Source organism: Modestobacter sp. KNN46-3 (genome assembly GCF_011039295.1).
In genome coordinates, this window is record NZ_JAAKGN010000027.1 from 1 (window position 1) to 42224 (window position 42224).

The following is a 42224-nucleotide window of genomic DNA, read 5'->3' on the forward strand; positions in this document are numbered from 1 at the left end:
TCGGCGCGCGTGCACGGGTCGCCCGCGAGGGACGGATCTACGTGGAGGGCAAGCACGACGCCGAGCTGGTGGAGAAGGTCTGGGGCCACGACCTGCGCATCGAGGGGGTCGTCGTCGAGCCGCTGCACGGCGTCGACGACCTGCCGGGGATCGTCAAGGAGTTCCGCCCGTCGTCGGGACGGCGCCTGGGCGTGCTCGTCGACCACCTGGTGACCGGCTCCAAGGAGTCGCGGATCGCCGCCCAGATCACCGGCGCCCACGCCCTGGTCGTCGGGCACCCCTTCATCGACATCTGGCAGGCCGTCAAGCCCTCGGTGGTCGGCATCAAGGCCTGGCCGACGGTCCCCAAGGGCGAGGACTGGAAGACCGGCGTCTGCAAGCGGCTGGGCTGGGAGGACGACACCGGCTACGTCTGGGCGCAGCGCATCCTGGCCCGGGTGAGCGTCTGGACCGACCTGGAGCCCACGCTGATCGGCCGGGTCGAGGAGCTCATCGACTTCGTCACCACCGAGTAGCCGGAACGCCTCCGGCGGCAGGCTTGTGCACGGCGCCACCGTGCGTCATTGTGTCAATCACTTGATTCAATGACTCATGGAGGCCGTCGTGGCGCTGGTACCGCTGCTCACCGTGCTGGTGCTGGCCGGCGCCGTCGCGCTCGGCGTGGGCATCGTCCGCCGGTCACCGCCCAGCCGGGAGGCCTCGGTCGCGGCCGCCCGCCGGCACGCCCGCTCGGCCTCCGTCGCGGCCGTGGCACTGGGGGCCGTCGCCGCCCTGGCCACCGCGGCTCGCGAGGTGGGGAACACCTCCCCCGGCGGCCTGGGGATCACGGCCCTGCTGGTCCCGATCGTCTTCGGCATCGTGCACACCCTGGTCCTGGCCGCGGGAGAGCTGACCTGGCCCCGGCCGCAGGGCGAGGTACGGCGGGCGCGACTGGTGCGGCGAGGTGCGCTCGACGCGGCGCCCCGCTGGCTGGTGCGCACGGCCGCCACCGCAGCCGGGCTCACCGCAGCGGTCCTCGCCGGCGGCGCCCTCCTGGCCGACGAGACCGGACGGCGGGTGACCCACGGCTCCACGGCCTACGGCAACCCGGCCTGGTCGACGGCCAGCCCGTTCCCCGGTCTCTTCTACGGCCGGCCGGCGGCGATCGGCCTGCTCGTGCTCGCCGTGGTCACCGCCGGCGCGCTGTGGGTGGTCGCCAACCGGCCCGCCGTCGCCACCGAGGACGACCGGATCGAGGGCGCACTCCGCCGCGCCTCGGCGCACCGGGTGCTCCGGGCGGCCGTCGCCGCGACCCTGGTGGTGGCCGGTGGCCTCCTGCTCGTCGGCGGGATGGCGGCGTCCAACGTGGGCGCACTGCCCCTGCCCGGGTGGGCCGGCGCCCTGCCGGGCCTGCTGACCGCGCTCGCCGGCCTCGTCGTCGGCTTCGTCCGCGCGCCCGGGGTGCCGGCGGACCAGCCGGCGTCCGTCTGACGTCCATGGGGCTGGACATCACGGTGGACGTCGTCAGTCCGACGCCGCCCTACGAGCAGATCCGCAGCCAGATCGCGACGTACGTGCAGAGCGGGGTGCTCGCCGACGGCGCCCGGTTGCCCACCATGCGCGCCCTCGCCGCCGACCTGGGCGTGGCCACGGGCACGGTGGCCCGGGCGTACGCCGAGCTGGAGGCCGCCGGGCTGGTGGCCAGCCGCCGCCGCACCGGCACCGTGGTCACCGGCGGGGCCGCCGCGCCGGCGCCGGGGGAGCAGCGGGTGCGCGCACTGGCGGCCGAGCTGGCCCGGACCGCGCAGGAGGACGGCGTGGACCGGGACACCGTGCTCGCCGTCGTCCGGGCCGCACTGCTCACCGCTGCACCCCACTGAGTGTCGTCGCGGCACTCTGCACGCGTTCTGCACGCATCGCACGGGCTGCGGCACGTGCACCGCGACCGAACGGCGTGCAGTGCCCCGGACAGGCCAGCGGCCGCCGTCCCCGAGAGGACGACGGCCGCTGACCACCCGCTGGAGCGCCAGGCCCCGTCCAGAGGCTCACCCCGAGCGTGGTGACGTGCCGGAGCGGCCCCGCTGCAGGGGCCCGCCGCGAGTTTGCGAGCGGTGGGGGGCAGCGGGGTCCTTCAATCAGCTGGGGATGTAGTTGAACTCGTCGGGGTTCGGGCCGTTCCGGCCGTCGGCGCGGTCGAGACCGTCGATCTCGCGCATGTCGTCGTCGGTGAGCTCGAAGTCGAACAGGTCGAAGTTCTGCTCGACCCGGGCGCGCGTGACCGACTTCGGGAAGATGATGTCGCCGCGCTGGATCGCCCAGCGGAGCGCGGCCTGGGCCGGGCTCTTGCCGTGCCGCTCACCGACGCGGATGAGGGTCGCGTCGTCGAGGACCTTGCCCTGCGCGATCGGTGCCCAGGCCTCGGTGCGGATCTCGTGGTCGGCGTTGAACGCCCGCAGGTCGTTCTGCGCGAAGTAGGGGTGCACCTCGATCTGGTTCACCACCGGGCGGATCTCGGTCTCACCGAACATCCGGCGCAGGTGGTGGGCGTTGAAGTTGGAGACGCCGATGGCCTTGACCCGGCCGGAGCGGTAGATCTCCTCCATCGCCTTCCAGGTCTCGACGTAGTCGACGTCGATGCCCGGCAGCGGCCAGTGGATGAGGAACAGGTCCAGGTAGTCGAACCCCAGCGCGTCCATGGTGCCGTCGAAGGCCTTCAGGGCGTCGTCGCGGGCGTGGAAGCCGTTGTTGAGCTTGGAGGTCACGAAGACCTCCTCGCGCGGCACGCCGGACTGACGCACGGCCTCGCCGACCTCGGCCTCGTTGCCGTACATCTCGGCGGTGTCGATGTGCCGGTAGCCGACCTCGAGGGCCGTGCGGGTGGCCTCGACGGTCTCCTCGGGCTTGATCTGGAAGACGCCGAAGCCCAGCTGCGGGATCTGCACGCCGTTGTTCAGGGTGATCGTGGGCACGGTGGCCATGGGGGGTCCTCCAAGCGTCGGACGGTATGGGTGGCGGCGCGCGACCTCATGGGGCGCGACCGGCCTGTCACACCCCTACCCGGGCTCACGGTCGCTACCCGCGACTGATCTCACCGATGGACCGGGAATGCGGCTCAGACCACGGTGCGGGCGGCCCACAGGTCCGGGAAGACCACCCGGGCGGCGCTGCGCTTCAGCCAGGCGAGGCCGGCCGAACCGCCGCTGCCGGGCTTGGCGCCCATCGCCCGGCGGACGGCGGTGACGTGCCGCTGCCGCCAGGTGGTGAACACCTCGGCGACGTCGGTGAGCGCCTCGCCGAGGGTGAACAGCTCGTTGCCCGGACGCGGGTCGGTGTAGACCTCGGCCCACAGCGCCGTGACGGCGGGATCGGGCTCGTGGGTCACCGTGCGGTCGCGCTCGAGCACGGTGGCCGGCACCGGCAGGCCGCGGCGGGCCAGGTACGCCAGGACGTCGTCCTCCAGGGACGGCGCGGCCAGCGCCCGCTGCAGGTCCGCGTGCACCACCGGCAGCCCGCGGTGCGGCCGGACGACGGACTCCGCCTTGAGCCCGAGCAGGAACTCCACGTGCCGGTACTCGTAGGACTGGAAGCCCGACGCCTCCCCCAGCTGGTCACGGAAGCCGTTGAACTCCGCCGGGGTGAGCCAGAGCAGCGAGCCCCAGGTGGCGTCCAGGGACCGGAGGTGGTGCACCGACCGGCGGATCGAGCCGATCGCGGCGTCCAGGTCGTCGGCCCGCAGCTGCCGCTGGCCGAGCTCCCACTCCCGGCGCAGCAGCGTGAACCACAGCTCCATCACCTGGGTGACCACCAGGAACGCCGGCTCGGCCGGGTGCTCGGTCACCGGCCGCACCAGCGCCTGCAGCTGGCGAACGCCCACGTACTGCTCGTACGGGGTCGCCTCGGCGAACTCGACGGTGGGCTCGCCGGCGTTGCCGGCGGCCCGGGCCGCCCGGGTGCCGGCGTCCAGCGGAGCCGGGTGGCTGGGGGACTGGCGCGTGGTCATCGCGACAGTGTGTCGCCTCGGCCCTGCCGTCGATCAACTCAGCTGTGCGGCCACCATGGGCTCCAGCGTCAGCTCGGGGCTGCGCTGCTGGAGCGAGCGCAGGTCCCACTTGTCCATGAAGAGCGCCAGCAGCTCGCCGTCCTCGCGCTCGAAGACCTCGACCCCACGTGCCGCGGCTACCGCGGGGGCGGAGGCGGCGTCGGTGCGGACGGCGACCTGGTAGGGCAGGTGGTCCAGCTCGACCGGCGCGCCGAACTCCTGGGCCATCCGGTGGGCGGCCACCTCGAACTGCATGGGGCCGACGACGGCGAGCACGGGCGCCTGGTCGCCGCGGCGGTCCGAGCGCAGCACCTGGGCCACGCCCTCCGAGCCGAGCTGGCCGACCCCGCGGCGGAACTGCTTGAACTTGGCGGTGTCCTTGCCGCGCATCACCGCGAAGTGCTCGGGCGCGAAGGTGGTCAGCGGTGGGAAGGTGACCTTCGTGCCGGCGTAGAGGGTGTCGCCGACGTGCAGCGCGTTGGCGTTGACCAGGCCGACGACGTCGCCGGGGTAGGCCGTGTCGACGCTCTCCCGCTCCCGGCCGAACACGTGCTGGGCGTACTTCGTGGCGAAGGGCCGGCCGGTGGTCGCGTGGGTGACGACCATGCCCCGCTCGAAGACGCCGGAGCAGATCCGGATGTAGGCCAGCCGGTCGCGGTGGGCGGCGTCCATCCCGGACTGCACCTTGAACACGAACGCGCTGAACGACGCCTCGACCGGCCGCAGGGCACCCTCGGCGTCGGGCCGCGGCGCGGGCGCGGGGGCCAGGTCGACCAGCACGTCCAGCAGCGCGCCGACGCCGAAGTTGGAGACCGCGGAGGCGAAGATGACCGGCGTCGTCTCGCCGTCCAGGAACCGCTGCTGGTCGTGGTCGGCCTCGGTGGCGTCCAGCAGCTCGTTCTCCTCCACCGCCCGGGTCCAGTCGATGCCCTCGCGGGCCTCGGCGGCGGCGGGGGTGAGCGTCTCCTCCGGGGCGATGGTCGCCCCACCGGCGGTGCGGGTGAAGCGGCGGTAGGTGCCGTCGCGGCGGTCCAGCACCCCGCGGAAGTCACCGGAGATGCCCACCGGCCAGGTCAGCGGGGTCGGCGCCAGGCCGGTGCGCTCGGCGACCTCGTCCATCAGCTCCAGGGCGTCCTTGCCCGGCCGGTCCCACTTGTTCACCACCGTGATCACCGGGATGCCCCGGTGCCGGCAGACGGCGAACAGCTTCATCGTCTGGGCCTCCAGGCCCTTGGCCGCATCGATGAGCATCACCGCCGCGTCGACGGCGGTCAGCACCCGGTAGGTGTCCTCGGAGAAGTCCGCGTGCCCGGGGGTGTCCAGCAGGTTCACCACCGTGTCCCGGTACTCGAACTGCAGCGCCGCGGAGGTGATGGAGATGCCGCGGGCCTTCTCCATGTCCATCCAGTCCGACACCGTGCCCCGCCGACCGGCCTTGCCGTGCACCGCACCGGCCTGCCCGATCACCCGCGCGTGCAACGCCAGGGCCTCGGTCAACGTCGACTTCCCGGCGTCGGGGTGGCTGATCACCGCGAACGTCCGCCGCCGGGCGGCCTGCGCCAGCACCTCACCGGTGGCGGCGTCGGGACGGAGCTCCGTGCTCGGGACGGTGCTCATCGTGGTGCCGGGTCTCCTCAGGTGGCGCGGACGGTCTGTCCGATGGTACGGCGGCGGCCCCGGGCGGGCCGGTCAGTGCGAGGTCGCGGGGGCCACCTCGGCGGCCAGCCCGGTCGGCCGGCGGAGCACCGCCCATGCGGCCACCCCGAGCACCCCGGTGAGCGCCGCCCCCAGGGCCGGGACGGCGAACGCCCCCTCCGCACCCCACCGGTCCACCGCCGTGCCGGCCAGTGCCGATCCGGCGGTGACCCCGACGGTGAGGCCGGTCGACGTCCAGGTCAGGCTCTCGGTCAGCGACGCGCGCGGCACCCGGGACTCCACCAGCGACATCCCGGCGACCAGCACCGGCGCGATCGTCAGGCCGGCCAGGAAGGCCAGCGCGATCAGCATCGTCAGGGAGCTGACCAGGTACAGCGTCTGGGCGGCCACGGCGAACAGCAGCGCGCAGCCGAGGAACCGGGTCACCAGCGTGCCGGGCAACCGGACCACGCCGTAGACCAGGCCGGCGACCAGGCTGCCCGCGGCGTAGGCCGACAGCGCCAGCCCGGCGACGGCCGGCCGGCCCTCCGCGTCGGCGAAGCCCACCACGACGACGTCCATCGCCCCGAAGACCGCGCCCATGGCCAGGTAGGTGACCGCGACGGCGATCAGCCCCGCGGTGAGCACCCGGATCCGTACGTGCGGCTGCCCGGCCACCCGGGGGGTGACCGGCGGCGCGGTCGCCTCCAGCCGGGACATGACCAGGCCGCCGATGACCCCGACCAGCAGCCCGGTCAGGAAGCCGGCGGGCGGGGAGACCAGCGCGGCCAGGAAGGTGACCAGCGGCGGTGCGGTGACGAAGACGACCTCGTCGGCGACCGACTCGAAGGCGAAGGCGGTCTGCCGCTGGGCCGGGTCGTCCAGCGCGTGCGCCCAGCGGCTGCGGACCACCGAGCCGATGCTGGTGCCGCTCGCCCCGGCCAGCACGGCCAGCGCGAACCACGTCCAGACCGGGGCGCCGGACACCACCACCCCGACGAACGACAGCCCCAGCGCGAGGTAGGCCAGCGCCGTCCAGCGCAGCACCTGACTCTGGCCGTACCGGTCCATCACCCGGGCCCACTGCGGGCTGGCGACGGCGAAGGCGAGCGACAGGGTGCCGGCGATGGCCCCGGCGAGGGCGTAGCTGCCCGACTCCGCCTGGACGAGCAGCACCGAGCCGAGGCCCACGGTGGCCATCGGCACCCGGGCGAACCAGCCGGCGAGGGAGAAGGCCCGGGCCCCGGGGACGGTGAAGAGCCGGGCGTAGGGGGTGAAGACGGCGTGGGGTACGGGGACCTTGACGTGCACGGCTGCTCGCGCTTCCTGGCCACGAGCGAGTGCGGGGATGCCCGCCGGACCCTCGGGTGGCCCCGCGAACGTAGCAGCGGGAGCCCGTTTCCCGGCATTCATCCGTCCACGCGCGCAACCGTCCGTCGTTCCGACGCCCCTGCTATCCCGCGACCATGTCGTCTCCACGGCGGGCCCCCTCCCCCGCTGCATCGTCAGACGGCCAGCAGCTCGGCATGCGGACGATTGACCGCCGGATGAAGGCCTGCAGCCGTGCTCGATGAGGCTGCTTGCAGCCTGCTTGACAGCCATCCGTGACGCAGGCCACAGTGAGGACGGCCTCGCGGCGACCGGCATACGGACAAACATCCGTTATCGGTCACGACCGTCTCCGAGTTGAAGTGGACTACCCCGTGCCCGATGTCCAGGTCCCTGTTCTCGTTGTGGGGGGCAGCCTCACCGGGTTGACCACCTCCGTGTACCTCGCTTCGCAGGGCGTGCCACACCTCCTCGTCGAACGACACAGGGGCACGGCCGTGCACCCGCGCGCAGCCTCGTTCCACCAGCGGACCATGGAGATATTCCGGGGGGTGGGATTGCAGGAAGCCGTAGAGGCCGCCGCCGAGAAGGAGTTCGTCCAGAACGGTGCGATCGTCTCCGTGCCGACGCTGAGCAGCCCGGAGATGCAGTACTTCTACCGGTCGTTCAACGAGGGGGTCGAAGAGCTCAGCCCGACTCGACGGCTGTTCATCACCCAGATCGGCCTGGAGCCTGTTCTCCGGGAACGGGCTCGCGATCTCGGCGCCGAGCACCGGTACGCCACCGAGCTCGTCAGCTTCGAGCAGGACGACGACGGGGTCACGTCCGTCATCCGGTCGCGGGATGACGAGCGGGAGTGCACCGTCCGCTCGGACTACCTGGTCGCGGCCGACGGCGCGCACAGCCCCATCCGTGCACGGTCCGGTATCGACATGGTCGGCCGGCCGCCATTCGCCCAGTGCATCACCATCTACTTCCAAGCCGACATGCGGGAGCTCCTCGGCGACCGGAACATGAGCGTGGTCTACATCAACCAGCCGGACCTGCTGGGTTTTTTCCGGTTCTCCATCACCGGCGACTCGGGATTCCTCGCTGTCTTCGCCTCCAGGAATCCCGACGGGACGCGTGACACCCACGTGGCCGAGGACCTCGATGAAGCTCGATGCATGGAACTCGTCCACCAGGCGCTGGGGCGCACGGACATCCCCGTGCGCATCGACGACGTGCAGCGCTGGACGGCGGCGGCGTCGCACGCCGCTAGGTTCCAGGACCGCCGGGTGTTCCTGATCGGTGACGCCGCACACGTCATGCCGCCCACCGGCGGCTTCGGAGGGAACACCGGGGTCGCCGACGCGCACGGCCTGGCGTGGCGGCTGGCGCTGGTCTCCCGCGGCATCGCCGGCGCAGGGCTGCTCGAGAGTTTCGACCAGGAGCGCCGCCCGGTCAGCGATCTGGCCGTCGAGCAGGCCTATACCCGGTACGTCCTCCGGGTGGATCCGTCCCTCCCGCGGGAAGACCTCGCCGCCCCCCTCGACGACCCCTCGATCGAACTCGGACCGATCTATCGCTCCGCGGCGGTCGTGGCCGACGAAGGAGAAGACGACGGGGCGCTGCTGGTCGATCCCCGGCGGCCCTCCGGCCGGCCGGGAGCACGTGCTCCCCACATCCCGGTCGAGGTGAACGGCCAGGCGGCATCGCTCCTCGACCTGTTCGGAGGCGATTTCGTTCTCCTCGCCGGCACGGACGGCCAGTCGTGGTGCGACGCTGCGGCGGAGCTCGCCGCCTCGGCAGATCTGCCCCTGCGTGCGTACCGGGTGAGCCCCGGCGGCGCCGTCCAGGATCCGGAGGGCCGCTTCCCGGAGGCATTCGGCATCGGGCCGGCCGGCGCCACGCTCGTCCGCCCCGACGGCGTGGTCGCCTGGCGTTCAGCCGGCGCTGAGGACGACCATCGCGCTGCAGTGGCCGACGTCATGGTCCGACTCCTGGCGCGCTGAGGCCGGCGCCCGTGGACCACGCGCGCCGGATGGGCCCACGCCGACACCGGGAGAACACGCCCAGAGCAGTCCGGCCACCGTCCTGGCGGCACCATCGGTGCACCCGACCACCGATCACCACGGGAGACGCTCCGCGAGACCAGACCGGCCCTGCACCATTACATTCGGGCTGTGACGACTTCCAGCCCCCTCCCCGACCCGCGGGTGCGCCCGCAGGTGACCCCGGGCAGCGGCGGGCTCGTCGACCGGCACGGGCGCACCGCTACCGACCTGCGGGTCTCGCTGACCGACCGGTGCAACCTGCGCTGCACCTACTGCATGCCCCCCGAGGGGCTCCAGTGGCTGCCCAAGGTCGAGCAGCTGACCGACGACGAGGTCGTCCGGCTGGTCCGGATCGGCGTGGAGCACCTCGGCATCCAGGAGGTCCGGTTCACCGGCGGTGAGCCGCTGCTGCGGCCCGGGCTGCCCGGCATCGTCGCGGCGACCACGGCGTTGCGCCCCCGCCCGGAGGTCAGCCTGACGACGAACGCCATCGGGCTGTCCCGGATGGCACCGGCGCTCGCGGCCGCCGGCCTGGACCGGATCAACGTCAGCCTGGACACCCTGGACCGGGAGCGGTTCAAGCAGATCACCCACCGCGACCGGCTGCCCGACGTCCTCGCCGGCATGCAGGCGGCCCGGGACGCCGGCCTGACGCCGGTCAAGGTCAACGCCGTCCTGATGCGCGGCATCAACGAGGACGACGCCGTCCCGCTGCTGGAGTACTGCCTGGAGCACGGCTACGAGCTGCGCTTCATCGAGCAGATGCCGCTGGACGCCCACCACGCCTGGACGCGCGGGGAGATGGTGACCGCCGAGGACATCCTGGCCCGGCTCACCGCCACGCACACGCTGACGCCGGACGTCGAGGAGCGGGGCGCCGCCCCGGCCGAGCGCTGGCTGGTCGACGACACCGGGCTGACCGTCGGCGTCATCGCCTCGGTGACCCGGTCGTTCTGCGGTGCCTGCGACCGGACCCGGCTCACCGCCGACGGGCAGATCCGCAACTGCCTGTTCGCCCGCGAGGAGTCCGACCTGCGCAGCGCCCTGCGCGGCGGGGCCGACGACGCGGAGATCGCCGACCGCTGGCGGATCGCGACGCTGTCCAAGCTGCCCGGGCACGGCATCGACGACCCGAGCTTCCTGCAGCCGTCCCGCCCGATGTCGGCGATCGGCGGCTGAGGATGGTCACGGTCAGGTACTTCGCGGGCGCCCGGGCCGCCGTGGGCGTCGACACCGAGACGCGGGACGCCGGCACGCTGGCGGAGCTGGTCGGCCAGCTCGTCGACGCGCACGGCGAGCGGTTCGAGCGGGTGCTGACCGCCTGCTCCTTCCTGGTCGACGGAACCTCGACCCGGGACCGGGCGTTGGTGCTGGCGCCCGGCTCGGTGGTGGACGTCCTGCCCCCGTTCGCCGGCGGATGAGGAGACGACCATGAGCGTGTTCGGCAAGGCCAAGGCCAAGGTCGAGGAGCTGTTCGGCCGCGCCGAACAGGTCTACGGCGAGTCCCACGGCGACGCCGCGGCCACCATCGACGGCGAGGCGCGCCGCCTCGAGGCCGAGGCCGAGGAGGAGCGCGCCGAGCGCGAGGAGTCCCGGCGCTCCGATCGGGACGACGACGGGCTGGCCGGCGCCGGCTCGCGCTGACGCCGGCTGCCGCCCTCGGCTACCCGCGCAGGCGGATGGCGACCAGGGCGACGTCGTCCTCGGGCTGGCCGTGCACGAGCCGGTCGAGCAGCTCGTCGCAGAGCTCGTCCAGTGACCTGTCGGCCAGCTCCGCCGCGGCCGTCCGCAGCCGGGCCATGCCCTGGTCCAGGTCGCCGCCGCGGCTCTCGATGAGCCCGTCGGTGAACAGCAGCACCGTCGTCCCGCCGTCCAGCGTCACCACCGACTCCCCGCGGGAGGTCTCGGCGTCGACGCCGAGCAGCAGCTCGCCCCGCCAGTCGGCCAGCGCGGCCAGGGTGCCGTCGGGGTTGATCACCAGCGGCGGCAGGTGCCCGGCGTTGCTCCAGCGCATCCGGGTGACCCCGCGGGTCAGCTCGTCGGGGGTCTGCTCGAACCGCGCCACCGCCGCGGTGGCGTAGGTGCCGACGTCCAGCTGGGCCATCGACGCGTCCAGGCCGCGCAACACCTCACCCGGCCCCGCGTCGCTGTAGGTCGCGATGCCGCGCAGCAGCGAACGCAGCTGGCCCATCGCCGCGGCCGCCGCGGTGTCGTGACCGACGACGTCGCCGATGACCAGCATCGTCGCCCCGCACGGCTGCAGGAAGGCGTCGTACCAGTCGCCGCCCACCCGGGCTGCCTCGGCGGCCGGGGTGTACCGGACGACGACCTCGGCCTGGTCGTGGGTGAAGGCCCCGGTGAGCAGGCTGCGCTGCAGCTCCTCCGCCAGCTGCCGCTGCTGGGAGAACAGCCGCACGTTGTCCAGCGCCAGGCCCGCCCGGTCGGCCACCTCCTGGGCGGTGGCCAGGTCGGCCTCCTCCATGACGCGGTCGCCGTCGAAGTACAGCGTCAGCGCACCGAGCGTCCGCCCCCGCCCGCGCAGCGGCAGCGTCACCCCGGAGTGCGGCCCGAGCAGCCTCAGCAGGTCCCGGGCCTCACCCTCGGGCATCAGCGCGGCCACGTCACCGGCGGCGGCGACGACTGTCTCGCCGAGCAGCGCCCGCACCACGGGCGAGGTGACCGGCATGGAGGTCAGCCGCACGGCGGCGTAGCGCTCCACCAGGGCACGACGGGACGGGTCGACGTGCCACCAGCCGACGTCCCGGGGGCGGCCGTCGTCGTCCAGCACGGTCAGCACGCACCAGTCGCCCAGCACCGGGACGATCAGCCGTGGGATGCGGGCGGCCGCGGAGTCGACGTCCAGGGTGCCGGCCAGCTCGGCGCTGACCCGGGCCATCATCGCCAGCCGCTCCCGGCCGGTGCGGCGGTCGGTGACGTCGGAGAAGTAGCAGAGCAGACCACCCTCGGCCGGGATCGCCTGCACCTCGAACCAGCGGTTCAGCGGCGCCGGGTAGAAGCCCTCCACGCTGACCGGCTCGCCGGTGGCGACCGCGCGCCGGTAGGCCCGGCCGAACTCGTTGTCCACGTTGGCCGGGAAGACCTCCCAGAAGTCCCGGCCGATCAGCTCTTCGCGGGAGAGGCCGAGGGTCGCCACCCCGGCCTGGTTCACGTAGGTGATCCGCCAGTCGGCGTCCATGGACAAGAAGCCGGAGGGCATCGCCTCGACGACACGTTCACCAGCCCGCCAGGGCATGTGGGACCTCCCGGTCATTCCGCCACCCGCGGCACACCGGAGGAGCACTCGCCCCGTGCTTGGAGTCAAGTCGGTCAGTTATGCCATGCCGGTGGCCGGCGGGCAAGGAGCGACGTCACAGCCGACCCACCCGTCACGGGCAGGCGACCCACTCCTCCTCGCCGTCGGAGAAGACCTGCCGCTTCCAGATCGGCAGCCGCGCCTTCACCTCGTCGACGAGCTCCGCGCAGGCGGTGAACGCCTGGCCGCGGTGTGCGGCGCTGATCGCGCAGGCCAGCGCGACGTCACCGATGCCCAGCAGGCCGATCCGGTGGGAGACGGCGACCGCCTGCACCTCCGGCCGGGCGGCGAACTCGGCGGCGATCTCGGCGATCAGCTCCGGCGCGGTCGGGTGCCCGGTGTACTCCAGCTCGGTGACCGAGCGGCCACCGTCGTGGTCGCGGACCACTCCGGCGAAGGAGACCACCGCACCGGCCGCCTTGTCAGCAACGGCCGCCTCGTGCTCGGCGACCGACAGTGGCTCCTCGGTCACCCGGGCCAGGATCGTCTCCACGGCCGCAAAGGTACTCGTCGGCCGGGCCCGGGCGGGCGGTCACGCCGTCGGCGGGACGTCCAGGTCGGTGGGGTCGGCCAGCCCGGTGCAGTCGACCTCGGTGACGTCGTGGGCGGCCAGGTAGGCGCGGGCGCCCTCGTCGCCGGACGCCGTCCCGGCCACCCCCGCCCAGTGCTCGCGGCCGAGCAGCACCGGGTGGCCGCGGACGCCGTCGTAGCTGGCGACGGCCAGGGCGTCGGGGGCCGCGAGCTCGGCCAGCCGGGCCAGCGCCGCCGGCGTCATCCCCGGCATGTCGACCAACTGCACCAGCACGGCGTCGACCCGACCGGGCCAGCCGCGCAACCCGTCGAGCCCGGTGCGCAGGCTCGAGGCCATCCCGGTCTCCCAGTCGCGGTTGGCCAGCACGGTCGCACCGGTCAGGTCGGCGGTGCGCCAGACGTCGACCGCCTGCGCGCCGAGGACGACGAGCACCGGGTCGCAGACCGCGGCCGCCGTCCGCACCGCCCGTTCGACCAGCAGGGTGCCCTCGTACTCGACCAGGGCCTTCGGCATGCCGTACCGGCGGCCACCACCGGCGGCGAGCACGAGCCCGGCAACGGGCGCATCCGACGTCACTCCCCCACTCTCTCAGCGCGGGTAGACGGTGAGCTCGCTGGCCTTGACCGACGCCCACACCTCGGCGCCGGGGGCCAGCCCCAGCTCGGCGAAGGACGTCGCCGTGACGTCGGCGGTCAGCGGCACCTCCCCGGCCAGGTCGCACCGCACCACCGAGCCGTGCGGGGTGGCCGCCGCCAGCCGCAGCGGCCAGACGTTGCGTGGACTGCCGACCGGCCGCTGCAGGTAGAGCGCCACCGACTCGGGCCGGACGGCGACGAACACCGGCCCGCCGACGTCCTCGGCGACCGCGACCGTCCCTCCGCCGTCCAGCGCGACCTGGGTCCCGGTGCCCTGCCCGGCCAGCAGCACGAGCCCGACCAGCCGGGCCACGTAGTCGGTGCGCGGCCGGCGGGCGACCTCGGCCGGGGTGCCGGCCTGCACCACCCGTCCCTCCTCGATGACGACGACCCGGTCGGCCAGCGCCATCGCGTCGACCGGGTCGTGGGTGACCAGCACCGCACTGCCGGGGTAGTCGCCGAGGTGCCGGTGCAGCTCGGCGCGCACGGTGAGCCGGGTGCGGGCGTCGAGCGCGGACAGCGGCTCGTCGAGCAGCAGCAGCTGCGGCCGGCCGACCAGTGCCCGGGCGAGCGCGGCACGCTGCGCCTGCCCACCCGAGAGCTGTCCGGGACGCCGGTCGCCGAGCCCGGCCAGCCCGACCCGTGCCAGCCAGTCCTCCGCCGCGGCCCGGGCCGCCGGCCGCGAGGTGCCGCGGGTGCGGGGCCCGAAGGCCACGTTCTCGGTGACCGAGAGGTGCGGGAACAGCAGGTGGTCCTGGAACACCATGCCCAGCGACCGCTCGTGTGCGGGCAGGTGCGCGTCGGGGGAGTTCCAGACCTCGTCGTCGACCTCCACCCGGCCGCCGTCCGGGCGCAGCAGGCCGGCGAGCACCCGCAAGACGGTGGACTTGCCGGCGCCGTTCGGCCCGAGGACGGCGAGCACCTCGCCGTCGGCCACGGCCAGCTCCACGTCCAGCGCCAGCGTCCCGCGCCGGACGACGACGTGCGCGACCAGGCTCACGTGACCGCCCCCCGCCCCAGCCAGCGGTCGCGCAGCAGCAGCAGGGTGGCCAGGGAGACGCCGAGCAGCACCAGGCTCAGCACGATCGCCGCCTCCGGGTCGCGCTGCAGGGTCAGGTAGACCGCCAGTGGCATGGTCTGCGTCGTCCCCGGGAAGTTGCCGGCGAAGGTGATCGTGGCGCCGAACTCCCCCAGGGCGCGCGCCCAGCAGAGCACCGCGCCGGCGGCGATCCCGGGTGCGACCAGGGGCAGGGTGACCCGGCGGAACGTCGTCCACCGGTCGGCGCCGAGGGTGGCGGCGGCGTCCTCGAAGCGGGCGTCGGCGGCGCGCAGCGCGCCCTCCACGCTGATCACCAGGAACGGCATCGCCACGAACGTCTCGGCGACGACCACCGCGGCGGTGGTGAACGGCAGCGAGAAGCCGGTGGCCTCGAACAACCAGCGACCGATGATCCCCTGCCGGCCCAGCACCAGGAACAGCGCGACCCCGCCGACGACCGGCGGCAGCACCAGCGGCACGGTCACCAGCGCGCGCAGCACCGACCGGCCACGCAGCTGCGACCGGGCCAGCACCCAGGCCAGTGGGACGCCGAGCAGCAGCGAGACGACGGTGGCCAGGGTGGCCGAGACGAGCGACAGCCGCAGCGCCTCGCCGACGCCCGGCCGGGCCAGCTGCGGCCCGAGGTCCGACCAGGGCGCGCGCACCAGCAGCCCGAGCAGCGGCAGCACCAGGAACGCCACTCCGAGCAGCGCCGGCACCAGCAGCGGCGCCGGCACCCCACCGCCCCGCCCTCGCCCTCGCCCTCCTCTCCGCCACCAAAATGGCCATTTTGGTGGCGCTGGCTGGGTCACGGGAGGCGGAAGCCGGCGTCGGTGAGGGCCTGCCGGCCGGCGTCCGAGCGCACCAGGTCGACGAACGCCTTCGCCGCCAGCGGGTTGGGTGCCCTCTCGAGCACCATCAGCGGGTAGCGGTTGACCACGCCGGCGGCCTCGGGGACGTCGATGCCCTCCACCGCGGAACCGGCGGCGGCGACGTCGGTCGCGTAGACCAGCGCGGCGTCGACCTCGCCGAGCTGCACCTTGGTCAGCGCCGCCCGCACGTCCTGCTCCAGGGTGTCCGGCGCAGGGGTCAGGCCGGCGGCGTCGAACACCCGCGCGGCCGCCACCCCGCACGGCACCTCGGCGGCGCACAGGGCGATGCTCCTCCCCGGGTCGGCGAGGTCGGCCAGCCCGCGCACGTCGGCCGGGTTGCCCGCCGGGACGGCGATGACCAGCGTGTTCTCCGCGAAGACGGCGGGGTCGCCGGCGACCAGGTCGGCGACGGCGTCCAACTGCTCCTCGTCGGCGGAGGCGAGGACGTCGGCCGGCGCCCCCTGTGCCACCTGCGTCGCCAGCGCGGAGCTGCCGGCGAAGTTGAACTGCACGTCCAGTTGCGGGTGCTCGGCCGTGAGCTGGTCGCCCAGGTCGGTGAAGACGTCGGTCAGCGAGGCCGCCGCGAAGACGGTGAGGGTGCCGGAGACCTCGCCGTCCGTCTCGATCGACTGCCCGCCGTCGTCGACCCCGCAACCAGCCAGGGCCAGCAGGGCGCCGGCGACCAGCCGCCTCACGGCACGAGGCCTCTGGCGATGCGCGCTCGCTCCGCTCCTCGCTCGCTGGCGCTCGCCGCGATGCTCACTCACGGCACGTCCACGCTGACCTGGGTCGCCTTGACCGTGGCCACCGCCCGGACGCCGGGCTCCAGCCCCAGCTCGTCGGCGGCCTCCCGGGACATCAGCGAGACCAGCCGGAACGGCCCGGCCTGGATCTCCACCTGCGCCATCACGGTGTCCCGCACCACCCGGGTGACGATCCCGGTGAGCCGGTTGCGGGCCGAGGACGAGCGGGTGGCGCCCGGCTGGGGCGCCTCGTGCAGCTCGGTGGCGACCCGGGCCAGCGCCACGCCGTCGACCTGCGCCGGGCCCCCGCCACGGGTGGCGGGCAGCCGGTCGCTGTCGATCCAGCGCCGGACCGTGTCGTCACTGACGCCGAGCAGCGCAGCGGCCTCGGCGATCCGGTAGGAGGTGGACACGCCGGCACCCTAGTTCCGCCTTTGCGGACGGACAACCAGCAGATGGCCCGCAAGTGCGGACCACGAGGTGGTCAGGCGGCGACCCGGTGGACCAGCCGCTCACCGCTCGTGGCCGCCGGCCGCACCGCCGCAGGCGTGGGTCGCCGCGTGGTCAGCGACCAGGCGGTGACCCGGACCAGCGCCTCCCGGATGATCCGCGAGCTCATCTTGCTCTCGCCGAACTCCCGGTTGACGAAGAGGATCGGCACCTCCACCAGCCGCAGGCCCCGTGCCCACACCTGTCGGGTCATGTCGATCTGGAAGCAGTAGCCCTCGCTCTGGACGGCGTCGAGGTCCAGCCGCTCCAGGGCGTGCCGGCGGAAGGCCCGGAAACCCCCGGTGGCATCGGCCACCGGCAGCCTCAGCGCAGCCCGCACGTACCGGTTGGCGGTGCGGCTGAGCAGTTCCCGACTGCGCGGCCAGTCGGCGACGGCACCGCCGGGCACCCAGCGCGAGCCCAGCACGGCGTCGGCTCCGGCCAGGGCGGCGAGCAGCCGGGGCAGGTCCTCGGGGCGGTGCGACCCGTCGGCGTCCATCTGCGCCACCACGTCGAAGCCCTCGGCCAGCGCCCAGCGGAAGCCGGCGATGTAGGCCGGCCCCAGCCCCTCCTTGCCCGGGCGGTGCAGCACGTGCACCCGCGGGTCGTCGGCGGCCAGGCGGTCGGCCAGCTCGCCGGTGCCGTCGGGGCTGTTGTCGTCGATCACCAGCACGTGGGCGTCCGGGACGGCGCGCAGCACCCCGGCGAGCGTGCGCGGCAGGCTCTCCCGCTCCTGGTAGGTGGGGATGCAGACGCACGCGGACCGAGGATTCACCGTCCCGCCATTACCAGCGCCGACCTGATGGACACCCGATGCTTCGACATCATTTCGACGAAGCTCATTTCGGCGAGATCGGCGTTATCGAATCGTTGTCCGATCCGTGTGCAGCAACACCGTTCACCTGCTGTAACGCGATCGTTATGTACTCCCAGTGTGTGAGGTCGGCGATATGCGGTCATGCCTTTGGGCGACCATTCACCCCGAGTACAGGAGCACCTCATGAACAAGCTCGTCCGCGGCGTCTCTGCCGCAACCTTCTCCGGCCTGCTCGTCTTCGGCGTCTCCGCCTGCGGTACCGAGGACGAAGGCACCGTCGAGGTCACCGAGACCGAGGAGATCACCGAGACCGAGGAGATGGAGACCGAGGTCACCGAGACCCTCGAGCCGACCGAGACCGAGGTCGAGACCGAGGAAGAGGTCGTCGAGACCGAGACCGAGGTCGACACCGAGACCGAGACCGAGTTCAGCACCGAGACCGAGGGCTGAGTCCTCGGCTGACCGCTGGGGCACGCGACCAGTGAGCGCAACCGCATCCTCGGTCGCGCAACGAGAGACGGGCGGCGCCTCCGGGCGCCGCCCGTCGTCGGTCCGGCGTCTGCCACCGGGGGTGGTGCAGTGGGGCGTGCCACTGGCGCTGCTGGGCCTGGCCGCCGCCATCCGGCTGTGGAACCTCGGCGACCCGGACCGCCTCTACTTCGACGAGAAGTACTACGCCGTCGACGCCTCCGACTACCTGGCCCAAGGGGTCGAGGAGGGCCGCCCGGCGCACCCGCCCATGGGCAAGTGGGTGATCGCCGCCGGCCTGGAGCTGTTCGGTTCCACCCCGTTCGGCTGGCGGGTCGGCGTGGCCGTCGCCGGCTCGATCACCGTGCTGCTGACCTACCTGAGCGGGCTCCGCCTGTTCCGGCGCACCGCGCCGGCCGCACTGGCCGCCGTGCTCGTCGCCCTGGACGGCCTCGCGGTGACGGCCAGCCGGATCGCGATGCTCGATGCGGTCCTCGCCCTGTTCGTCGTCGCCGCGTTCTGGCTCGTGCTGCTCGACCGGGACGCCCGCCGCCGCACCCGCGAGGCCGGGGAGGGGCTGCGCCGGTCCCTCATCGGCTCCCGCTACCGCTGGCTGGCCGGGGCCACCCTGGGGCTCGCGGTGGCCACCAAGTGGTCCGGCCTGCTCGCCGTCGGCCTGGTCGGGTTGCTGGTGCTGGCCACCGAACTCAGCGGCCGGGGCGAGACGTTCCGCCGGGCCACCCGCCGCGCCGTGGCGGTCACCGGCGGCGCCGTGCTGAGCCTGTTGATGGTCCCCGCGGTCGTCTACCTGGCCACCTTCACGGGTTGGTTCGCCAACTACTCGGAGAGCTACGCCGCAGAGCGGGCCTGCGAGGCCGGGGACTGCGGCACCTCGGTGGGCGACCGGCTGGAGACCTGGGCGCAGAGCCAGGTCGACCTGGTCGACTACCACGTCGGCCTGGAGGCGAGCCATCCCTACCGCTCGAGCCCGCTGGGCTGGCCCTGGCTGGAACGACCGGTGCTGGTCTACGCCGAGAGCTGCACCACCGCACAACAGGAGGCCGGGGAGTGTGAGGTGCCGCCGGACACCCGGGCGCGCATCGTCATGCTCGGCAACCCCGGCCTGTGGTGGCCCGCCCTGCTTGCCTACCCGGTGCTGCTCTGGCGGGCGGTCGCCCGCCGGGACGGCGTCGCGGCCACCATCCTGGTCCCCCTGGTGCTGCTGTGGGCTCCCTGGCTGGCCGCGAACAAGCCCGGCTACTTCTTCTACATGGTGCCGGTGGTGCCGTTCATCGCCCTGGGCGTGGTCCGCGCGGTGCAGGCGACGCACCGGCCGCGGCTGGTCGGTGCCGTGGCGCTCGCCCTGTCCGTGGCCGGGTTCGCCTTCTTCGCCCCGGTCTGGCTGGGGCTCCCGCTGGAGTCCGACGCGCTGGACCTGCGGTTCTGGCTCGACTCCTGGAACTGACACACCGCCACGGACGGCGCCGTGCCGCCTGCGGGTCGTTTGTCGATCTCGCAGGTCGGGAAGTCGCGGTCGGTGACCCAGACCGACCAGCGTGCCGCCGACCCGAAGACCACCGCCGGGGGCTCCCCCTCCGTCCGGACCCGGCGGATCCGGGAGACCGCCCGGGAGGTGCTCGGGTTCGAGGAGTTCCGGGCCGGTCAGGAGGAGGCGATGAAGGCGGTCGCGGCCGGCCGCGACACCCTGGCCGTGCTGCCCTCGGGGGCTGGCAAGTCCGCGGTCTACACCGTCACCGGGCTGCTGCTCGACGGCCCGGTCGTGATCGTCTCGCCGCTCATCGCGCTGCAGCGCGACCAGGTGCAGCGCCTGGCGGAGCTGGGCGAGGAGCGGGTCGGCCGGGCGGCGGTGCTCAACTCCGGCCTGGCCGCGCTGGAGCACCAGGCGGTGCTGGACGGCGTGCGTGACGGAACGGTCCGCTACTGCTTCCTCGCCCCGGAGCAGCTGTCCAAGCCGGAGGTGGTCGCGGCGCTCCGGACGGCGGCCCCGGCGCTGTTCGTCGTCGACGAGGCGCACTGCGTCTCCGCCTGGGGGCACGACTTCCGCCCCGACTACCTGCGCCTGGGCGGGGTGGTCCAGCAGCTGGGCCACCCGACCGTGCTGGCCCTGACCGCGACCGCCGCGCCACCCGTGCGGGCCGAGATCGTCGAGCGGCTGGAGATGACCGACCCGGAGGTCGTCGTCGCCGGCTTCGACCGGCCGGAGATCCGGCTGGAGGTCGAGCAGCACGCCGATGCGCACGCCAAGCACACCGCCGTGCTGGACCGGGTGACCGAGCTGACCGAGCGAGGGAGCGGGATCCTCTACAGCGCCACCCGCCGCAGCACCGAGGAGCTCGCCGAGGCGCTCGCCGACCGTGGGCTGCGTGCCCGGGCGTACCACGCCGGGCTGAAGAAGAGCGACCGCGAGGAGGTGCAGCGGCAGTTCATGGCCGACGAGCTGGACGTCGTCGTCGCCACCACCGCCTTCGGCATGGGGATCGACCGGCCGGAGACCCGCTTCGTCGTGCACGCCGAACCGGCCGACTCGATCGACAGCTACTACCAGGAGATCGGCCGGGCCGGCCGCGACGGTGAGCCGGCGGTGGCGCTGCTGGTCTACCGCCAGGAGGACCTCGGGCTGCGCAGGTTCTTCGCGGCGGGCGCCCCGGCCGAGGAGGAGCTGCAGCAGGTCGCCGGGCTGGTGCAGGCCGGGGCGGCTGCCGGGATGGACGGCGTGGACGTCCGCGACCTGCGTGAGGAGACCGGCCGCCCCGCGACCCCGCTGGTCCGCGACCTCAACCTGCTGGAACAGGCGGGCGCCGTCGTCCTGGACGAGGAGGGGACGGCGTCACCGGCCCCCGGTGCACCGCGTCCCGGCCAGGCCGCCGCTGCCGCGCGGGAGCTCGCCGAGCACCAGGTCCGGGTCGACGAGAGCCGGGTCGAGATGATGCGCGGCTACGCCGAGACCACCGGTTGCCGGCGGCAGTTCCTGCTCGGCTACTTCGGCGAGCAGCTGGACCACCCGTGCGGGAACTGCGACAACTGCAGCGCCGGGCTCTCCCAGGAGCACGCCTCCGACGCGGACCACCCGTTCCCGGTGGACGCGCCGGTCGAGCACACCGAGTGGGGCCCCGGCGTCGTCATGCGGCACGAGGACGACCGCATCGTCGTCCTGTTCGAGGAGGTCGGCTACAAGACCCTCGCCCTGCAGGCCGTGCTGGACAACGGCTTGCTGCGGCAGCGGTCCGCCGCCTGAGGTGCTGAGCTGCCTGCGCGGCCACCTCCAGGTCCACGACCGTGTTGACCTCGGGGAGGTCACTCCCCGAGCTGCCTGTCGACATCGCCTCTCCTCGGCACTCCGGAGGCCGCCTGCTCCCGCCTCGATTAGCACATCGGCAGATCGCGGCCCGCATCGGCCCCGGGCGTCTCCACCGACGGGTGATCCGTGCCGCTCGCCGTGCGCCGCCCGACCTCTCGCGTGATCATCGACCGTGGACCGGGCCGCTGGAGCCCGGCCGGGAGGAGTGCACGTGAAGGTCCTGGGCATCAACGCGATCTACCACGACCCGTCGGCGGCGCTGGTCGTCGACGGGAAGGTCGTCGCCGCAGCGGAGGAGGAGCGGTTCAGCCGGCGCAAGCACGGCAAGCGCCCGCTGCCCTGGAGCGCCTGGGAACTGCCCGAGCTGTCCGCGGCCTGGTGCCTGCGCGAGGCCGGCATCCGCCCCGAGGAGCTGGACGCGGTCGCCTACTCCTTCGACCCGGCGCTGATGGGCACCCCGGAGGAGTCCGGGCTGTTCGACGACGGCGACGTCATGCGCAAGAAGTACGCGGAGATGGCCCCGGACTTCCTGGCCCACGCCCTGCCCGGCCTCGACCCGGCGAAGGTGCGGTTCGTCAAGCACCACGTCGCGCACGCGGCCTCCGCCGGCCTGGGCGCCCCGCAGCGGGACAACGCGGTGCTGGTGCTCGACGGCCGCGGTGAGGCCCACAGCCACCTGGCCGGCCGCTACGTCGACGGCCAGCTCGAGGTGCTCGCCGGCCAGGCACTGCCGCACTCCCTGGGCCTGATGTACGAGGACCTCACCGACCACCTGGGCTTCCTGCGCAGCTCCGACGAGTTCAAGGTCATGGCGATGGCCAGCTACGGCAAGCCCCGCTTCGTCGGCGAGCTGAGCGAGCTGATCCGGGCCACCGACGACGGCGGCTTCCGCACCGAGCAGATCGACTACACCGAGTTCGCCCCCCGCCTGGGCAAGGGCGACCAGTGGACCTCCGACCACGCCGACCTGGCCGCCAGCGTCCAGCAGCGGCTGGAGGAGGTGCTGATCGACCTGGCCCGCTGGGTGCACGAGCAGACCGGCGAGAAGACCCTCACCCTGGCCGGCGGCACCGCGCTCAACTGCGTGGCCAACACCCGGATCCTGGCCGAGAGCCCGTTCGAGCAGGTCTGGGTGCAGCCGGCCGCCGGGGACTCCGGGACGGCGCTGGGCGCCGCCCTGCACGTGGCCCGCGAGCTCGGCGAGGACACCCAGCCGATGCCCGGCGCCGCACTCGGCCGGGGCTGGTCCGACGACGAGATCGAGCAGGTGCTGATCACTGCGGCGATCGACTACGAGCGCCCGGACGACGTGGCCGAGGCCGTGGCCGAGGTGCTGGCCGACAACGGCATCGTCGCCTGGTTCCAGGGCCGCAGCGAGTACGGCCCGCGCGCGCTGGGGCACCGCTCGCTCATGGCCCACCCCGGCTTCGAGGCGAACCTGGAGCGGATGAACGACGTCAAGGGACGGGAGCAGTTCCGCCCGGTGGCCCCGATGGTGCTGCTGGAGAAGGCGCCGGAGATCTTCAGCCGCGGGCCGATCCCCTCGCCGTACATGCTCTTCGTGCACGACGTGGCGCCCGAGTGGCGGGAGCGCATCCCCACCGTCACGCACGTCGACGGGACGGCGCGGATCCAGACCATCGACCCGGAGACGTCCCCGCTGGTGCACCGGATGATCTCGGCGTTCGAGCGGCGCACCGGGCTGCCGGTGGTGGTGAACACCAGCCTGAACACCGCCGGCCGGCCGATGGTCGACGACCCCCGGGACGCGCTGGAGTGCTTCGGCTCGGCGCCGGTCGACCTGCTCGCGATCGGCCCGTTCGTCGTCCGCCGGCCGAAGGCGACCCCCCGCCCGGCCTGAGGTGACGATTCGGCAACGGCCGCCACCCGTTCGGGTGGCGGCCGTTTTCGTGCCGGTGGCCTGGGAACTCCCTGTGTGCGCTCGCTGAGCACCTGGCGGGGCACGACAACACGGAGGCACCCATGTCCAACGCAGACCAGCCCGGCGCCGGCAGCCGAGGCATGACCTGGCCGCAGATGCTCGCCATGGCGATCGGTGTCGTCTACACCCTCGTCGGCATCGTCGGGTTCTTCATCACCGGCTTCGACGACTTCGCCGAGCACACCGACGAGACGATCCTCGGGTTCTCCATCAACCCGCTGCACAACATCGTGCACCTCGTCATCGGCCTGGCCGGCATCGCGCTGGCCCGCAAGCTGAGCACCGCCCGCACGTACGGGTGGCTGCTGGTCGTCGGTTACGGGGCGGCCTTCGTCTACGGCCTGTTCGCCGCAGGCGAGGAGGAGCCGCTGAACTTCCTCAGCATCAACTGGGCCGACAACTGGCTGCACCTGGCCAGCGTCATCGCCGGCCTGGCCATCGCGCTCGGCCCGGTGAAGAACGTGGACACCGCCCACGGGTCGGACCAGTCCCTGCGCCGCTGACCTCAGCGGCCGGGGCCGCACCCCGGCACCCCGGCCCACCGGCACCCCGGCTCCATCCCGACCGCCCGGACACCACCTGGTGTCCGGGCGGTCGTGCGTTCCGCCAGAGACGACCCCACTGCGTCGCAGGTCACGTCCGGCGCTAACGTCCGTCCATGGACTTCACCCTCTCCGCCAAGGCCGAGGACGTCAGTGGCCGGATGTGGGACTTCATGCGGGAACAGGTCTTCCCCGCTGAGCCCGTGTACGAGGACTGGCGCGCCGCGCGCGGCCACGACGACCACGCCCACCCCCCGGTACTGGAGGACCTCAAGGCCGAGGCGCGCAAGCGTGGCCTGTGGAACCTCTTCCACCACGAGCTCGGCGGCATGACCAACCTCGAGTACGCCTCGATCGCCGAGATCATGGGCTGGTCGCCGGTGATCGCGCCGGAGGCGACCAACTGCGGGGCCCCGGACACCGGGAACATGGAGACCCTGATGCTCTTCGGCACCGAGGAGCAGAAGGCCCGCTGGCTCACCCCGCTGCTGGAGGGGGAGATCCGTTCCGGCTTCGCGATGACCGAGCCGGACGTCGCCAGCTCCGACGCCCGCAACATCCAGACCTCGATCGTCCGGGACGGCGACGAGTACGTCATCAACGGCCGCAAGTGGTGGACCAGCGGCGCCGCCGACGAGCGCTGCGAGATCTTCATCCTGATGGGCAAGACCGACCCGGACGGCCCCCCGCACCGGCAGCAGTCGATGGTGCTGGTGCCGCGCGACACCCCGGGCCTGGAGATCGTCCGGCACCTGCCGGTGTTCGGGTACCAGGACCAGCACGGCCACTCGGAGCTGCGGTTCACCGACGTCCGGGTGCCGGTGTCCAACATCCTCTCCGGCGAGGGCGACGGCTTCATGATCGCCCAGGCCCGGCTCGGGCCCGGCCGGATCCACCACTGCATGCGCGCCATCGGCATGGCCGAGCGGGCGCTGGCGCTGATGGTCGAGCGGGCGAAGTCCCGGGTCGCCTTCGGTCGCCCGCTGGCCGAGCAGGGCACCGTGCGGGAGTCGATCGCGCTCTCCCGGATCGAGGTCGACCAGGCCCGGCTGTACGTGCTGCAGACCGCCGACCTGATCGACCGGTTCGGCGCCAAGGGCGCGAAGACGGAGATCTCCGCGATCAAGGTGGCCGCACCGCGGGTGGCCCTCGACGTCATCGACCGGGCCATCCAGCTGCACGGCGGCGCCGGGGTCAGCGGCGACACCGTGCTCGCCCGGTTCTACGCCAGTGCCCGCACCCTGCGGATCGTCGACGGCCCGGACGCGGTGCACATCCGCGGGGTCGCCAAGGAGGAACTGGCCCGCGAGCGCCCCTTCGCCGGGTAGCCGCACCCACCGACGGTCCCGGCCGACCCGGGACCGTCGGTGGGCGGGTGCACAGTGCCGCCATGAGCGCTCCGGCTCCTCCCGACGAGGTCCAGCAACTGCTGGCCGACCACCCGCCCGCCGTGGCGAGGGCCACGCTGGAACTGCGCCACCTGCTCCGGACGGCGTACCCGGAGTTCCAGGAGCGGGTGCGGACGGGCTGGCACAGCATCAACTACCGCCACCCGCAGGTCGGTTTCGTCTGCGGCCTGTTCCCCCGCGAGACCGGGGTGACACTGGTCTTCGAACGCGGCACACAGCTGCCCGACCCCGACGGGCTGCTCCGCGGCACCGGCCGCACGGTCCGCTCGCTGGAGTTCGTCGCCGCCCCCACCTCGGAGGAGGCCGACGTCATCGCCGAGTTCGTGCACCAGGCCATCGCCCTGGGGCGACGCAGCGACCTGCGGTGAGCGCTCAGGGGGCCAGCGTGCCCCCGAACGAGCCGCCGGCCAGCTTGGCCATCAGCTGGGTGCGGTCGAGCCCGGCTGCGGCCAGCGCGTCGCCGTCCCGGTCGGTGTCGATCTGCTCCGGCAGGTCCCCCTCCACCTTGTCCGCGGTGTCGTTGTCCCCCTCGGTGCGCAACACCTGGACCAACTGTTCCCTGCTGATCTGCACGGCCACCTCCACTGCTCGACGTGTCGTGGATCACAGTGCCGTCTGGCCGCCGAGAACGCCAGATGGTCACGATCAGGTCACGGAGGCACCCCTCCGGCACGGCTCATCGCGTCCTAGGGGGTGACGACGGGGGGGAGACCGGTGAGAGCCCAGCACGAGGCAGCGTTCGAGGCGTTCGTCGCCGCGCGCTCCGACGACCTGCTGCGGGTCGGCTTCCTGCTGACCGCCGACCGCGGCCACGCCGAGGACCTGCTGCAGACGGCCCTGCTCGAGGCCTACCGGCACTGGGGCCGGATCTCCGGCGAGGACGCCTACCCCTACGTGCGCAAGGTGCTGGTCACCAGCGCCGCGAGCTGGCGCCGCCGCCGCACCACCCAGGAGATCGTCTCCCTCCCGGCACACGACGCCCCCGAGCCCGACCAGACCGACGTGTTCGCCGAGCGCGACGTCATGGCGACGGCGCTGGCCGCCCTGCCGCCGCGGATGCGCGCGGTCCTGGTGCTCCGCTACGGCGAGGACCTCGGTGAGGCCGCCACCGCGGCCGCGTTGGGCTGCTCGGTGAACACCGTGAAGAGCCAGACCACCCGCGGCCTCGCCCGCTTGCGCGCCGTCCTGCCCGCCCGTGCCCTCGAGGAGCGCTGAGATGGACCTGATCGACGTCGAGACCGAGCTCCGGTCCCACCTGGCCGCACGCCCGGCCCTCCGCGCCCCCGACGACCTGGCCGAACGCACCCGGGCGCGGCACCGGCGGCAGCGCCGCCAGCAGGCGGCGGTGGTCGGCGTCGGGCTGGCCGTGGTGCTGGTCTTCGGCTCGGTGCCGGTGCTGCGCGGCCTGCTGCCCGACACCGGGACGACGCAGGACGTCGCCGCGCCGTCCCGCGGGGTGAGCACGCAGAGCCTCTACGACCTGCCTCCCCGCGGTGCGCTCGCGGGTGAGGACGCCTGGCTGCAGGCGGTGGCCGCGCTGCCGTGGGAGGCCGGCGGGTTCGACCCGGACACACCGCCGGCCGTGACCAGCCACCGGGTGGCCTGGGCCGGCGACGAGGCCGGGCTGCGGATCGCCTTCGTGCTGGGCCAGGCGGACGGCCGGCTCAGCGGTACCTGGTTCACCGGCCCGGCCGGCGCGGAGCCCGGCGAACTGACCCAGGCGACCGGCGTCCAGCGGCTGGTCCGCAACCAGCCACTGGCGTTCGTCGACCTCCTGGAGGGCGGGTCGTCCGGCGTCCTCGTCGTGGTGGGCCTCCCCGGCGACAACGTCGAGTACCTGGCCGGCACCACCGTGACCGCGGCCGGTGAGGAGCAGGTGGACCGGCGGCAGCTGCCCGGGGTGGACGGCGTGGCCGCCGGGGTGATCAACGACCCGCGCGCATCGGCGCACAGCCTGCAGGTCGTCGTCTCGCGGGACGGTCAGGAGATCGAGGCGATGAGCTACGTGCTCAGCGACCGCGCCGAGGCCGCGGCCCGGGCCCCGATCGAGGGGATCGCCGACCCGCGGGAGGTGGGCTCACGGATCTCCGAGGAGACCGTGCAGAACACCCTGCAGCTCCCGCTCAGTGCCTACGGTCCCGGCCTGGAGGGCGCGAGCACGGTGCTGCTCGCCGCGGGGCCGACCGCGGACGGCCGCGGGGAGATGGTGCTGGCCGGCGTCACGTTCCGCTCCGGCGCGACGGTGCTGGTGGTGGGCACCACCCAGCGACAGGCCGACGGGTCGACGACCAGCTCGATCTCGACCGACGACCCGCAGCCAGCCGGGACACCGCTGACCGACCAGGTGCTGGCCGTGCGGCTGGACGGGGACGTCGCGGTCCAGGGACCGGCGGACGCCGCCCTCGCGGAGGTGCGGGACGGCGAGGCGTCGCTGCTCGCCACCCTGCCGCTCACCGCCGGGAGCGGGGTGGGCAGCGCCGGCGACGGGCCGCTGACGGTCCGATTCCTGGCCGCGGACGGCACCCTGCTCACCGAGGTCCCGGTCAGCGAGCTCGGCCGGTGACCGGGGAGCCGGCGTCGGTCATCGCGATGCGGCAGCTGGCCGCCGAGGCCGCAGGGCGACGGCGGGTGTCAGCGCGGCTGCGCCCGACGCACCAGGAGGCCGCCCACCGCCGCCACCACCAGGCCGACCGCCACCTGGGCGATGCCGATCGCGCCACGGTCGCTGCCGAACCAGGTGACGCTCGAGACCAGCAGGACGAGGGCGATCCCCAGCAGGAGCAGTCCGACCAGTCGCTGCCGGGGGGCGCGCGGCTCCGGTGACGTCATGCCGCCGACCCTCTCAGACCCGGCTGAGAACGGTTCCAGTGCGCTGGTCCCCCCGGCGCCGGCCGGCCGGTGACAGGGTGGGCGGCATGCGTGAGGACCACCGGCCTGCGGTGACCATCGAGCACGTGGCCCGTGCTGCCGGGGTCTCCCGGGCCACGGTCTCCCGGGTGCTCACCGGCTCCGGTCCGTCCTCCGCCGACGCCGGGCAGCGGGTGCGTGCCGCAGCCGAGCGGCTGGGCTACACCGCCGACCCGGTGGCCCGCGCGCTGGTCCACGGCCGCGGCACGCGCCTCGTGGTGGCGGTGACCAGCGCGTCCCCGACCGAGCTGGTCGACTGCCCCTACGTCTCCCGGGTGGTCGGCTCCACCGCGCAGCGCTGCGCCGGCGAGGGGCTCGGGGTGGCGCTCCAGTGGCTGCCCCTCGGCGCGCCGGAGCCCACCCTCGAGGCGCTCGCCCGGGACCGCTCGGTCGCCGGGGTGGTGCTGGTGAACACCACCCGCCGGGTGCTCGCCGCCGTGCCGCCCCGACTGGCCGGGCGGGTGACCTCCATCGGCGCCGGCTCCCCCACCGTGCCCCTGGTCGACGTCGACACCGGCGCCGCGGCAGCGGCGCTCACCGCACACCTGCTCAGCACGGGTCGCCGGCGGATCGCGATGCTGGCCGGGCCGCCGTGGCTGCCCTGCGCCGAGCGCCCGATCGCCGCGCACCGGGCCGCGGTCCGCGCCGCGGGGCTGCCGGAACGGGTGCTGGCCGGGGACTTCACCACCGAGAGCGGTCGGCGGGGCGCCGTCGAGGCGCTGCGCCGCTGGCCGGACACCGACGCCCTGTACGCGATCTGCGACGAGACCGCCCTCGGCGCGATCCAGGCGGTCCGGGCGCTGGGCCGCCGGGTGCCGGACGACGTCGCCGTGACCGGCTTCGACGACCTGCCACTGGCGGCCTTCAGCGGGCCGACGCTCACCACGGCGACGCACCCGGTCGAGCAGATCGCCGCCCGGGCGGCGGGCAGCCTGCTCGACCGGGACCGCACCCCGGTCACCCTGTTCCCCTCCGAGCTGGTGGTCCGGCAGAGCGCCTGACCCGGCTCGGCCGCCGCTCAGATGGCGGCGGGGTACCGGGAGTGCTCGGGGAAGTTGCCGTGGAGCAGCTCGTTCTCCGCGCCCTGGGTGACGGCCTGCACCAGCAGCTCCCCGCCGACGAAGCAGCCCAGCCAGGACGCGCCGCGGCCACCGAACGGCTCGGCCCGGTCCCCGCGGGAGCGGGGCTTGTTGATCCCGACCTTGAAGGCCTGCACCTCCCGGGCCAGCCGGCGGGCCTTGTCCTCGTCGTCGCAGGCGAGGCTGGCGACCAGCGCGCCGTTGGAGGCGTTCATCTGGGCCAGCAGCTCCGCCTCGGAGTCGACGACGACGATCGTGTCGATCGGCCCGAACGGCTCGGCGTGCATGAGGGAGCTGGCGCCGGCGGGGGACAGCAGCGCGGCCGGTGCCACGTAGGCCGAGGTGTCCTGGCCGGTGATGAACCGGCCGTCGGAGACGCTGCCCCGGTACAGCGGCACCGCGCCCCGGTGCATCGCGTCGGAGACCTGGCGGCCGAGCTCCTGGGCCTTGGCCGCGCTGATCACCGGACCGAAGTCCAGCGTCGGGAGGTCGTCGCCGTCGGCCTCGACGGCCAGCGGGTGCCCGAAGCGCAGCGACTGCACGACCGGCAGGTAGGTGGCCAGGAACTGGTCGACGAGCTCCCGCTGGACGACGTAGCGCGGGTAGGCGGTGCACCGCTGCTTGCCGTACTCGAAGCCCTTCTTCAGGTGCGCGGCCAGCCTCGCCCAGTCGGAGAACTCCCAGATCCCCCAGGCGTTGAGGCCCTCCTGCTCGAGCATGTGCCGCTTGCCGGTGTCCAGCAGGTCGGCGGCGACCTTGCCGCCGTTGGAACGGCCGCCCACGAAGGCCAGGGCGCCGATCTCCGGGGAGCGCACCAGCACGCTGGACAGCTCCGCACCGCCGCCGGAGAGCAGCGTGACCGGCAGCCCCTCCCGGGCCATCAGCGCATGGGCCAGGGTCAGGCAGGCCGCGCCGCCCTGCGACGGCGTCTTGGCCAGCACGGCGTTGCCGGCCAGCAGCTGCACCAGCTCGGCGTGCACCAGCACCGACATCGGGTAGTTCCAGCTGGCGATGTTGGACACCGGGCCGGCCAGCGGGGCCCGGTCGCCGAGCATGGTGTCGATCTCCTCGACGTACCAGCGGACGCCGTCCAGCGCCCGGTCGACGTCGGCGCAGGCCAGCTTCCACGGCTTGCCGATCTCCCAGGCCAGCAGCAGCGCGAGCTTGTCGCGGGCGGCGGCCATCGCCTCGACGGCGGCGGTGACCCGGGCCTTGCGCTCGGCGAGCGGGGTCTGCGCCCACTCGCGGTGGGCGGCGGCCGCGGCCAGGACGGCGTGCTGCGCCTCGCCGGCCGACAGGCGGGGGAGGCCGATCAGCTTGGTGCCGTCGACCGGGGTGACCAGCGGCTCGGGGCTGCCGATCGGTCGCCAGGCGCCGTCCACGAGGTTGTGCAGCCGGTCGGTGCCGAACGCCTCGGGCACGAGGTCTGCGGCACGGCCGAGGACCGCGGCCCACTCGGTGCCGGGCTTGACGTGCAGGGCGGGGGGCGACGACGCGGCAGCCATGGCGGCACTCTGCCAGTCGTCTTGGACGTCTGGCGAGTGAACTGGCTCACACGGGCCTCGGGATCGTTGCCCGACCGTGATCCAGCGGCCGGGCGACCCCCGGTGAGTCAGGGCACAGTGAGCCAGGCCACTGCCCTGGGACACGCGCCCTCGAACACGACGGAGGTAACCGATGCAACGACGCCGGCTCACCCTTCCCGCACTCCTCGCCGCATCCGCACTGACCCTGGCCGGCTGCGGCGGCGCCGAGGACGAGCCCACGACCGGGGGTGGCGGGGGGGACGACGCCGCGGCGGCGGACTACCCGACCGACGACATCACCCTCTACGTGCCCTACGCCGCGGGCGGCCCGACCGACCTGGCCGCGCGGACGATCGGCGACTGCCTGTCCACGGAGTTCGGGCAGACCGTCGTCGTGGAGAACCGCCCCGGCGCCTCCGGGTCGCTCGGCATGCAGGCGATGCTGGCCGGCGGCAACGACGGCTACAGCCTGTCGCTGATCGCCGTCCCGGCCACCGCGACCAACCCGCTCCAGCAGGACGTCGGTTACACCAACGAGGACTACGTCCCGATCGCCGCCGTCACCGAGATCCCCTCCGTCCTCGCGGTCGGGGCGGACTCCGAGTACGCCGACGCCGAGGCGTTCTTCCAGGCCGCCGAGGAGAACCCCGGCCAGCTGAACGTCGGCGTCCCCGGGGCGACGACGTCCCAGGCGATGGAGTTGCAGCGGCTGACAGAGGAGTACGACGTCCAGGTGACCGCGGTGCCGTTCACCGGGAACGCCGAGATGACCACGGCCCTGCTCGGCGGCAACGTGGACGCCGTCTTCATCAACGCCTCGGAGGACGTGCTGGCGAACATCGACGCCGGCGAGTTCGTGCCGCTGGCGGTGAGCCCGGCCGAGCAGGTCGACTACCTGGAGGGCGTGCCCACGCTCGCCGAGTCGGGCTTCCCGGAGCTGACCAACAGCGTGTCGGTGTTCGGCGTCGCGGCCCCGGCCGGCACGCCGGACGACGTCGTCTCCACCCTGGAGGAGACGGTGAACGGCTGCCTGGAGCAGCCCGAGGTGATGGACCAGCTCGGCGAGGAGTACGTGCCCGACGAGTTCATCGGCACGGACGCCTTCGCCGACCGGATCGACGAGATCGTCGAGACGTACGGCCCGATCCTGCAGGAGTGAGCCCTGGTGGCCGGCGCCGTCCGCAGCGGGGGACGGCGCCGGTCACCGGTCACCTGGTGGCGGGCTGGGCAGCACCTCCTCGGCGGTGGCCAGGAACCCGGCCAGCACCGGGGAGGGGTCCTCCCGTCGCCAGGCCAGCGCGATCGGCACCCGCACGTCGACACCTCCGGCGATCGGGCGGAAGACCACCCCCTCCAACTGGAGCCGCTCGGCCGACGCGGGCATCAGCGTCACGCCGACCGCGGCGCCGACCAGGGCGACCACCGTGTGCGTGTCCGGAGCCTCCTGGACCACCCGCGGGGTGAACCCGGCGGAGAAGCACGCGTGCACCGCCGCGTCGCGCAGTGCCGAGCCGTGCCGCGAGGGATAGGTGACGAAGGGCTCGCCGGACAGGTCCGCCAGGTCCACCGCGTCCGCACCGGCGAGCGGGTGGTCCAGCGGCAGCACGGCCATCAGCGGCTCGTTGAGGATGACCCGGCTGGCCAGCGGTCCGTCGGGCACCGGCGCCCGGAGGAACCCGACGTCGATCCGCCCGTCCAGCAACGAGCTGACCTGGGTGCCACTGAACACCGCCGGGTGCAGGTCCAGCCGCACGAGGGGGTAGCGCTGACGGTAGGCACGGGCCATCCGGGGGAGCAGCCGCCAGGTGATCGCCCCGGTCACCCCGACCCGGATCTCGCCGCGCGCTCCCCGCTCGGTCGCCAGCACCGACTCCCGGGCCCGGTCGACCTCGGCCAGCACCCGGTGCACGTGCTCCAGGAACACCACGCCCGCCGCGGTCAGCCGGACCTGCCGGGTGGTCCGCTCCAGCAGCAGCGTGCCGACGTCCTGCTCCAGGTGCTTGATCTGCTGGCTGAGCGCGGGCTGGGCGGCGTGCAGCCGGAGCGCCGCCCGCCCGAAGTGCAGTTCCTCGGCCACGGCGGCGAACGCGCGCAGGTGTCGCAGCTCCATCGGACTCCTCCGACCATTGATGCACAGTCGCTCTGGATCAGCGGGTCATTCCGTATTGGACCACTCTCAAAGCCGGCCCTAGTGTCCTGGCTCACACGCGGCGTCAACGAGGACGAGGTGAGCACGTGCACGGCTCGACATCGGCGTCCGGTACCCCGACCGAGGGGACGACGGACCGGGGGCACCGGTGGCGGCAGCTGCACCGGATCGCGCCGCTGCTGCTCCTCGTCCTCGGGGTCGTCGCGATCCTCGGCTCCCGCGGGCTGGGGCTGGGCGAGCTGACCGCACCGGGGCCCGGGCTGTGGCCGTTCATCGTCTCGCTGTTCCTGACCGGCACCGCGGCCGTGCTGGTGTTGCTGGACCCGGCCGAGGACTACGAGCCGTGGACCCGCGGCACGGTGCGGATCATCGCCGGGCTGGTCAGCCTCGGGGTCTTCATCCTGCTGTTCCAGACCTTCGGGTTCGTGGTGTCGGCGTTCCTGATGCTGGTGCTGTGGCTGAAGGTCTTCGGGGGTGAGTCCTGGCGCTGGACGCTGGGGCTCGCCGCCGGTGGCACGGCCGTGATGTACCTGCTGTTCGTGGAGCTGCTCGGGGTGCCCTTCCCCGACGGCCTCGTCGACGCCGTGATCGGGGGCTGACGTGGACAGCTGGAGCGGCATCCTGCAGGGCTTCTCCGTGGCCCTGACCCCGACGAACCTGCTGTACGTCTTCCTCGGCGTGCTCATCGGCACGGTCATCGGGGTGCTGCCGGGCCTCGGGCCGACGGCCACGATCGCCCTGCTGCTTCCGATCACCTACACGGTCGAGCCGGTGACCGCGATCATCCTGCTGGCCGGCATCTACTACGGCTCGATGTACGGCGGCACGATCACCTCGGTGCTGCTGCGGCTGCCCGGCGAGGCGGCGTCGGTGGTGACCACGTTCGACGGCTACCAGATGGCCAAGCAGGGCCGGGCAGGGCCGGCGCTCGGCATCGCCGCCGTCGGGTCCTACATCGGCGGCACGGTCTCGGTGCTCGGGATGATCCTGCTGGCGCCCCCACTGGCCCGGCTGGCGGTCTCCTTCGGGCCGCCGGAGTACGTCGCGCTGACCGTGCTGGGCATCCTCCTGGTCACCTACCTGGGCACCGGCTCGGTGCTGAAGAGCATGTCCATGGCCGCCCTGGGGCTGCTGCTGGCCACGATCGGCCTGGACCCGATCACCGGCACCGCGCGGTTCACCTTCGGGGAGGTCGCGCTCTTCAACGGCCTGGACTTCGTCGCGGTGGCGATGGGCCTGTTCGGCGTCGGGGAGATCCTGCACAGCCTGGAGCGCACCGACAAGGTCCAGGCGGTCACCTCGAAGATCAAGAACATCTGGCCGACCCGGAAGGACTTCCGCGACTCCTCCGGCGCGATCGGCCGCGGCTCGCTGCTCGGCTTCGTGATCGGGGTGCTGCCCGGCGGCGGCGGGGTCGTCTCCTCGCTGGCCTCCTACGCCATGGAGAAGCGCCGGGCCAAGGACCCCAGCCGCTTCGGCAAGGGCGCCATCGAGGGGGTCGCCGGCCCGGAGACGGCGAACAACGCCTCCTCCACCTCGGCGTTCATCCCGCTGCTCACCCTGGGCATCCCGCCCAACGTGGTGTTGGCGCTGATCTTCGGCGCCCTGCTGGTGCAGGACATCACCCCGGGGCCGCAGCTGATCGAGCAGGAGCCGGAGATCTTCTGGGGCGTCATCGCCTCGATGGTCATCGGCAACCTGATGCTGCTGGCGCTGAACATCCCGCTGGTCGGGTTCTTCGTGCAGATGCTCCGGGTGCGGGCGGGCATCCTCGCCGCGTTCGCCCTGCTGGTCACCATGGCCGGCGTCTTCTCGGTCAACAACAACGTGTTCGACATGTGGGTCGTGCTGGGCTTCGGCGTGATCGGCTGGCTGATGAAGAAGACCGGCTTCGAGCCGGGCCCGCTGGTGCTCGCCTTCGTGCTCGGGTCGATCCTCGAGCGGGCCTTCCGGCAGTCGATGCTGCTCTCCGGCGGCAGCTTCGACATCTTCGTCACCCGCCCGATCTCCGGCGGCATGTTCGCCTTCATGGCGTTGATCATCATCGTCAGCGCGATCACCAGCCGGCGGCGCAAGGCGGTCTTCGGCCGGGTCGACCCCGCCGACGTCGACGAGACCGACGAGACCGACCCGGACGCCGACCGGCAGGTCGCCGCCGAGGGCAGCCCCGGCGCCGACTCGACCACCGACACCCCCACCGACGGCCCCTCGGGCTCCACCTCCACCACCCCAGGAGAACGATGACCACGCGCCGCACCCTCGCCGTCCTGCTCGCCACCGGCGTCGCCCTGACCGGCTGCGGCGGCGCGGAGGAGACCACCGAGGCCGCCGGGGCCGCGGAGGACTACCCGACCGAGGACATCCGGTTGCTGGTGCCCTACACCGCCGGCGGCCCGACCGACATCGCCGCCCGGGCGCTGGCGGCGCACATGGAGAGCGAGCTCGACCAGCCCGTCGTCGTGGAGAACGCGCCCGGGGCCTCCGGCGCGACTGCCTACCAGCAGCTCATCAACGCCGAGGCCGACGGCTACACGCTGTCGATGACGGCGCTGCCCACGGCGGTGCTCAACTACCTCTCCAACGAGGTCGGCTACACCCGGGAGGACTTCGCGCCGGTCGGGGTGGTCACCCAGGTGCCCTCGGGGATCCTCGTCCCGGCCGACTCGCCGTACCAGTCGCTCGAAGACCTGTTCGACGCCGCCCGGGAGGACCCCCAGGCGGTCACCGTCGGCACGCCGGGGGCCACCAACACCCACGCCGCGGAGACCCAGCGGATCACCGAGCTCTACGACGTCCCGCTCACCGTGGTGCCGTTCAACGGCAACGCGGAGGTGCAGACCGCGCTCCTGGGCGAGAACGTCACCGCGGGCTTCGCCAACCTGTCCCAGGACATCCTGCCCGCGATCGAGTCCGGCGACCTCCGGGTGCTGGCCGTCGGCAGCCCGGAGCCGCTGCCCTACGTGGACGCCCCCACCTTCGTCGAGCTCGGCTACCCGGAGCTGGTGCAGAGCACCACGACCTTCGGGGTGATCGCCCCGGCCGGCACGCCGGAGGGGGTGGTGCAGACGCTGGAGGAGACGCTGCGCAGCGCCACGGAGGACCCCCAGGTCGTCGAGACGCTGGACGAGCGGTACGTGCCGGAGGAGTTCATCGGCGCCGACGGCCTGGGCGAGCTGTTCGTCGAGACGGAGGAGACGTTCCGCGATGTCCTCGGTGACTGAGGCGGCGGTGCCGACCGGCCTGCGCACCGGCGCCGACGACCTGGTCGCCGCCCTGCAGGAGCTGGGCGTGGAGATCGCCTTCGGCCTGCCCGGGGTGCACAACCTGGCGATCTGGGAGGCGGCCGCCGCCGCGGGGCTGCGGCTGGTCGGGGTGCGGCACGAGCAGACCGCGGTCTATGCCGCCGACGGGTACGCCCGCGCCACCGGCCGGCTGGGCGTCGCCGTCGTCACGACCGGCCCCGGGGCGGCCAACACCCTGGGCGCCACCGGCGAGGCCATGGTGTCGGGCGTGCCGGTGCTGGTGGTCGCCACCGACATCCCCAGCACGCTGCGCCGCCCCGGCGTTCACCGCGGCGTGCTGCACGAGACCCGGGACCAGGGTGCGATGTTCGCCCCGGTCACCAAGACGACCGTCACCTGCGACGCGGCCGATCAGCTGGGCGCGGAGACGGTGCGGGCCGGCGCGGTCGCGCTGACCCCCGCCACCGGGCCGGTGTACCTGGGGGTGCCGACCGACCTGCTCAGCGCCCCCGTGGACGGCGAGCGGCCGGCCGCCCCGGCCGTCCCGCCACCGGCGCCCGCCCCCGAGGCGGACGTCGCCCGCGCGCTGGAGCTGCTGGCCACGGCCCGGCGTCCGCTGCTCTGGGTGGGTGGCGGTGCGCTCCGCAGCGGTGCCGGTGAGGTGCTCGGCCGGTTCGCCGAGCAGCTCGCCGCACCGGTGGTCACCACCTACAACGCCCGCGGCGTGCTGCCGCCCGACCACCCGTGCCTGGCACCGGGCCTGGCCCACGTGCCCGCGATCGGGGCGCTGTGGGACGACGCCGACCTGGTGGTCGCCGTCGGCAGCGACCTCGACGGCCTGTCCACCCAGAACTGGGCGATGCCCCAGCCGCCCACCCTGCTGGCGGTGAACGTCGACGCCGCCGACGCGAACAAGAACTACCCGGCCGACCTGACCCTGGTCGGGGACGCCACCGCCGTGGTCGGCCAGCTCCTCGCCGGCGCCCCCCACCGTGCGGGCCTGCCCGAGCTGCGGGAACGGCTGGCCCGCCTGGGCAGCCGGGTGCGCGAACTCGTGGCGGCCGACGAGCCGCAGGCCGCCCAGCTGCTCGACGTCCTGGACCGGGTCGCCGTGCCGGACGGGGTGCTGGTGGCCGACATGTGCATCGCCGGCTACTGGGTCGCGGCCTTCGGCCGGATCCCCGGTCCGCGGGCGCTGGCCTTCCCGATGGGCTGGGGCACGCTCGGCTACGCCTTCCCGGCCGCACTCGGCGCCGCGCTGGCCGGGCAGGGCCGCACCCTGGCCCTGGTGGGCGACGGCGGCTTCCTCTTCGCCTGCGGCGAGCTGGCGACGGTCGCCCAGGAGCAGCCGGAGCTGACCGTGGTGATCGTCGACGACGGCGGCTACGGGATGCTCCGCTTCGACCAGGTGCACAGCGGGACGCCGACCCGCGGCGTCGACCTGGTCACCCCCGACTTCGTCGCCCTGGCCCGCTCCTTCGGCGTCCCCGCCGAGTCCGTCGACGGCTTCGGGCCGGAGTTCGAGCAGCAGCTGACCACGGCGCTGGCGGCGACCGGCCCGAACGTGCTGGTGGTCCGGGCCGCCCTCACCCCGCCGCCGTCGACGTCCCCGCGCTGGTACCGGCGGCAGGGGCCACGGTGATCGACAAGCGGGTGGGGAGCCTCGCCGACGCCGTCGCCGGGATCTCCGACGGCGCCACGGTGCTGGTCGGGGGCTTCGGGGACTCCGGCGTCCCGGTGGAGCTGGTGCACGCCCTGCTCGACCAGGGCGCCCGGGACCTGACCGTGGTCACCAACAACGCCGGGGCGGGGGAGAGCGACGTCGCGGCGCTGATCCGGGAGCGCCGGGTCCGCCGGATCGTGTGCTCCTACCCCCGGTCGATGGGCTCGATCTGGTTCGAGGAGCTGTGGCGGGCCGGCGAGATCGGGCTGGAGCTGGTGCCCCAGGGGACGCTCAGCGAGCGGATGCGCGCCGCCGGCGCCGGGCTGGGCGGTTTCTTCACCCCCACCGGCGCGGACACCCTGCTGGCCGAGGGCAAGGAGGTGCGCACCATCGGTGGGCGCCCGCACGTGTTCGAGCACCCGCTGCCCGGCGACGTCGCACTGGTCAAGGCACACCGAGCCGACCGGTGGGGCAACCTGGTCTACCGCAAGGCGGCCCGCAACTACGGCCCCACCATGGCCACCGCCGCGACGCTGACGGTGGTGCAGGTCGAGGAGTTCGTCGAGCTCGGCGACCTGGACCCGGAGACGGTGGTCACCCCCGGGATCTTCGTGGACCGAGTCGTGGAGGTGGCGGCGTGATCGACCCGCTGAGCGACGTCGCGGTGGCCCGCCGGGTGGCCCGGGACATCCCGGACGGCGCGTACGTGAACCTGGGGATCGGCATGCCGATCCTGGTCGGCGACGTGGTCGGCCCGGACAAGGAGATCGTCTACCACAGCGAGAACGGGATCCTCGGGATGGGACCGGCCCCGGCGCCCGGCGAGGAGGACCGGGAGCTGATCAACGCGGGCAAGCAGGCGGTCACCCTGCTGCCCGGCGGTTCCTTCTTCCACCACACCGACGCCTTCGTGATGATGCGCGGCGGGCACATCGACATCTCCGTGCTCGGCGCCTTCCAGGTCTCCGAGGGCGGCGACCTGGCCAACTGGATCACCGACGTCGCCACCATGCCGCCCGCGGTCGGCGGGGCGATGGACCTGGCCGTGGGCGCCCGGCGGGTGCTGGTGATGACCACGCACACCACCCGGGACGGCCGCCCCAAGCTGCTGCCCCGGTGCACCTACCCGCTCACCGCCGCCGGGGTGGTGGACCGGGTCTACACCGACCTGGCGGTCCTCGACGTGGGCCCCGGCGGGTTCGTCGTCCGGGAGATGGCCCCGGGGCTGACCCGCGCGGAGCTGCAGTCGGTCACCGCCGCCCGGCTCACCTTCGCCGACGACGTCGTCGAGCTCGACCCGCACTGACCGGCCCCACCCCACTCCCGGAGGCAACGATGCCCCTGTCCCGCACCGCCCGCGCCCGCACCACACGCGCCCTCGCCGCCTGCACCGCCCTCGGCCTGCTCACCGCCTGCGGCGGGACGGAGGAGACGACGTCCGGCTCCGCCGAGCAGGCCGCGGAGTACCCGACCGAGGAGATCCGGCTGCTGGTGCCCTACGGGGCCGGCGGTCCCACGGACCTGACCGCCCGCGCCTACGGCGCCTCCCTCGAGGAGCAGCTGGGCCAGACCGTGGTGGTGGAGAACCTGCCCGGCGGCTCGGGCGCGCTCGCGACCCAGGAGCTGATCGGCGCCGACCCCGACGGGCACACCCTCTCCCTCGCCACCCCCGGCACGCTGGTGCTCACGCCGCTGGCCAACGAGGTCGGCTACACGAAGGACGACGTGACGCCGATCGGGGTGATGAGCGAGGTGCCGTCGGTGCTCGCCGTCGGCGCGGACTCGCCCTACGCCACCGCCGAGGAGTTCTTCGCCGCCGCCCGGCAGCAGCCCGGCTCGCTGAACGTCGGCACGCCCGGCGCCTCCACCCCGCAGGCGATCGAGCTGCAGCGGCTGGCCGAGGAGTACGACGTCGAGGTCACCGCCGTGCCGTTCAACGGCAACGCCGAGATGACCACCGCCCTGCTGGGCGGCAACGTCGACGCGGTGCTGATCAACGCCTCCTCCGACGTCACCGCGAACATCGACGCCGGCCAGTTCCGCCCGCTGGCGGTCTCCTCCGCGGAGCCACTGCCCTGGCTGCCGGACACCCCCACCCTGGCCGAGTCCGGCTTCCCGGAGCTGACGCTGTCCGGGTCGACGTTCGGGCTGATCGGCCCCGGTGACCTGCCCGAGGAGATCGTCACCGAGCTGGAGGACGCCCTCCGGACGGCGTCCGAGGACCCGGCGATCGCCGAGCAGATCGGCGCGGAGTACGTGCCGGAGGAGTTCCAGGGCGCCGAGGAGTTCCAGCAGCTCCTCGACCGCACCCAGGAGGTCTACGAGCCGATCCTGCAGGGCTGACGGGGCCGCCCACCCGCCCGGGAGCGGACGGCCGGGCACGGCCCGATCGCGCACCATCGACAGCTCACGGTTTCGTACGACAGGGAACGGGTTTCGGACGACCTTCACTTCTTGACGTTCGATTTCGATCTCCTTAGCTTTGCGGCCTGCATCACAGCCGATGCAGACACTCGCCGCTGACGCCGAGGAGACCCACCCGTGACCGCACTCGACGAGTTCGCCCGTTCCCGGGTGATCCTCGAGCAGCTGGACAGCCAGGGCCGCGTGCTGGTCGCCAGCCTGGCCGACCAGCTGGGCGTCTCCACGGTCACGATCCGCAAGGACCTCGAGGCGCTCGAGCAGCGATCGGTGCTGCGCCGGGTCCGCGGTGGCGCGGTCCCGGCGGCCGTCTCGGACGAGGGCTCGTTCGAGAGCCGGCTCCGGCACCGGCGGGCCGAGAAGGAGGCGATCGCCGACGCGGTCGCCCCGCTGGTCCGGGACGGCGACGTGATCGCCCTCGACTCCTCCAGCACCTGCCACTACCTGGCCCAGCAGCTGCTGGACCGGCGTGGGCTGGTCGTGGTCACCAACAGCCTGCCCACGGCCACCCTGCTGTCCGAGCGCACCGACGCGAACGTGCTGCTCCCCGGCGGGGTCGTCCGCCGCTCCGCCCGCTCGCTGGTCGGGCTGGTCGGCGACGTCCTCGCCGGCCGCGGCCGGATCGCCCGCGGCTTCCTCGGCGGCCACGGCATCTCCGTCGAGCACGGGCTGCTCGACCTGGCGAACGAGGAGGCCCAGGCCAAGCGCTACCTGGCCGACGCCTGCACCGAGGTGTACGGGCTCGTCGACTCCGCGAAGTTCGGCGGCTTCTCCATCCACCCGTGCGTGCCGATCGACCGGCTGGCCGCCGTGTACACCGACGACGGCGTCGACCCGGCCCAGGCCGCCGCGATCACGGCCGCCGGCGTCCCCGTGCACGCCGTCGCGATGGAGCGTCGCCCGTGAGCCCCCGACCGGCCGCCCGCACCGTCGCCGCCGTCGACCTGGGCGCCGAGAGCGGCCGGGTGGTCGCTGCCACCTTCGACGGGCACCGGCTGGACCTCGACGTCGTCGGCCGCTTCCCCAACGGCGCCCGCCCGGTGGACGGGGTGCTGCGCTGGGAGTTCGAACGACTGTGGGGGCACGTCGAGGAGCAGCTGGGCACGCTCGGGCGGGACCGGTCCGTCGCCTCCGTCGGCGTCGACACCTGGGGCGTGGACTACGGCCTGCTGCGCGCCGACGGCTCGCTGCTGGACGAGCCGACCTGCTACCGCGACCCCCGGCAGGTCCGGGCGATGGCCGAGGCCATCAGCCTGGTCGGCCGGGAAGCCCTCTACGCCGCCACCGGCTGCCAGACCATAGAGATCAACGGGGTCTTCGCGCTGCTGGACGACGCCCACCACACCGACCGGCTGGCCGACGCGGCGACGCTGCTGATGGTCCCGGACCTCTTCCACCACCGGCTCTCCGGCCTCCGCGCCACCGAGCACACCGCCGCCTCCACCTCCGGCATGTACGACACCGCCAGCGGGACGTGGGCCACCGGACTGCTGGACGCCCTGCAGGTCCCCACCCACCTGCTGCCCGAGGTCGTCGCGCCGGGGACCGACGTCGGCCCCGTGGTCGGCGCGCTCGGCGAGGGGCCGCTGGCCGGCACCCGGGTCGTCGTCCCGACCGGTCACGACACCGCGGCCGCCGTGGTGGGCACCCCCTTCGGCGGCCCGGGCGGGCTCTTCATCTCCTCGGGCACCTGGTCGCTGATGGGGGTCGAGCGGGACGAGGCCCTGGCGACCCCGGCGACGGCGGCCGCCAACCTCACCAACGAGGGCGGCTACGCGGGCACCGTCCGGCTGCTGCGCAACGTGATGGGGCTGTGGATCCTGCAGGAGTGCCGGCGGCAGTGGGCGCGCGAGGGGACCGACCTCAGCTACACCGACCTGGTCGAGCTGGCCACCGCCGAGCCGCCGCTGCGCAGCGTGGTGAACCCCAACGCCACCGACTTCCTCGCCCCCGGCGACATGCCCAGCCGGCTGCGCGCCTACTGCGCCCGGCACGGCGACCCGGTGCCGGAGACGGTCGGGGCGGTCGTCCGCTGCGTGATCGACAGCCTGGCCCTGACCTACCGCGCCACGGCGGAGGACCTGGCGGCGGTGACCGGG

43 protein-coding genes are annotated in these 42224 nt (G+C 73.6%); 27 read left to right on the top strand and 16 right to left on the bottom strand.

From position 1 onward, the window contains the following. From G5C62_RS08560 to G5C62_RS08570, 3 genes are all read left to right on the top strand, one after another. Positions 1 to 515: DUF3097 family protein (locus G5C62_RS08560; RefSeq protein WP_164700650.1), on the top strand; the 515-nt coding region annotated here is incomplete at its 5' end. Positions 516 to 603: 88 nt separating this feature from the next. Beyond that, positions 604 to 1470 (top strand): hypothetical protein, encoded by an 867-nt coding sequence (locus G5C62_RS08565; protein ID WP_164700651.1) that lies wholly within the window; start codon positions 604 to 606, stop codon positions 1468 to 1470. 23 nt (positions 1471 to 1493) lie between these two features. Then, positions 1494 to 1859, top strand: a complete 366-nt coding sequence (locus G5C62_RS08570; RefSeq protein WP_206330534.1) for a GntR family transcriptional regulator — start codon at positions 1494 to 1496, stop codon at positions 1857 to 1859. A 255-nt stretch (positions 1860 to 2114) separates the two neighbouring features. On the opposite strand, the gene G5C62_RS08575 is transcribed toward G5C62_RS08570, so the two are convergent. From G5C62_RS08575 to G5C62_RS08590, 4 genes are all read right to left on the bottom strand, one after another. Continuing rightward, on the bottom strand, positions 2115 to 2957 hold the full coding sequence (locus tag G5C62_RS08575) for an aldo/keto reductase (protein ID WP_164700653.1): 843 nt from the start codon (positions 2955 to 2957) through the stop codon (positions 2115 to 2117). A 134-nt stretch (positions 2958 to 3091) separates the two neighbouring features. Further along, the gene (locus tag G5C62_RS08580) at positions 3092 to 3979 is read right to left on the bottom strand and encodes a tryptophan 2,3-dioxygenase (protein ID WP_164700654.1); all 888 of its coding nucleotides are present in this window, start codon (positions 3977 to 3979) and stop codon (positions 3092 to 3094) included. Positions 3980 to 4012: 33 nt separating this feature from the next. Continuing rightward, positions 4013 to 5635 (bottom strand): peptide chain release factor 3, encoded by a 1623-nt coding sequence (locus G5C62_RS08585; protein ID WP_164700655.1) that lies wholly within the window; start codon positions 5633 to 5635, stop codon positions 4013 to 4015. Positions 5636 to 5707: 72 nt separating this feature from the next. Then, positions 5708 to 6964, bottom strand: a complete 1257-nt coding sequence (locus G5C62_RS08590) for an MFS transporter (protein ID WP_241175787.1) — start codon at positions 6962 to 6964, stop codon at positions 5708 to 5710. A 392-nt stretch (positions 6965 to 7356) separates the two neighbouring features. Between G5C62_RS08590 and G5C62_RS08595 the strand changes: the two genes are divergently transcribed. The 4 genes from G5C62_RS08595 (at position 7357) to G5C62_RS08610 (ending at position 10662) form a co-directional block, all read left to right on the top strand. Continuing rightward, on the top strand, positions 7357 to 8976 hold the full coding sequence (locus tag G5C62_RS08595) for an FAD-dependent monooxygenase (protein ID WP_277424762.1): 1620 nt from the start codon (positions 7357 to 7359) through the stop codon (positions 8974 to 8976). Positions 8977 to 9147: 171 nt separating this feature from the next. Beyond that, positions 9148 to 10197, top strand: a complete 1050-nt coding sequence (gene moaA / locus G5C62_RS08600) for a GTP 3',8-cyclase MoaA (RefSeq protein ID WP_206330535.1) — start codon at positions 9148 to 9150, stop codon at positions 10195 to 10197. Positions 10198 to 10199: 2 nt separating this feature from the next. Further along, positions 10200 to 10439 (top strand): MoaD/ThiS family protein, encoded by a 240-nt coding sequence (locus tag G5C62_RS08605; RefSeq protein ID WP_164700658.1) that lies wholly within the window; start codon positions 10200 to 10202, stop codon positions 10437 to 10439. 10 nt (positions 10440 to 10449) lie between these two features. Next, entirely contained in the window at positions 10450 to 10662 is a 213-nt protein-coding gene (locus G5C62_RS08610; protein WP_164700659.1) for a hypothetical protein, read from the top strand. 19 nt (positions 10663 to 10681) lie between these two features. On the opposite strand, the gene G5C62_RS08615 is transcribed toward G5C62_RS08610, so the two are convergent. The 8 genes from G5C62_RS08615 to G5C62_RS08650 form a co-directional block, all read right to left on the bottom strand. Further along, complete coding sequence (locus G5C62_RS08615) at positions 10682 to 12289, bottom strand: SpoIIE family protein phosphatase (protein WP_164700660.1); 1608 nt, start codon at positions 12287 to 12289, stop codon at positions 10682 to 10684. A gap of 115 nt (positions 12290 to 12404) precedes the next feature. After that, positions 12405 to 12824: a molybdenum cofactor biosynthesis protein MoaE gene (locus G5C62_RS08620; protein ID WP_241175789.1), complete on the bottom strand. Its 420-nt coding sequence runs from the start codon at positions 12822 to 12824 to the stop codon at positions 12405 to 12407. Positions 12825 to 12863: 39 nt separating this feature from the next. Beyond that, the gene (locus tag G5C62_RS08625) at positions 12864 to 13439 is read right to left on the bottom strand and encodes an NTP transferase domain-containing protein (protein ID WP_036335331.1); all 576 of its coding nucleotides are present in this window, start codon (positions 13437 to 13439) and stop codon (positions 12864 to 12866) included. Between the two features lie 12 nt (positions 13440 to 13451). Further along, the gene (locus G5C62_RS08630) at positions 13452 to 14498 is read right to left on the bottom strand and encodes an ABC transporter ATP-binding protein (RefSeq protein WP_164700661.1); all 1047 of its coding nucleotides are present in this window, start codon (positions 14496 to 14498) and stop codon (positions 13452 to 13454) included. Continuing rightward, the gene (locus tag G5C62_RS08635; protein WP_206330536.1) at positions 14495 to 15274 is read right to left on the bottom strand and encodes an ABC transporter permease; all 780 of its coding nucleotides are present in this window, start codon (positions 15272 to 15274) and stop codon (positions 14495 to 14497) included. Before G5C62_RS08635 ends, G5C62_RS08630 begins: the two co-directional genes overlap by 4 nt. 71 nt (positions 15275 to 15345) lie before the next feature. Then, positions 15346 to 16104 (bottom strand): molybdate ABC transporter substrate-binding protein, encoded by a 759-nt coding sequence (gene modA, locus G5C62_RS08640; RefSeq protein WP_164700663.1) that lies wholly within the window; start codon positions 16102 to 16104, stop codon positions 15346 to 15348. Between the two features lie 68 nt (positions 16105 to 16172). After that, the gene (locus G5C62_RS08645; RefSeq protein WP_164700664.1) at positions 16173 to 16565 is read right to left on the bottom strand and encodes a molybdopterin-binding protein; all 393 of its coding nucleotides are present in this window, start codon (positions 16563 to 16565) and stop codon (positions 16173 to 16175) included. 71 nt (positions 16566 to 16636) lie between these two features. Then, positions 16637 to 17416 carry a polyprenol monophosphomannose synthase gene (locus tag G5C62_RS08650; RefSeq protein ID WP_164700665.1) on the bottom strand — a complete coding sequence of 260 codons (780 nt, stop codon included), beginning with the start codon at positions 17414 to 17416 and terminating at the stop codon, positions 16637 to 16639. Positions 17417 to 17641: 225 nt separating this feature from the next. On the opposite strand from G5C62_RS08650, the gene G5C62_RS08655 reads away from it, so the two are divergent. The 7 genes from G5C62_RS08655 (at position 17642) to G5C62_RS08685 (ending at position 25506) form a co-directional block, all read left to right on the top strand. After that, entirely contained in the window at positions 17642 to 17908 is a 267-nt protein-coding gene (locus tag G5C62_RS08655; protein WP_164700666.1) for a hypothetical protein, read from the top strand. Between the two features lie 136 nt (positions 17909 to 18044). Then, positions 18045 to 19391, top strand: a complete 1347-nt coding sequence (locus G5C62_RS08660; protein WP_164700667.1) for a phospholipid carrier-dependent glycosyltransferase — start codon at positions 18045 to 18047, stop codon at positions 19389 to 19391. A 72-nt stretch (positions 19392 to 19463) separates the two neighbouring features. After that, entirely contained in the window at positions 19464 to 21182 is a 1719-nt protein-coding gene (locus G5C62_RS08665) for an ATP-dependent DNA helicase RecQ (RefSeq protein WP_164700668.1), read from the top strand. 274 nt (positions 21183 to 21456) lie between these two features. Then, positions 21457 to 23106, top strand: a complete 1650-nt coding sequence (locus G5C62_RS08670) for a carbamoyltransferase C-terminal domain-containing protein (protein ID WP_164700669.1) — start codon at positions 21457 to 21459, stop codon at positions 23104 to 23106. A gap of 122 nt (positions 23107 to 23228) precedes the next feature. Continuing rightward, positions 23229 to 23690, top strand: a complete 462-nt coding sequence (locus G5C62_RS08675) for a DUF4383 domain-containing protein (RefSeq protein WP_164700670.1) — start codon at positions 23229 to 23231, stop codon at positions 23688 to 23690. 155 nt (positions 23691 to 23845) lie between these two features. Continuing rightward, positions 23846 to 25057 carry an acyl-CoA dehydrogenase family protein gene (locus G5C62_RS08680; protein ID WP_164700671.1) on the top strand — a complete coding sequence of 404 codons (1212 nt, stop codon included), beginning with the start codon at positions 23846 to 23848 and terminating at the stop codon, positions 25055 to 25057. Positions 25058 to 25119: 62 nt separating this feature from the next. After that, positions 25120 to 25506, top strand: a complete 387-nt coding sequence (locus G5C62_RS08685; RefSeq protein ID WP_164700672.1) for a DUF1801 domain-containing protein — start codon at positions 25120 to 25122, stop codon at positions 25504 to 25506. Between the two features lie 4 nt (positions 25507 to 25510). On the opposite strand, the gene G5C62_RS08690 is transcribed toward G5C62_RS08685, so the two are convergent. Continuing rightward, positions 25511 to 25711, bottom strand: coding sequence for a hypothetical protein (locus G5C62_RS08690; RefSeq protein ID WP_164700673.1), 201 nt, complete (start codon positions 25709 to 25711; stop codon positions 25511 to 25513). A gap of 141 nt (positions 25712 to 25852) precedes the next feature. On the opposite strand from G5C62_RS08690, the gene G5C62_RS08695 reads away from it, so the two are divergent. Together G5C62_RS08695 and G5C62_RS08700 are read left to right on the top strand one after the other, a co-directional pair. Then, the gene (locus G5C62_RS08695; protein ID WP_164700674.1) at positions 25853 to 26353 is read left to right on the top strand and encodes a SigE family RNA polymerase sigma factor; all 501 of its coding nucleotides are present in this window, start codon (positions 25853 to 25855) and stop codon (positions 26351 to 26353) included. Between the two features lies 1 nt (position 26354). Further along, on the top strand, positions 26355 to 27701 hold the full coding sequence (locus G5C62_RS08700) for a hypothetical protein (RefSeq protein WP_164700675.1): 1347 nt from the start codon (positions 26355 to 26357) through the stop codon (positions 27699 to 27701). 68 nt (positions 27702 to 27769) lie between these two features. Here the strand turns inward: G5C62_RS08700 and G5C62_RS08705 are convergent, their stop codons facing one another. Then, on the bottom strand, positions 27770 to 27967 hold the full coding sequence (locus tag G5C62_RS08705) for a hypothetical protein (RefSeq protein ID WP_036335305.1): 198 nt from the start codon (positions 27965 to 27967) through the stop codon (positions 27770 to 27772). A gap of 86 nt (positions 27968 to 28053) precedes the next feature. On the opposite strand from G5C62_RS08705, the gene G5C62_RS08710 reads away from it, so the two are divergent. Further along, on the top strand, positions 28054 to 29046 hold the full coding sequence (locus G5C62_RS08710) for a LacI family DNA-binding transcriptional regulator (RefSeq protein ID WP_036335344.1): 993 nt from the start codon (positions 28054 to 28056) through the stop codon (positions 29044 to 29046). Between the two features lie 17 nt (positions 29047 to 29063). On the opposite strand, the gene G5C62_RS08715 is transcribed toward G5C62_RS08710, so the two are convergent. Beyond that, a complete protein-coding gene (locus G5C62_RS08715) occupies positions 29064 to 30629 on the bottom strand; it encodes an aldehyde dehydrogenase family protein (protein WP_164700676.1) in 1566 nt (521 codons plus the stop codon). A 172-nt stretch (positions 30630 to 30801) separates the two neighbouring features. On the opposite strand from G5C62_RS08715, the gene G5C62_RS08720 reads away from it, so the two are divergent. Next, a complete protein-coding gene (locus tag G5C62_RS08720; protein WP_164700677.1) occupies positions 30802 to 31809 on the top strand; it encodes a tripartite tricarboxylate transporter substrate binding protein in 1008 nt (335 codons plus the stop codon). A gap of 42 nt (positions 31810 to 31851) precedes the next feature. On the opposite strand, the gene G5C62_RS08725 is transcribed toward G5C62_RS08720, so the two are convergent. Further along, on the bottom strand, positions 31852 to 32760 hold the full coding sequence (locus G5C62_RS08725) for a LysR family transcriptional regulator (RefSeq protein WP_164700678.1): 909 nt from the start codon (positions 32758 to 32760) through the stop codon (positions 31852 to 31854). 125 nt (positions 32761 to 32885) lie between these two features. Between G5C62_RS08725 and G5C62_RS08730 the strand changes: the two genes are divergently transcribed. The 9 genes from G5C62_RS08730 to G5C62_RS08770 all read left to right on the top strand — a co-directional run. Further along, positions 32886 to 33398 carry a tripartite tricarboxylate transporter TctB family protein gene (locus G5C62_RS08730; RefSeq protein WP_164700679.1) on the top strand — a complete coding sequence of 171 codons (513 nt, stop codon included), beginning with the start codon at positions 32886 to 32888 and terminating at the stop codon, positions 33396 to 33398. Between the two features lies 1 nt (position 33399). Further along, on the top strand, positions 33400 to 35043 hold the full coding sequence (locus G5C62_RS08735; protein WP_164700680.1) for a tripartite tricarboxylate transporter permease: 1644 nt from the start codon (positions 33400 to 33402) through the stop codon (positions 35041 to 35043). After that, entirely contained in the window at positions 35040 to 36020 is a 981-nt protein-coding gene (locus tag G5C62_RS08740; protein ID WP_164700681.1) for a tripartite tricarboxylate transporter substrate binding protein, read from the top strand. The genes G5C62_RS08735 and G5C62_RS08740 overlap by 4 nt, the downstream gene beginning before the upstream one ends. Next, positions 36004 to 37683: a thiamine pyrophosphate-binding protein gene (locus G5C62_RS08745; protein WP_164700682.1), complete on the top strand. Its 1680-nt coding sequence runs from the start codon at positions 36004 to 36006 to the stop codon at positions 37681 to 37683. Before G5C62_RS08740 ends, G5C62_RS08745 begins: the two co-directional genes overlap by 17 nt. After that, on the top strand, positions 37680 to 38345 hold the full coding sequence (locus G5C62_RS08750) for a 3-oxoacid CoA-transferase subunit A (protein WP_164700683.1): 666 nt from the start codon (positions 37680 to 37682) through the stop codon (positions 38343 to 38345). Before G5C62_RS08745 ends, G5C62_RS08750 begins: the two co-directional genes overlap by 4 nt. Beyond that, positions 38342 to 39010 carry a 3-oxoacid CoA-transferase subunit B gene (locus G5C62_RS08755; RefSeq protein WP_206330537.1) on the top strand — a complete coding sequence of 223 codons (669 nt, stop codon included), beginning with the start codon at positions 38342 to 38344 and terminating at the stop codon, positions 39008 to 39010. The genes G5C62_RS08750 and G5C62_RS08755 overlap by 4 nt, the downstream gene beginning before the upstream one ends. 29 nt (positions 39011 to 39039) lie before the next feature. After that, positions 39040 to 40047: a tripartite tricarboxylate transporter substrate binding protein gene (locus tag G5C62_RS08760; protein WP_164700684.1), complete on the top strand. Its 1008-nt coding sequence runs from the start codon at positions 39040 to 39042 to the stop codon at positions 40045 to 40047. Positions 40048 to 40245: 198 nt separating this feature from the next. Next, complete coding sequence (locus G5C62_RS08765) at positions 40246 to 41031, top strand: DeoR/GlpR family DNA-binding transcription regulator (protein WP_164700685.1); 786 nt, start codon at positions 40246 to 40248, stop codon at positions 41029 to 41031. Beyond that, on the top strand, positions 41028 to 42224 hold a 1197-nt coding region (locus G5C62_RS08770), incomplete at its 3' end, for a rhamnulokinase family protein (protein WP_164700686.1). The genes G5C62_RS08765 and G5C62_RS08770, both read left to right, overlap by 4 nt.

Excerpts from the sequence above, each read along its gene's own strand:
- G5C62_RS08575 (WP_164700653.1), bottom strand. The coding sequence starts at position 2,957 with ATGGCCACCGTGCCCACGATCACCCTGAACAACGGCGTGCAGATCCCG.
- G5C62_RS08580 (WP_164700654.1), bottom strand. The coding sequence starts at position 3,979 with ATGACCACGCGCCAGTCCCCCAGCCACCCGGCTCCGCTGGACGCCGGC.
- G5C62_RS08585 (WP_164700655.1), bottom strand. The coding sequence starts at position 5,635 with ATGAGCACCGTCCCGAGCACGGAGCTCCGTCCCGACGCCGCCACCGGT.
- G5C62_RS08605 (WP_164700658.1), top strand. The coding sequence starts at position 10,200 with ATGGTCACGGTCAGGTACTTCGCGGGCGCCCGGGCCGCCGTGGGCGTC.
- G5C62_RS08610 (WP_164700659.1), top strand. The coding sequence starts at position 10,450 with ATGAGCGTGTTCGGCAAGGCCAAGGCCAAGGTCGAGGAGCTGTTCGGC.
- G5C62_RS08615 (WP_164700660.1), bottom strand. The coding sequence starts at position 12,289 with ATGACCGGGAGGTCCCACATGCCCTGGCGGGCTGGTGAACGTGTCGTC.
- G5C62_RS08655 (WP_164700666.1), top strand. The coding sequence starts at position 17,642 with ATGAACAAGCTCGTCCGCGGCGTCTCTGCCGCAACCTTCTCCGGCCTG.
- G5C62_RS08675 (WP_164700670.1), top strand. The coding sequence starts at position 23,229 with ATGTCCAACGCAGACCAGCCCGGCGCCGGCAGCCGAGGCATGACCTGG.
- G5C62_RS08680 (WP_164700671.1), top strand. The coding sequence starts at position 23,846 with ATGGACTTCACCCTCTCCGCCAAGGCCGAGGACGTCAGTGGCCGGATG.
- G5C62_RS08685 (WP_164700672.1), top strand. The coding sequence starts at position 25,120 with ATGAGCGCTCCGGCTCCTCCCGACGAGGTCCAGCAACTGCTGGCCGAC.
- G5C62_RS08700 (WP_164700675.1), top strand. The coding sequence starts at position 26,355 with ATGGACCTGATCGACGTCGAGACCGAGCTCCGGTCCCACCTGGCCGCA.
- G5C62_RS08705 (WP_036335305.1), bottom strand. The coding sequence starts at position 27,967 with ATGACGTCACCGGAGCCGCGCGCCCCCCGGCAGCGACTGGTCGGACTG.
- G5C62_RS08710 (WP_036335344.1), top strand. The coding sequence starts at position 28,054 with ATGCGTGAGGACCACCGGCCTGCGGTGACCATCGAGCACGTGGCCCGT.
- G5C62_RS08715 (WP_164700676.1), bottom strand. The coding sequence starts at position 30,629 with ATGGCTGCCGCGTCGTCGCCCCCCGCCCTGCACGTCAAGCCCGGCACC.
- G5C62_RS08720 (WP_164700677.1), top strand. The coding sequence starts at position 30,802 with ATGCAACGACGCCGGCTCACCCTTCCCGCACTCCTCGCCGCATCCGCA.
- G5C62_RS08725 (WP_164700678.1), bottom strand. The coding sequence starts at position 32,760 with ATGGAGCTGCGACACCTGCGCGCGTTCGCCGCCGTGGCCGAGGAACTG.
- G5C62_RS08740 (WP_164700681.1), top strand. The coding sequence starts at position 35,040 with ATGACCACGCGCCGCACCCTCGCCGTCCTGCTCGCCACCGGCGTCGCC.
- G5C62_RS08745 (WP_164700682.1), top strand. The coding sequence starts at position 36,004 with ATGTCCTCGGTGACTGAGGCGGCGGTGCCGACCGGCCTGCGCACCGGC.
- G5C62_RS08760 (WP_164700684.1), top strand. The coding sequence starts at position 39,040 with ATGCCCCTGTCCCGCACCGCCCGCGCCCGCACCACACGCGCCCTCGCC.